Raw genomic sequence first — 56,143 nt, 5'->3', positions numbered from 1 at the left:
TTCGTGGCCGGGCGGTGCCGCCGGGCCGGGGCTCCTCGGCGCCGGCCCGGACTACTCGGGCCGCCCATGGTTGGCGCCGAGCGACCGGTGAGCAGGTCGACCAGGAATCGGTGCTCCACAGTCCGGGTGCGGCTACGTCAGTGGGCGGAAGCGCCGTCGTTCTGCCGGGCGGTGATCATTGCGGCGGCAGCCTGATCGCCGACAGTGATACCCCGTTGCTTGGCAGGACTGTCCGGAATCGCGGCGAGCGACTGGTCCTACTGCGCCCGCAGCGTGTCGTGCTGGGTCGGGAAGATGGCGTTCAGCACCTGATAGGCCGCGGCGGCGACGGCCGCGTCGGTCGACTCGGACCCGTCGGCGGGCGGTGCGACCAGATACGGCCGGTAGGGACTACCGGCGATCGCATTCACCGCGTCGTAGATGGCTCCGTGCGCCATCGCGGCACCGCGCGACTGGACCTGCCCCAGATCGCCGTCTCCGCGTGGAGATCCCAGGTGATGACGGAATCCGCGGACGTGGCGGGCGTCCGCCTGCGCGGAGGGGGCGCGAACACGAGCGGCGACCCGGCGGCAAGGACCGTGGTGAGAGTCGAGTGCTCTGCGAACCGTTCGACCTCTGCTTGTCACGATCTCTCTCTCATTGCTCCCGACCCGTCAGTTCACCCCGTGTCACGAGGATCGTTGCATTGAGCAAGATGACTATCGATGCTCGTCGTCGTGCTGGTCGACAAGCCGAGGGCGCGAATGCGGATGAGTGCAGGGCTCGTCGCCCGCTGCTCAGTAGTCGAGCAGCGCCGGTGCGGCATGGCGGGAACGCTATTTGACCTTGCGGGTAGACCGGGCGACGATGTTGTCGTACTCGGGGTGCTTGCCCAGCCAGCCGCTGAGGAACGGGCAGACCGGCACGACGGTCCGGCGCTTGGAGCGGGCGTCGTCCATCACCGCACGGGCCAGGGTCGATCCCACGCCCTTGCCCTCGTACGCCGGGTCGACCTCGGTGTGCGTGTAGACGATGATGGTGCCGGTCAGCTGGTAGGTGACCACGCCTGCGACGGCGCCGCTCTCGTCCCGCGCCTCGAACCGCGCCCGCTCCGGCACGTCTGGCACGGTGAACTGCACACCGCCATCCAACCACGGCCGGGACCGTCACAGGCCACAGCTCCGGCCCCCAGGGTCATCGCGCTTCCACACCACCCGGCGGGACGCACACACCCTTCGGCGGCCACGTCGTCCGCCCCGGCGACCCAGCGTCGGAGCGGTCGAGTCGGCGCGGAGCTGGAGCCTGGTCGCGAGGGTCGTACCACTACAGGCTGAACCCCTTTGGTCAACCGCCGTGCCGCGGTTACCAGACGACTCGATCCCGCCGAGCCCGAGCGCCGTCGCGGTCGTGCGACGCGGGTGCGTCGGTCAGGTGGTCGGGTGGGAAACGCCGTTTGGCGATCTCGTTGGCGATGATGTAGACGATGGCGAGTACGGCGAGGGTGGCCAGCACGGTGGCCGGTGGGGGAGCCAGCCCGAGCGGTCGCGCCAGCGGGCTGTAGGGCAGGGCGATGGTCACCGCCGCGAGCAGGGCGCCGGTGCCGAGCAGGATCGCTGAGGGACGGCTGCGCAGGAACGACCGGTTGGTGCGTAGCACCATCAGCACGATGATCTCGGTGACGGTGAACTGGATGAACCAGGCGGTGCGGAAGACTTCGGCGGATGTGTGCAGCCACCAGCGCAGGGCGAGGAACGCGACGAGGTCGAACGCGATGCTGATCGATCCGTAGACCAGCATGAAACCGCGGATGGAGCGCACGTTCACGGTCCGGGGGTGCTGAAGCTGTTCTGGGTCGGCGTGGTCGGTGGAGATGGTGGTGTAGGGGATGTCGGAGAGGAAGTTCAGCAGCAGGACCTGGCGTGGCAGCAGCGGCAGGAACGGCAGGAACAGGGTTGCCACACTCATGCTGACCACGTTGCCGAACGAGGCGCTGGTGTTGACCCGGATGTATTTCAGGGTGTTGGTGAAGGTACGCCGGCCCAACTGGACACCGTCGGCGACGACGGCGAGGTCCTTGTCCAGCAGCACGATCGCGGCGGCCTGCTTGGCGACGTCGACGGCGGTGTCGACCGAGACGCCGACGTCCGCGGCGTGCAGCGCGGGGGCATCGTTGATGCCGTCGCCGATGAAGCCGACCACGGCCCCACCCGCGCGCAGTGCGGCGACGACGCGCTCCTTCTGCACCGGTTCGACTTCGGCGAACACAGCAGTGGTGGCGACGCGGCGGGCGAGGTCGGCGTCGGAGCAGGTGTCGATGGCGCCACCCAACATCGGTTTGCCGGCCAGACCGACCTGGGCGGCGACGTGTGCGGCGGCGTACCGGTTGTCCCCGGTGATGAGCCGGACCGAGATGCCCAGGCAGGCCAGCCGGTGGATAGCCTGCGCGACGTCGTCCTTGGGCGGGTCCTGGAAGGCCAGGAGTCCGACGAGGGTCATCTGCGTCTCGTCGGTCGGGGCGGCCGTGGCCGCGTCGGGGAGTGCGCGGGTGGCCAGGCCGAGGACCCGCTGTCCCTGGGCGCTGAGTTCGGTGAACTGCCGCTGCACCTGCTCGCGTACCTCGTCGAGGGGCACCGTCGTCCCTGACCTCCGGGCCCTGGCACAGACATCGAGCACGGACGCCAGGGCGCCCTTGGTGATCAGGGTGGCGATGCCGCCGTCGTCGACCAGCAGCGACAGCCGTTTGCGGGTGAAGTCGTAGGGGACCTCCGCGATGCGCGCCCGCGGGTCCGGCTCCGGCGCCCCGACCATGATCGCGGTGTCCATCGGGTTGTGGAAACCCTGTTGAAGCCCGGCGTTGAGCCGGGCGACGCGGGCGACCTCGTCGTCGGGCCTGCCGTCAACGCCGAGGGTGGCGGTCAGGCGGATGGCCCCGGTGGTGAGAGTGCCGGTCTTGTCGGTCAGCAGGACGGTCATCGCGCCGAAGTCCTCGATGGCCTCGAGCCGTTTGACGATGACCCGGTGCGCGGCCATCGCCCGAGCCCCAGCCGACAGGCTGACTGCGACGATAGCCGGCAGCATCTGCGGAGTCAGCCCGACCGCGAGTGCCAGGGAGAAGAGCAGCGACTCGATGACCGGCCGGCCCAGCAGCAGGTTGGCTGCGAAGATCGCCGCGAGCAGCACCACCATGACACGTACCAGCAGCAATCCGAAACGCGTCAACCCCCGCTGGAAACCGGTAGCGGCCGGACGACCACCGAGCCGGGCGGCCACGGCCGCGAACTCCGTGTCCCTGCTGGTCTGCACCACCACGGCCCGCCCGACCCCGCTGACCACGTGGGTGCCCATGAACAGCGTGTTCGTCCGCCCGGCCAGGTCGGCATCCACCGCGACCGTACCCGGCGTCTTCTCCACCGGGAACGCCTCACCGGTCAGCGCGGCCTGGTCGACCTGCAGTCCCTGCGCCTCGACCAACCGGCAGTCCGCCGGCACCATGTCACCGGCCCGAAGCACCACCAGGTCGCCGACCACCACGTCCTGGGCGGCGATCGACACCTCGCGCCCATCCCGGCAGACCTCGGCCTCGACCCGCACCCGGGCCTGCAGGGCATCGACCGCGCGTCCGGCCGCGTGTTCCTGCCAGAACCCCAACCCGCCGCTGGCCACGATGATGGCCAGGATGATGGTGCCATCGGTGAGATCGCCCACCGCCATCGACAACGCCGTCGCCGCAATCAGGATCAGAATGATCGGACTGGTGAACTGCGCCAGCAGCAGACGCAACCCCCGCCGGCCACCCACATCGACCCGGTTGGGGCCGTTCTCGCGCAGCAACTGGGCGGCGTGCTCAGCCGTGTGGCCCCGCTCGGAGGCCTGCACCGCCCGCAGCATGTCGGGCAGTTCGCGTGCCCAGAACGCGCCCGCCCGTCCACGCGAGCTGCCCCCCGCCACCACCCGACCCCCGATGTCTCAAGCCCGTCCCGTCATGGAGGGATGGGTGATCAGGTCATCCGCCAGCACACCGATGCCGTGGCCTGACGGCCCGCCCACCCTGCGACGCTACCGGCCGTCAGCCCGTCCGCACCCGCGAAACGGACATCCGACCCGGGCCGGCCGTCCGTGAGGCCGCTGCGGCGGCGCGCGGCGTTGACGCTCACTGATCAACACTGGCCCATGTCGGCCGCTGTCAGGCTGTCAGGCGGTGCAAGGTCATGGTTGCCCCCCGCCCAGCTGCTGACCCAGCAGCCGGCGCAGGTCCCACCGATCCGCGCCCATGTGCAGGCCCTCGCCGGGCAACCAGAGCGTCAAGGCCAAGAAGGAATCAGGCTGTGCGGGTATGGCCGCCGCCACGAGAAGCCGATCTGAGTAGCCGTAGAGTACCGGCCCCGGCCAGATAGGCGGCCAACGCGATCGGCGGTATCCCGAGCGGCTCGGGTGTGGACATGTGGACCATGCTGTTGATCAGCAGCCCGAGTACCACGGCCACATAGCTGGCAATGATGAGAACGGTGCGGGCGGTGGCCGGTCGACCCGTGGTCTCCCTTTCGCGGTCCTGTTGCCGAAGGTGGTGGCCGGTGCGTGCCTCGATCGGACCGAAAGCGGCGACGAGTGCCAGCAGGATCACGGTCAGCGACAGCAACCAGGGCAACCGCCAAGCCCACCAGGTCGCGGTGCCGACGGGCGGGGCGGGCAACCAGTGCACCGCGCCGAGCACGCCGACCAGAAGTAGCACGGCGCTCAGGTGCCACAGGAAGATGGTCAGGACGACGGCGTTCGCCCCGATCACCGCCTGCCAGGGGCGTCGGCGGCGCAGCCACCGTTCGGCCGGGCCACGCAGGAGCAGGATCACCCCGAGCTGGAGGGTGGCCAGGGCAAGCAGCGCCAGGCTTGGCGGCGAAGTGTTGTCCAGCCGCTCGCCGGGCACCATGAGCATGCTGGCCGGATAGGGGCCAACGACGGTGAGTAGCAGCAACGCGACCAGACCCACCATCAGTAGGGCCACCGCCACCGGCCAGCTCATCGGCAGCCGGTGAGCGAAAAGTCCGCCGCGCTCGATCCCCGGGCCAGCCTTCGCGCCGTCACCGCCCTGAGCTGTGGTGGCGTACCTGTCGTACCAGGCGAAGCCGACCTGGTGGATGACCAGCCAGCCGAAGAGGAAGTTGCCCGCTGAGAGCGGACCGGGGCCGAAGATCCGCCCGAGATCGCCCGCGACCACCAACGCCACCAGCACCAGCGGTACGACGAACCCGAAGCGGCGGTGCAGCGGATACATGATCGGGGTGAGTCCCACCACGCTGACGTAGGCGGTGAGGAACCACAGCGGGATCGTGGCGAACGAGACCGCTGTCCTGATCTCGACCGGATCTGTGCCGATCAGGCGCGCCAGCAGACTGCCGACGGTCAGGGTGACGAGCAGTACGGTGGTCGGGCGGATAAGCCGGGCACTGCGGTCCAACAACCATTCGGTGGCGGTGCCACCGCGTGCGCGATGGCTGGTCAACGAGGCGGCGTTGGCGAAGCCGCCGACCAGGAAGAAGACCGGGATCACCTGGAAGATCCAGGTGAGCGGATAGAAACCGCGCAGTTCGGATAACGCGGAGTAGCCGTTGAGATGACCGGAACGGTCGTAGACGATGACGGTATCGGTCCAGTGACCGAGGACCACCAGGGTGATCGCCAGCGCCCGGAGCAGGTCGACGTAACGCTCCCGCCCGGCCTGCGTCAGCTCGGCGAGCTGCCGCACGCGACCCATGAGGTCACGCTAATGGCCTCCGCGGCGCCCTGCCCCTGAAACAGGCCGAGCCGGCCCTTGCCGCCGTCGCCGACGTTACGCAACAGCAACCCGCTGCCAGCGACGTTGCCCCGCTCGCGGGAAGCAGGCCGGCCTGCTCCGACGACGGCGACCGTCAGGAGGTGACCGGCGTCGTAGTACCTGTGGGGCTTGCCGATGGCGACGCCGGGTCGGTGGACGCGGAGCCGCTGGGTGCCGGGCTGCTCGGATCCGGCGTGCCGTCCGACGGGGTCGGAGCAGGTGTGGACGGGGCCGGGGTGGGGCTGCCCGACGGGCTGGGAGTGGCTGTGGCCGAAGGCAACGAGGTAGCGCCGGTCGATCCGGGCGTCGGACGCACCGTCGGCTTCGCGGTCGGTGGCCAGGTGGACCGGCTCGTGGCGGTCGGCTTCGGGGCGTCGGCCGCAGAGCGCGGAGTCGCTGGGTCGGCGGTCGGCTGGCGCAGCGACTCGGTCTGGGCCACCGGAACGGTCGGTGGGGCGACGTCGGCGGGAGACGGACCGGAGACGACGTCCGCGCTGGGCGTCGCCAGGAGATCCGGCGCGCCGGCGGCCTGCGCCGGCACGGTGCCGCCGGAGTCGGCCTCGGCGTCTCCGATCTGCGCGAAGCCGAGGCCCGCTCCGCCGACCAGCAGGGCGGCGAGGGCTCCGGTCGCGACGGTGTGCGCGGCCGAACGGGGTGGGCGGGGACGCCGGTGGGCGGGCAACGAGCGCTCCTGACCTGCTGTGACGACTGAGCTGGCGCGACGACGCCGACCCCCGACCCTGCCGCCCGGCACGCGCGACCGCCAATAGCCGGACGGCGGTGGTGGCCGGGATCACCACCAATCAGGCATGCGGCCGCCGAAGGAGCCACCAGACCGACATGTCGGAGATCGTCAGAGCCATCCCGCCACCGCCGGATTTTGGACTTTTCGTAAGACGCGAAATAAGGCGGCACCAACGTCATCAACGACACCGGAGCCACGGCCCAGGGCACCAACACCGTCCCGGTGAACGTCGTCAGCCATCCGTGACCAGCGGGGCGGCGGCGGTGGGCATCCGTCCGCCGCCGCCCGGCCCACGAATGACCGTTCCCGCGGCGGGTACGCGATGCGGCGATGACACGCGGGAAGGATGACGTGCGATGAAGGTCAGAAGCTCCCTTCGTGGTTTGAAGCGGAAAGTGAACTCGATCGTGGTACGCCGCCGGGGCAAGGTGTTCGTGATCAACAAGGCGGACCCGCGGCAGAAGGCCCGGCAGGGGTGACGCCACACCGGCGCGGTCGTTTGCGACGTGGCCGCGCCGGCGAACGCCGGCAGAAACAGTCGTGGGTCACCCATCGGTCACCCGGAAGTGGATCCGGCGATGACATCATCTGCACCATGGACTGGATGCCGTTGGCGAGCACCGCCGCCGGTGCGGTCATCGCCCTTTCCGGCACGCTCCTGGTGGACCTGCGGCGCGATCGGGACACCAGATCGCGGGACCGGGGCCAGGACGCGTGGCAGAACAGCATCGACTTCGCCCTGGCGCTCGACTCCGCGCCCAGCTACCTCCGCGATGTGGCACAGGACCGGACCGACGCCACGAACCTCCACCAGGCGGCCGGACGCGCGCTCGTCCAGGCTCGGCTCTACCAGGCCCGTGAACGGCTCCTGATGTCAGCCCCGCCCGACCTGGTCACGTCGGGGGAGGAGGCGTTCCGGCGGCTGATCGGCATCCGCGACGCGATCCGGGGCGGTTAACGGCCCACGAGCTGCTGGTCTCTTGCCAGCGGCACGTCCTGGGGACCGGGACCGCGAGTCCGGGGCGGGGCAATGGCGGTGGTGGTATGAAGTCGGGGGAGGCGCCGGGAGGAGCCCGATGTCGAGCATGCCGGCCGCGGTGCTGCGACGACGCGACGAGCCGTTGCACGCGTCGTTCCTGGAACTCTTCTTCGACCTCGCGTTCGTCCTCGCGCTCCGGCAGTTGTCCGTCGTCCTGCTGGCCGACATGAGTGTCGCCGGCGCGGCGCGCACCGCTCTGCTCCTGTTGCCCCTCTGGTGGGTCTGGGTGGTGACGGCCTGGTTCAGCAACTGGTACGCCCGCAACAACAGGTGGGTGCGGGCCCTGCTGGTCGGTACCACGCTCGGGGTGATCCTGATGAGCGTCGCCGTCCCGAACGCCACCGGCGGCCGGGCCGTTCTCTTCGCCGGCGCGTACGTCGCGATCCACGTAGGTCGCGGCGTCGTCACGACGCTGGCGCTCCGGGGACATCCGCTGCGCCGCCGTACCCTCAGGGTTCTGGTCTGGTACGGCACGACGGGGATCCTGTGGTTGCTCGGGGCGGGCTGGCCGGCCGTGCGGATCCCGGCCTGGCTGGTGGCCCTGGCGGTGGACTACGCCGGGCCGCGGGTGGGCTGGCCGACCCCGGGGTTGGGCCGCGCCGAGCCCGGTGACCTGCGGCTGCGGGGCGGCCACCTCACCGAGCGGTACCAGCAGATCTTCATCATCGCGCTCGGCGAACTGGTGATCACCGCGGGTCTGGCCTACTCGGCGACCGACATGGCGGCGGCGCAGTCGGTCGCGTTCCTGCTGGTCTTCGCCGCCGCGGTGCTCATCGGGCTCATGTATGTCGAGCCGGCGGGCCGGCAGCTGGGCGCCGCCATCGACGAACGGAACCCGTCCCGGTTCGGCGCGCTCTCCGCCGACCTGCACCTGGTCATGATCGCGGGTGTGGTGGCCACGTCCGTGGCCGCGGACCTCGTGATCGCGCATCCAACCGACCGGGGATCGGGTGTGGTGGTCGCCATCACCGTCGCCGGCCCCGCGCTCTTCCTCACCGGGCGGGTCGCGCTGTCCTTCGGCATCTACCGCCGGCTGTCCTGGCCCCGGCTGCTCGGCCTGCTCGGCATGTTCGGCGCCGCGGTCGGCGGGTACGCGCTGCCGCTGCTCGGCGTCAGCGCGACGACGATCGCGGTCCTGCTCGTCGTGGCGGTCCTGGATCGTCGGCTCGCGCGCACCGAGTCGGCACCCCGCACGGCGCAGGCGGGGCGGTGACCCCACCCGCCCGCGCGAGGTTCCTACCCTGTCAGCGGGCCCGCCGGAAGGCCCGTCCGACCTCGGTGCCCAAGGGGCCGCCGCGGAACAACCCGGACCGGTCGCGGTCACTGGCGGTCAGCCAGATCGGCAGGTGGTACCGCTCGTGGACGGCGCGCAAATACGACTTCAGCTGACCGACCGCGGCCGTGGTGCGGAATTTTCCGCCATTCCAGTGCAGGGCGATGAAGTCGACCCGGCAGCCCCGGGCCTTCGCGCCCGATTACCGAAAACGGCCCGCAGCCGGGTGGCCCACGAGTCGCCGGCCGACCGACCGGGGTCCCGGCGTACGCTGCTCGGGTGGACCACGAAGATCGCATCGCGCTGTTCCTCGACTACGAGAACCTGGCGTTGGGGGCGCGCGACCATCGCGGCGGGATGGCCTTCGACTTCCGGCCGGTCGCCGACGCCCTCGCCGAGCGGGGGCGGGTGGTGGTGCGCCGGGCGTACGCGGACTGGTCGTACTTCGACGAGGACCGCCGGATGCTCACCCGTTCCCACGTCGAACTCATCGAGATACCGCAGCGGATGGGCGCCTCGCGGAAGAACGCGGCCGACATCAAGATGGCCGTCGACGCCGTGGAACTGGCCTTCGAGCGTGACTACATCTCGACGTTCGTGATCGGCACCGGCGACAGCGACTTCACCCCGCTGGTGCACAAGCTCCGCGAACTCAACAAGCGCGTCATCGGCGTCGGCGTCGAGAAGTCCACCTCGGCGCTACTCCCGCCGGCGTGCGACGAGTTCCTCTTCTACGACCGGCTCGAGGGGGTAGAGGTCCCCGAGACCCGCGGCCGGCGCGGTCGCCCGGCCCGGCTGCCCAGCCCGGAGCCGCAGCCGGTCGAGCAGGAGCCCGAGCCGCAGCCGGTCGCGGAGGAACCCGCCCGCGACGTCGACACGCTCGCGGTCCTGGTCGCCCAGACCGTCGCAGGCATGCAGGGTAGCTCCGGCGGCGAGGTGACCGCCTCGACGTTGAAGCGCACCCTGTTGCGGAAGGACCCGACCTTCAGCGAGTCCGACTACGGATTCCGCACCTTCGGTGAGCTCCTGCGACACCTCGCCGCGCAGAACGTGGTCGAGCTGGCGGAGGGTCCGGCCAAGGGCGACCCCGAGGTGTCGCTGCCCGAACACGGTGATCGGGAGGTGGCGTTCGGGCTGCTGCGCACCGTGGTCCAGGAGTTGGCCGGCGCCGACGGCACGGTGGCCTTGTCCGGACTGAAGAACCAGCTCCGCCGAGCCCGCCCCGACTTCAGCGAGAAGAAGCTCGGCTACCGCAGCTTCCTGCAGTTCTGCAAGGCCGCCGCCACCACCGGCATCGTCGACCTGCGATGGAGCCCGGAGGCCGACGACTACCTGCTCACCGTGCCGCCGGCGTAACCGCACCGCCCCGGGGCCGGAACCGACACACCGAGACACGGGTACGCCGGCGGTAGCCCTGCGGCGACCGGTGATCGCGACGCCCTGGGCACGGGACGAGGGCTCAGTCGCCCAGCCGCTGCCGGGCGAGGAACTTCGGCACCACCATCCGCCAAGCCTCCGTCACCAGTTCGGTCATCTGGGCGTGGTCGAGCCGGGCCAGGTGGCAGCACAGCCAGTTGAACCGCAGGTCGGAGGCCCGGGGAAGGAGGAACAGGTCCGCCTCGGCCGCGATGAGGCCGTCCCGCTGCTCCTTCGGGTAGCCGAAACCCATCGTCTGCTCGTCCCGGGAGAACGCCACGTACACGATGGCGCCGACGCGGAACTTCACCCGGTCGTGGATGAGGTGCTCGGTGGTGCGTGGCAACGTTCGGGCCAGCGCACGGACATCGGCGACAGTTATCACAACAGGGACCGTACGGACGCCCTCCGACAATCCGCAGCCCGCGCCCCTGCGCCCTCACGCGCCCGGGAACCGGCCGCCAGAACGACCCGGAGATTTGTTAAGTAGCTTGCCTTACGAAAAAATGCCGGTTACGTTGACACCCAACGATGAAGGTCGATCCGCGGCTGGCGTCGCACTCCGTTCTCCGCGGCATCGGTAGGGCTCCGGAGGCAGCCATGACCATCGGCGGCGTACGTTGTCTGCTCACCACCGTGATGCTCGTGGTCGGCGGCGTCTGGGGCCCTCCCGCCGCTGCCACCGTCGCCCCGGCCGATGCGACGGTCGTCTCGCTGGCATCCGTCGTGCCGGCACCGGTCCTCGCGACGCCGGCCGGCGGAGTCACCTACCGCATCACGGCGACCACGAAGATCTACGCCGAGCCCGGCTCGACGGCGGTCGCGGACGTCGCCGGCCAGATAGCGGCCATTCTCCGCCGCTCGACCGGCTATCCGATGCCGGTGCTCGACGCACCGAGTGCCACCCCGGCGGACGGCATAGCGCTGCTGCTCTCCGGGGCGCCAACGGGGGTCGGCAGCGAGGGTTACCAACTGGACGTCACCGACGTGTCGATCGCCGTACGCGCCAACGAGCCGGCCGGGCTGTTCGCCGGCGTCCAGACGCTGCGCCAGTTGCTGCCCCCCGCCGCCGACAGCGCGACCGTGCAGCCCGGGCCCTGGGACGTGACCGGCGGGCACATCGTCGACCAACCCCGGTTCGCCTACCGGGGCGCGATGCTCGACGTCGCCCGCCACTTCCTCCCGATGTCGGTGGTGGAGCGATACATCGACGAGATCGCGCTCTACAAGGTCAACCGCCTGCACCTGCACCTCTCCGACGACCAGGGGTGGCGTATCGCCATCAACAGCTGGCCCAATCTCGCGATCTACGGTGGGAGCACCGAGGTCGGTGGTGGCACCGGCGGCTACTACACCCAGGACGAATACCGGCAGATCGTCGCGTACGCCGCCGCCCGGTACGTCATGATCATTCCCGAGCTCGACATGCCGGGTCACACCAACGCCGCGCTCGCCTCGTACCCGGAACTCAACTGTGACGGCGTGGCACCGAAGCTCTACACCGGCACCAAGGTCGGATTCAGCTCCCTGTGCGTGGGCAAGGAGATCACCTACACGTTCATCGACCAGGTGTTGGGCGAGATCGCCGCGCTCACGCCCGGGCCCTACCTGCACATCGGTGGTGACGAGGCCAGCTCGACCACCGCCGCCGACTACGCCACCTTCATGAACCGCGCACAGCAGATCGTCGCGGCGCACGGCAAGACGGTCGTCGGCTGGCACGACATCGTCAACGCCTCGGTCCTGCCGTCGACCATCGCCCAATTCTGGGGGACCACGACCTCCAACGCCGCGGTGGCGACGGCCGCCCAGCACGGCACCAAGGTGATCATGTCACCGGCCAACCACGCCTACCTGGACATGAAGTACAACTCCCGCACCCGACTCGGCCAGCGCTGGGCCGGCTACATCGACGTCCAGGACGCGTACGGCTGGAACCCGGGCGCGTACCTGGTGGGGGTCGGCGAAACGTCCGTGCTCGGGGTCGAGGCGCCGCTGTGGACGGAGACGATCGAGACGCTGGCCGACGTCGAGTACATGGCCTTCCCGCGCCTGCCGGGGATCGCCGAGCTCGGCTGGTCGCCGGCGAGCACCCATGACTGGGCCTCGTTCAACCAGCGGCTCGGCGCCCAGGGCCCCCGCTGGCGCGTCATGGGAATCAACTACTACCACTCCACGCAGGTGTCCTGGCCAACCGGCTCCTAGGCGCCGCACCGAGCGGCGCACCGCTTTTCTTCGACTGGATCGAGGAGGCCGCCCATGTCACCGCCCCCACCCATCCACCCTGTCCAACGCAAGCGCCGACGGTACGCGATGCTGCTCCTGGCCGTGACCCTCGTGGCCGGCGTCGGCGGCGTGAAGGTGCCGAACGCGAGCGCCGCCACCGTCGGCTCCACCGAGCTGTCGACGGGCTGGGCGCTGCGGTCGGCCAACACCGTCACGGACCCGGGCGCGACCATCTCCCAGGTCGGCTACAGCACCGCAGGCTGGAACCAGGTCTCGCTCCCGTCGACCGTCCTGGCCGGATTGGTCGCGAACAACGTCTACCAGAACATCTACGTCGGGACGAACCTGCAGTCGGTGCCGGACCTCACCGGCCAGAACTGGTGGTTCCGGGGCCAGTTCACCGCCTCGGCCGCGGCCCCCGACCAGGCGTACTGGCTGCGGTTCAAGGGCATCAGCTACCGGGCCCAGATCTGGCTGAACGGCACCCAGCTCGACGCCAACGCGGTCGGCACCATGGCGGTGCACGAGTACAACGCGACGAACGTGATCCGGCCGGGCGCGCTCAACGCGCTGGCGATCCTGGTCACCCCGCCGGCGCACGACTGCAAGGACCTCTCCTTCTGCACGGTGGACTGGAACCCCGAGGCTCCCGACATGAACGCCGGGATCTGGGGCAAGACGCTGCTGGAGACGACCGGGCCGGTGGCTTTGCGTGACCCGTACGTCAAGACCGCCCTGCCGCTGCCGGCGACCAACACGGCGGACCTGACCGTCTACGTCGACGCCCTCAACGCGACCAACGCTCCGGTCACCACGACGGTCAGCGGCACGATCACCAAGGCGGGCTATCCGACCATCTCGATCAGCCAGAACGTCACCCTGGCCGCCAACGAGCGTCGCGAGGTGACCTTCGACCCGGCAAGCTATCCGCAGTTGCACGTCACCAGCCCCGCCCTGTGGTGGCCCTACCAGTTCGGCAGCCCGGAGCTCTACCAACTCTCGACGGCAGCGACGGTGGCCGGCGCCACGTCGGACACCAGGTCGATCAACTTCGGCGTCCGCCAGTTCACCGACTACCGGACCACCGTCAACGGTACGTCGTTCGTCGGCTACAAGGTCAACGGGCAGAACATCTTCTTCCGTGGCGGCGGCTACATGTGGGACATGTTGCAGCGCTGGGACACGAAGACCAACGCCACCCACGTCCAGTACGTCAAGAACATGGGCCTCAACACCATCCGTCTGGAGGGCACGCTCGGCAACGAGGAGCTCTACGACCTGGCCGACCAGGCGGGCATCATGATCATGCCCGGCTTCGTCTGCTGCAGCGCGTGGGAGAACGACAACACGTGGACGGCGGAGCAGGAACAGGTGGCCAACGCCTCGCTCGACAGCCAGATGCGGGCACTGCGCGCCCACGCCAGCCCGTTCATGTGGAACTACGGCAGTGACCAGCCGCCGACCGCCCCCCACCTGACCACGTACAAGAACACGGCCGCCAAGCTGCACTGGCAGAACCCGACGGTCGACAACGTGGCGACCTGGTCGAACGCCAACGCGGGCATGAAGATGGACGGCCCGTACAAGTGGGAGCCGCCGCTGCTGTGGTGGGACAGCCCCACCCAGTCCGGTAGCGCGTACGGCACCAACGGCGAGGAGGGCACCGAGGCGCCCCCGCCGCTGGAGAGCCTGCAGAAGTTCATCCCCGCGGCCAATCTGTGGCCGATCGGCGCCACCTGGAACTACCACGCCGGCAAGCCCAGGAGCGTCTTCGACAACATCACGATGTTCACCGATGGCGTGAACAAGCGGTACGGCAGCACCGTGAGCGCCCAGGACTACTCCCGCAAGTCGGAGCTGCAGAACTACGAGAACACCAAGTCGTTCTTCGAGGCCTGGAACTCGCACGAGTACACCCAGTCGTTCGGGGTCATCTTCTGGATGCTGAACAACGCGTGGCCCTCGGTGCACTGGAACCTGTACGACTACTACTTCAAGCCCGGCGGCGGTTACTTCGGCAGCAAGAAGGCCAACGAGCCGGTCCACATCGCCTACGACTACAAGACCAGGAACGTGTACGCCGTCAACTCCACCCTGACCGGGCGCAGTGGTCTGACCGCCACCGCGACGGTGTACAACGTCCCGAACCTGACCCAGGCCTACACGACCACGGTCCCGGTCACCGCGGCGGCGAACGCCTCCACCCAGGTGCTCACGCTGCCCGCGCTGACCGGCCTGTCCACGACCTACTTCATCCGACTGCAGCTCAAGGACTCCACCGGCGCGGTGGTCAGCAACAACCTGTACTGGTACTCCACCCAGCCCGACGTGCTCGCGGCCAAGTCGAACTGGTACTCGACGGGGGTCAAGACGTACGCCAACTTCACCGGGCTCAACAGTCTGCCGTCGAACCCCAACCTGGCCACCGGCGTGACCCGGACCGTTTCCGGCGGTCAGGAGACCGCCACGATCACAATGACCAACAACAGCCCGACGAACATCGCGTTCTTCCTGCGGCCGGAGATCACCGCCGGCAACGGCGGCAACGAGGTGCTGCCGGTGAACTACACCGACAACTACGTCTCCCTGTGGCCGGGTGAGTCGACCACCATCACGGCGACCTACCAGACCAGCGACCTGGGCGGCCAGGCCCCGTACCTGCGGACGCGGGGCTACAACATCCCGACGGCGTCGATCCCGGTGCCGTAACCGCACGACGGGCCAGTGGCGGGGGCGGCTGACCAGCCGCCCCCGCTCACCGTCACGGCAGCTTCGTGTCGGCCGGCATGTGTCGAAGCTCGATCGGCCGGCCGGCGCGCTGCGCCAAGAAGTGCGCGGCGAGCTGCACAGGAAGGATGTCGAGCACGCAGCCGCCGAGGCCGGCGGCGCCCGGAAGCCGGACGACCAGCAGGTTGTCCCGCGTGGGCAGGTCGGCCTCGGCGTCGGTGACCAGCACGACCCGCGCGCCGTATCCGGCAAGGTCGACGGCGAGGGAGACCTCGCGGCCCGCGCCGAACAGCAGAACTGCCTTGCCTGGCCCGGTCGTCTCCAACGGGCCGTGCAGGTATTCGCGGGTCGCGAAGCTGGCGGTGGGCAGGTGAGCGGCCTCACGCAGGAGCAGGGCGGCGGCGCCGGCCGTCGCCAGGCGTACCCCCGAAGCCACGACGTCGACGCAGCCGGCGCCGGCGAGCGCCGCCGCCAGCGGCTCGACATCACCGTCGAGCACCTCGGCGGCCAGGTCGGGCAGCAGTTCCCAGTCCGTCTGGGGACGACCGCTGATCCGCTCGGCGAGCAGGCCGAGCGCCTGCAGCGTCGCCGTGTAGCTGAGCGTGGAGACCGCGGTGTCCTCGGCGCAGCCCAGCGCGACGACGGTGTCGGCCGCCGCGCCGAGCGGGCTGTCCGGATGGTTGGTCAGGGCGATCCGGGTGGCCGGTCCGGCCGGCACGCCGGCCAGTGCCTCGACCGTCTCCCGGCTGCGGCCGGACTGGCTGACGGCCAGGAAGGAGGCGGCGAGTCCCGGCGGTACCCCGTCGCGCAGCTCGGCGGCGCTCGCCGAGATCGCGGGCAGGCCGGCGGCGCGCAGGACGGCGGCGAAGCCGGCGGCGGCGTGCGTGCTGGCACCCATGCCGAAAGCCACCAGGCTGCCCCACCGCGCCACCGTGGCCGCCTGGGCGCCGGCCGGTCCGTCCAGGGCCGCCCGCACCGTCTCGGCCGAGCGCCGCAGATTGTCCGGCTGCGCCCGCACCCCGTCGAGGAAAGCGACGGTCATCCCTTGACCGCCCCGGATGCCAGGCCGGTGATGAGGTAGCGCTGGAACATCACCGCGAGCGCCACGGGCGGCAGGGCGGCGAGGACACCGCCGGCGGCGATGAGGCCGAAGTCGACGGCGTTGCGCCCGGTGAACTCGGCGATCGCCACCGGAACCGTCTTGGCCTGGGAGGTGGAGGTGAAGATCAACGAGTAGAGGAACTCGTCCCAGCAGAGCAGGAACGCGTAGAGGGCGGTGGCCAGGATGCCGGGCTTGGACAGCGGCAGCATCACTCGGACGAGGGCGCCGAGTCGCGAGCACCCGTCGACCCGAGCGGCCTCCTCGAGCTCCACCGGCAGTGATCCGAAGAAGGTGCTCATGTTCCACAGTGCGAAGGGCGTGGCCAGCGAGCAGTAGACGATGATGAGGCCGGTCCTTGTGTCGAGCAGCCCGAAGCGCGACATGAGCAGGTAGAGCGGGATGATCAGGGTGATCGGCGGCAACATGTAGGTGACGAGGAACGACAACAGCGTCACCCGTCTCAAGGGAAACCGCAGCCGGGCCAGCGCGTAGCCGCCCAGTACCCCGACGGTGAGTGAGATGATCACCGTGCCGCCGGCGACCAGGAAGCTGTTGACCATTGCGCTGCGGAACGCGGCGCCGGCGCTGGTGCCGCCGCCCGCGAAGATCTCGCGGTACCGGTCGAGCGTGACGTGCTCGGGCAGCCAGCGCATCGGCCGGGAGACGATGTCGGTCTGGCCCACGAACGACGAATAGAGCAGCCAGGCGAACGGCGCGAGGATCACGACGGACGTGGCGAGCGCGGCCAGGTGGATGAACAGGCGGTAGCGCAGGCTTGCTCTCATGGCGACCTCAGTTCGCTCTGCCGCAGCAGCCGAAGGTAGATCAGGGCCAGCACGAGGATGGCGATGACCGTCAGGTAGGCCAGCGACGCCCCTGCGCTGAACCGCTGGGCGGAGAACGCCTCGAGGTAGGTGAAGAACGTGATCGTCTGGGTGCCGCTCGCGGGACCACCGCCGGTCATCACGTAGACGATGTCGAAGACCTTGAACGCTTCGATGGTGCGCAGCACCAGCACCAACGCGATGTGGGGCACCAGCAGGGGGAGCGTGATGCGCAGGAACGAGCGGATTGCACCCGCACCGTCCACCCGTGCCGCCTCATGGAGCTCTCGCGGGATCGTCTGTAGCCCGGCCAGCAGGAAGAACGCGACCAGTGACGTGTTCTTCCAGACGTCGGCCACGACCACCATGTTCAGTGCCAGGAACGGGTCGTTGCCCAGCCACGACCGATAACCGTCCTGCAGGTGCAGTTCGGTGAGCAGGGCGTTGGCCACGCCGTACTGGGCGTTGAGGATCCACCGCCACATCGCCCCGTTGACGATCGTCGGCAACGCCCACGGGAGAATCACGATCGCGCGGAAGAGCCAGCGCAGCCGTAACGGCGCGGCGAGCAGCTGGGCCAGTCCGAGGCCGAGGACAAGCTCGAGTGCCGTGGAGACGGCGGTGAAGTAGGCGGTGTGCCCCGCAGCCGCCCACAGTCGGTCGTCGGCGAGGATCTGGGTGTAGTTGCGCAGACCGAGGAACGGGTAACGACCGGGAAACGGGCTGTCGACGTCATAGAACGAGATGACCAGGGCACGCCCGGCCGGGTACAGCACCACACCGAAGACGACGAGCGCTGCGGGCAGGAGCAGCAGCACCGCGAGCCGGACCTGGCCGCCGCCGGCGCGCCTGGCGAAGGGCCACCGGCGCGTCGGCGGGGCTCGCCGGGCAGCTGGTGGCGCGGGCGCCGGGCGCGCCGGTGGCGCCGCCGTCATGACAGCAGGGTACGGGCTTGTTCGGCCGCGTCGTCCAGTGCCTTCTTCGCGGGTTTCCTGCCGAGCAACGCGTTCTGCACCTCCACCTGCAGGATCTGGCTGATCTCGTTGTAGCGGGGCACCTGCGGCCGGGCGATGAGGGCGGCGAGCTGCTTCCTGGCCACCGGCACCACCTGCGGCAGGGCGGACACCACCGCCGCCTCGTCGTACGACTTGGTCCAGCACGGCAGCGAGCTCTTGGCATACTTCGCCTGCACGTCGGCGCTGGTGATGTAGCTGATGTACGTCCAGGCCGCCTTCTGGTTCTTGCTGCCGGAACTGACCGACAGGGCCATCGAGCCGTTGACGCCCGGGCCGCCGGCCGATCCTGCGGGCGTCGCAGCCACGCCGACCTTGCCGGCGATCTTCGACTGCTGCGGGTCGTTGGCGGCGTTGAACATGTAGGTCCAGTTGAGCGCCATCGCGGCCTGGCCGTCGGAGAAGATCTTGCGAACGTCTTCCTCCAGCGACTCCACCGAGTTGGGGTTGGTGAGTTTGCTGTCGAGGCTGTTCTTCATGAACTCCAGCGCCTGCAGGCCGCCGCCGGTGTTGAAGGCGACGGACTTGCCGTCGTCGGACAGGAACTTGCCGCCGAAGGCGCCCACGAGCTGCGTGTAGTCGCAGATCAGCGCCTCGGCCTGCTTCCAGCTCCAGATCAGCGGATAGTCGACCACCTTCTTCGCCTTGAGCGCCCGGGCGGCCGTGAGCACGCCATCCCAGGTGGACAGGCTGGCCGGCTCGACGCCCGCCCTGGTCAGCATGTCGGTGTTGTAGAAGAAGTACTTCGTGTCGAGAATCCACGGGACGCCGTAGTAGCGGTCCCGGTAGGCGGCGGTCGCCAGCGCCCCACCGAGCATGTCGCTCTTCCACGCCGCCGGGAACTGGTCGGTCACGTCGGTGACGATGCGTTTGCTGCCGAACTCGGCGGGCCAGATGACGTCGATCAGCACCACGTCGAAGGTGCTGGCCGGGGCCGCCGCCACGATCTTGTCGTGCAGCGCCTCGTAGGCCACGAAGGACGGCTCGACGATGATCTTCGGGTATTTCTTCTGGAATTCCTCGGTCATCGCGCGGATGTCGTCCTCGGAATAACCGGCCTGCTTCATGAACAGGACCTTGATCCGGCCCTCGCCGGTGCCCGCGGCACCGCTGTCACCGCCCGCGCCACTGTCGCTGCCGACGTCGCAGGCGGCGAGCAGGAGGCCCGCGCCGGTGACCGCAGATAGTTGAAGGAGTCTTCGCCTGGACAGCTCGCTCATGTTCTCTGACATGATCGCCCTCCGGGGCATTAGGTAGGCTGCTTAACAAAAACTTGTACTCGGTTCGCGATCACGGGTCAAGGCCGTCGTCGCAGCCTCCCCGATCTCACAGGCGAGGGAGTGGAACGCGTTGGTCCCCGTCGACTCGTCCGGTCGAATGGTGCTGGCCGCACTGCTCGACAGCGTGCCCATGACCCGGCCAGAGCTCGCCAGCCGGACGAGTCTGTCCCGGCCCACCATCTCCGAGGTGGTACGCCGGCTCGTCGAGATCGGTCTGATCGTCGATGCCGGCGTGCGACGCGGTCGACCGGGTCGGGTGCCCACCTACTACCGGCTGGCCCCCACCGTCGGGTACGTGGTCGCGGTCGATGTCGGTGGCGACAACCTCCGAGTCGCGGCGGCGGACATGAGCGGCACTGTCTGTTTCGAGCATCGCCAGGCCACCAGAGGGACCGGCGCCAACCGTGTCGCCGCGCAGGTTGCCCGGATGATCGCGTCCGCGACGGACGCGGTGGGGGATCAGCTGGGGCCGCTTCGTAGGGTCGGCGTGTCGGCGCCCGGTGCCATCCATGCCGACGGTCGCACCATGTCGGCCGCCCGCAACCTCGGTGAGGAGGGCCCGTTCGACCTGATCACCCCGCTCGAGGCGCGCGTCGACGCGCCCATCGTGCTGGAGAACAACGTCAACCTCGCGGCGCTGGGCGAGCGATGGCGTGGGCACGCCCGAGATGTCGCCACGTTCGCGTTCCTGGCCGTCGGTGCCGGCATCGGCATGGGTCTGGTCCACAACGGCGAACTCGTACGCGGCGCGCACGGTGCCGCCGGCGAGGTCGCCTACCTGCCGCTACCGGATTCGGTGCCCCCGGGACAGCGGGCCGGGCGCGGCAAGGAGCAGCTGGCGGACGAGGCCGGGGCGTACGGCGTTCTCGCGGCTCTCGACGCCCGCAGGTCCTGGCAGGGCACGCGGCCGTCCTCGGTGGAAGAGTTGTTCGCCCAGGCCGCCGCGGGCGTGCCCGCCGCGCGTGACCTGGTGGAGGCCGAGGCCCGGCAACTCGGCCTGACAATCGCCAGCGCGTGCGCGATCTTCGACCCCGAGCTCGTGGTCCTCGGCGGGGGCGTCGGCCGCAACCCGCTACTCCTGCCGACGGTCCGGGACACCGTCAACGCGTACGCGCCGTTTCCACCGCGGATCGAGACCAGCGCCCTGGGCGAAGCGGCATCCCTCACGGGAGCATTGTTCGTCGCCCTGCAGGCCGCCCGCGCGGAACTCCTGCGAGCCGTCAGCGGTCCCGACGGCGGCTGACTCGCTTCGGCAACGCCAGCGCGAGGCGCGACACGGCGGGCGCTCATGGTGCGGGGGACAGGCGCCGCAGTCGGCGGTTCCACCACCCGGGACGGGTATGGGCCTGCCTCAGCAGTCGCCGGTGCTCCCAATGCTGGTACGCGATGAGAACCGGCACGAGCCCGAGCATGGCCATCGGCACGCGCGCGCGGGCGGTACGGTTCTCCCCGGCGACGGCCAGCAGGCCCGCCGCACCCGACAAGTAGAGAATTGGGTTGTAGAAGCGCATCAGCTCCGGTCCCAGCCCCTCGCAGTCTGCCAACCAGGGCAGACCTGTTCTGGTGCGACGAGTTGGCCAGCCGAGCAGATGGGCAGACACCGCGGCAAGGCCGAAGCCGTTCGCCGCCGCCAACACCGTGTCAGCCGACGCGTCGCGACCGCTGGCAACCCAGACGCCGCCCGTGACGAGTGTCCAGAAACCCGCGGCGGCGTACGGCCCGACCACCGAGGCGAGCGGCATACCGACGCCAGCTCCCAGCTCGAAGACCACATGTCCCGCCAGGCTGACCACGGTCAGCCGCGTCAGGGGTCGGCGCCCGGCGGACTTGGCGGGGACTCGACGGGCGCGGCCGCGCTGCGGGCGACTTCCGGTCATCCCGGGAGACCGTCCGACGCGATGCCTGCGTACTGGAAGCCGGTCATGCCGTTCCACTCCTCATGACGTGTCCGCCGGCCGCTGCGTGATCGCGATGACCCCCACCCGACTCTGTCGATTTTGCCCCGTTTGCGGCCCGGCATGTGCCAAACCGGCGATGCGAGCTCGCCCAACGCGAAGATGAAGACCTCCCGGTGCCGCGGAAGTCGGTGGTGGTCGAGGTGATCGACCAGGTCCACCAGCCCGCAGCATCAGCAGGCCCGGCCCGATGCCGACCCAGGAGTTCCGCTCGGCGATCAGCATCGAGGTCAGCGCGAGGGACGCCACGAAGATCACGTCGAAGAGCAGCTCCAGCAGGGTGGCCGCGGCGGGCCCGTCCCCGGACCGACGATTCCGAGCCCACCGGGTGTACCCGGTGCGGCGCGGGCTGCCGCCGGTCCTCGCGACGATCCAGGCCGGCGGCCTCCGCCAGCGTCCGAGCCGCTGCGCCGACTGATGGTGGGGGGTCGACCCACTTCGGTGCCAGCATTGACCGCACCTCGGTGTCGTGCCTCACCCCCGATGAGGAACTCCTCGATCAGCAACCCGTCCAGCCGTGCGCCGAGCCGCCGGCCCATGCTCCGGCTGGAGCGGTGGCGTCCAACATTCGGACGCCACCGCTCCATCGGTTGGCAATTGCTGTTGGAGGTCAGAACGGTCAGATTGTCAGCAGAGAGGCTTCTCGCCAGCCTTGTGGACTGGCAGGGACAACTGCTCAGCCTTTGATCTCGCGAGGGTCGCGGCTACGGGGGTAGGTGTTCTTCTCGCCGATGGCGCCGTCTTGCTTCTTGATCACGTGCTCGACGTCGCGCTCAGACGCCGTCTGCCGGCCCGCGGCTTCGGCTTCTGCCTTGGTGTCGTGCACCGTGCTCGCGCGCTGGTTGCCCTCAGGACGATTCTTCCACTGCCCATCCTCGTAGTACGTCTCGATGTCGCCCTTTGCCATGAGTCGTGGCCTCCCTGGTCGGCGTGGTCAGTCACGACTATCTGCCCCAGCCGCATCCTCCCCAACCGTCCGCCAAGCCGCTCTGCGACAACAGCAGTCGAAGAGATGATCCGGGAGGAGTGTCGGACGTCGAGGTCAGGTACAGCAGGAGCGAGGCTCGCCGCATCGGGCAGGAGCGAGGCAGCAGGACGGGCGGGGTCGGAGCTCCGTCTCGGCCTGGTCGTCGTACAGCACAGACCTTGCCCGGCTACGGGCCGCAAGGCTCGGCTGATGTCTCGTTCCTCGCATCCCGGACACGCCGCTGCCGCGTCGGCCGCATCCGGTGCTTGCTCGTGGTCCTCGCCCTTCTCGCGGGCCCCAACCGCGGCGGAACACTCTCGAGATGCCTGCGTTCGCCCCGCCGAACCAGCCGTTACAACTACTGACCCATGTCGTTTATCAGTGTTTCGAACACTTGCATGGCAGCGAGATCGCCGTGTTCATCACCGACCAGGCCGATAGCCGGTCGGAGACTGAGGTCCGAAGGGCGGAGCAGCCGCATGGAGTTCGACGTCACCATCGAGGTCCCCAAGGGAACACGCAACAAGTACGAGATGGATCGCCAGACCGGTCGGATCCGGTTGGACCGCACCCTGTTCACCGCTACTCAGTACCCGGCCGACTACGGTTTCATCGAAGACACACTCGGTGAAGACACCGACCCCCTCGACGCGCTGGTACTGGTACAGGAACCGACCTTTCCCGGCTGCCTCATCCGATGCCGGGCCGTCGGCATGTTCCGGATGCGGGACGAGAAGGGGCCTGACCCGAAGGTGCTGTGCGTGCCCTCGGCTGACCCCCGCCTCGCGTACCTCGGTGACATCACGGATCTGGAACACTTCCACAAGCTCGAGATCCAACACTTCTTCGCGGTGTACAAGGACCTGGAGCCGGGCAAAAGCGTCGAGATCGAACGCGGGATCTGGGCCGGCCGGACGGAAGCCGAAGCGGAGATCAGAGGCTCACAGGAACGCGCCCGCCGGCCGACCTCTGCCAGATGACCACGCCAGCCCGAGGTGCTGCTGGCCGATCCGGTCGCCGCCACCCTGCCCGATCGGGGCGACCTACACCAAGCCGTGCTGGACGCCGTGGTGGAGGCGGTGCGCCGACGTCCGGAGCGGTCCCGCTGGGACGCGGCCTGGGCGCTGCTGGTCCGGGCGCTGGAGACGGGCGCCCCGGACTTGGTGGTTGTCCCCGCGTCCACCCTCGCCCGGCTGCGCCAGGAGGACTGGGATGTGCCCGCCTCGATCGAGCGGCTCGCCGGGGCGGTGTCTCTGTCCCGGCATGCCGATCGGGCGGCGGCCCGGGTCGCGGCCCGCGCGGGCCGATGACCACCGGGCGCCCCGGGACGCTGGACCGGGACAAGCTTTTCAGCGCCCGGCTACACGCCGCCCGGGTCCGGCCCTACCTGGCGACGGCCCTGTTCGCCCTGCACGTGGCCGAGTCCCGGCTGGTGCCGACGATGGCGGTGGACCGGCACTGGCGGTGCTACGTCTCGCCCGTGTTCGTGGACCGGACCTCGGTGGAGGAACTCGCCGGAGTGTGGGTGCACGAGGTCTCGCACCTGCTCCGTGACCACCACGGGCGTGGCGACCGGGTCGCGCGGGAACGCGGGCTGACCGGGCCGGGGGAGCGGCTGCGGATGAACATCGCCGCGGACTGCGAGATCAACGACGACGTCTTTGGGGACGGGCTCGCCCGTCCCGAAGGCGCCGTCGAGCCCAGCTCCCTGCAGCTGCCCGAGGGACAGCTGATGGAGGACTACCTGCGGCAATTTCGGCTCGGACCGCGTACCCAGCACCTGGCCTGGCTGGACTGCGGCAGCGGCGCCGACGGGCTGGAACGCGAGTGGGATCTGGGACCGGACGGCGCGCACGCCCTCAGCGCGCAGGAACGGGACGTGGTGCGGTTCCGGGTGGCGGAGGGCATCACCGCCCGACCGGGAAACGTCCCCCAGGGCTGGCGGCGGTGGGCGGAGCAAGCGTTCCATCCACCGCAGCCATGGCGGGAACTCCTGGGAGCGGCGGTCCGCTCGGCGGTCTCGGCGCCGGGCGTGGGTGAGGACTACACCTACGGCCGGCCGTCGCGGCGCTCCGCCGGCGTGCCCGGCGTCGTCCTGCCGGCGCTGCGGCGCCGGCCCCCGCAGGTCTGCGTCATCATTGACACGTCCGGCTCGGTCAGCGACGCCGAACTGGGCAGCGCGCTGCTCGAGGTCGCCGCAATCTCTCGTGCCGTGGGCGGCCGGCGCGACCTGGTCACCGTGCTGCCGTGCGACGCGGCGGCCCAGGTCGTACGCCCGCTGTGCCGGGCCGAGGACATCCCGCTGGTGGGTGGTGGCGCACTGATCTGCGCACAGGTTTCGCCCGGGCGCTGCGGGACAGACCGTGCCCGGACGTCATTGTCGTGCTGACCGACGGGCAGACGCCCTGGCCCACCTCGCGGCCGCCCTGCCGCACCGTCGTGGGGTTGTTCCCCCGTGTCGCTCGGTGGAACGAGAACGATCCCGACTACGTGCCGGACTCGCCGCCCGAGTGGGCGCGGGTTGTCACCATCGGGTCCGGTCCGGCCGCTCGGTGAAGCTACGCGACAAGATCCCACTGCTTCCTACCGCAGAATTCGCGTACTGCTCCGCCTTCTCAATGCCCGAAGCGACGTAACGATTCGTGGCCCGCCGGATTAGCCAGCCACCGACGAGCTCCGCCGCGCCTCTGATCAAGGCGTACGCGTCGATGATCGCACCAGCGAACAGGGCGACGTCACCCCAGAAGCTTCCTCCGATGACGGCACCCTCGTCGAGTGGCGCGCCGCTGTGCTACCCACGAGGGTGTCCCGGCGATCGACGCCCGGTCGTGCGGGTCGGCTCGCTCCCCGGGACGCGGGCGGGATGGGACGCCCTCTTGCGCGGCGGCGGTTGGTAACCGGGGCTGTGGGGACTGCGGGGCGGGCGGTCTTGGGCCGTTGGTGGAGAAAAACAAGGACCCGGTGCGGGCTCCCATGGCGCGCCGCCGGCAAGTACTCTCCGGGCGGAGAGGAACGGGATGATCAGTCGTCGAATGTTGATCGGCGCCGGTTTGGGTGTCACGGCCGGCTTGGTTACGGCAGGTTGCAGCCGTGGGTCGTCGTCCGGAGCCGCGTGGTCGCAGCCCGGTCTGGCTGCGGCGAGTGCGCCCGCGGGCGAGGTGCGAGTGACCGTCACGCCGGCCGCCGATGCCACGAAGGTGTCGCCGCTCGGGCAGGTCGTCGTGGCGGTGGAGGGCGGCACGCTCAAGGACGTCTCGGTGGCCACGGGGGGTAAGACCATCGCGGGCAAGCTGAGCAGCGACGGTCAGACGTGGCGTTCGACCGGCAAGCTGGCCTATGGCAGAACCTACACGGTCACCGTGTCGGTGGCGGATTCCGCCGGCGCGCTGACCCGGCACACGAGCAGCTTCAGCACGGTCAAGCCGTCCGGTGTCGCTTCCGTCACGTTCCAGGCCAGTGCGCTGACCGCCCTTCAGGACGGCGGCACGTACGGGGTGGGTCAGCCGGTCATGGTGAACTTCAGCAGGTCCGTGAAGAACCGCGCTGAGGCCGAGAAGGCGATGCTGGTGGAGACCACCCCGCCCGTGGAGGGACGGTGGCGTTGGATCGACGGACAGAACGCGCACTGGCGGCCGGCGAAGTACTGGACCCCGGGCACGAAGATTTCGGTGAAGGTCAACCTCTTCGGCCGTGATCTCGGTAAGGGCGTCTACGGGGGCGCCAACGCCAGCACGAACTTCACCGTCGGCCCGTCCCGCATCGCCATCGCCGACGCCACCACCCACCGGATGAAGGTTTACATCGACGGCAGGATGGTGCGGGACATCCCGATCAGCATGGGCAAGGGCGGCACCGCCGTGGGCGCGAACGGGGAGGTCATCAGCTACTGGACGCGCTCCGGCCCGCACGTGGTGATGACCCGGGAGCCCTCGCACCGGATGACCTCGGCCAGCTACGGGATCGCTGATCCCAAGGATCCCAACTACTACGACGAGGTCATCAAGCTCTGTCTGCGGATCTCGTACTCGGGCGAGTTCGTCCACCTGGCCGACTGGAACATCGGTGCGCACGGCAGCCAGAACACCTCGCACGGTTGCATCAATGTCGGACCGGCCGATGCCCGATGGTTCTACGAGACGTTCCGGCCCGGTGACGTGGTCGATGTGCGCAACACCCCTCGACGGATGGCGCTCACCGACGGGGTGGGCGACTGGACCGTACCGTGGGACAAGTGGTGACCAGAGGTGCCACGCCACGGCCCGGTGAGCGGCCTCCTGGTAGGCGGCTCCACCGCTTGCCGGCTCGTCAAAGGACGAACACCCGGTCCGGAAGCCGGGCGATGGCGTGCTCGATGCGGCGCATCCTCATCGCTTGGCATGCCGGTTGTCTGATGTTCCCGAAGCCCCTTGCCGCGTCGGATGCCAGCCGGCGAGCGTGGACGTGGCCGGATCGTTCCGGCAGCTCAGGGCCGAGCGGGCCATCGAAGCGGGCGTTGGACCGGGCCCCGGCGGGACGGAGGGGCCCCGGTCATGTCCTCGGTGACCCGGGCCCCTCCGCATCAGGTGAGGTCGTACCGGTCCAGGTTCATGACCTTGACCCACGCCGCAACGAAGTCTTGGACGAACTTCTCCTGTGCGTCGCCACTGGCGTAGACCTCCGCGATGGCTCGGAGCTGGGAGTTCGAACCGACGACGAGGTCAACGGCGGTGGCGGTCCACTTGACCTCGCCCGTGGCGCGATCCCGACCCTCGTACACGTTCTCGGCCGAGGTGGATGCCTTCCACTCCGTGCTGATGTCGAGCAGGTTCACGAAGAAGTCGTTCGTCAACGTCTCGGGCCGGTCGGTGAAGACGCCGTGTCGTGCTTGCCCCACGTTGGCGTTCAGGGCCCGCATGCCGCCGAGCAGGACCGTCATCTCGGGAGCGGTCAGCGTCAACAGGTTGGCGCGGTCCAGCAGCAGGGTCTCCGGCGACAACTTCTGTCCGGCTCGCAGGTAGTTGCGGAACCCGTCTGCCTTCGGCTCGAGCACGGCGAACGACTCCACGTCGGTCTGCTCCTGCGAGGCGTCCGCGCGCCCCGGTGAGAACGGAACCGTGACGTCATGCCCGGCGTTCCTGGCCGCTTGCTCGACGGCCGCGCACCCGCCCAGGACGATCAGGTCAGCAAGCGAGACCTTCTTGCCACCGGACTGTGATCTGTTGAATTCCTGCTGGATCTGCTCCAGCGTCTGCAGCACCGTGGCGAGCTCAGCCGGGTCGTTGACCTCCCAGTTCTTCTGCGGCTCGAGGCGGATCCGCGCCCCGTTGGCCCCGCCGCGCTTGTCGGTGCCGCGGAAGCTTGCCGCCGACGCCCAGGCGGTCAAGGCCAGCTGGGAGATGGACAGTCCCGATGCGAGGACCTTGCCCTTGAGGGCAGCGATGTCCTCGTCCCCGATCAGCTCGTGATCGACTGCCGGGACGGGGTCCTGCCACAGTTGCGGCTCCGGGACCCACGGGCCGAGGTAGCGCGAGGCGGGTCCCATGTCGCGGTGCAACAGCTTGTACCACGCCTTGGCGAACGCCTCCGCGAACTCGTCCGGGTCCTCCAGGAAACGCCGCGAGAGCTGCTCGTAGATCGGGTCGACCCGCAGCGCGAGGTCGGTCGTCGCCATCATCGGGGCGTGCCTGACCGAGGGGTCGTGCGCGTCGGGCACGGCGTCCGCCCCGGCGCCGTCCTTCGGCTTCCACTGCTTCGCGTCGGCAGGGCTCTCGGTCAGCTCCCACTCGTAGCCGAACAGCGTCTCGAAGAAGCTGTTGTCCCACGTGATCGGGGTGGGCGTCCACGCCCCCTCGAGCCCAGCGGTGATCGTGTCCTTGCCCTTGCCGCTGCCGAAGGTGCTCTTCCAGCCAAGGCCCTGATGGTCGACGGGGCAGCCCTCGGGCTCGGGACCGACCAAGCTGGGGTCGCCCGCACCGTGGGTCTTGCCGAACGTGTGGCCGCCGGCGATGAGTGCGACCGTCTCCTCGTCGTTCATCGCCATGCGACGGAAGGTCTCCCGGATGTCCCGGGCGGACGCCAGCGGATCCGGGGTGCCGTTGGGACCCTCCGGATTCACGTAGATGAGGCCCATCTGCACGGCACCGAAAGGACCGGTGAGTTCCCTGTCGCCGCTGTAGCGCTCGTCTCCGAGCCACGTGTCCTCAGACCCCCAGAAGATTTCCTCGGGCTCCCAGATGTCCTCTCGCCCGAAGCCGAAGCCGAAGGTCTTGAAGCCCATCGACTCCAGGGCAACGTTGCCGGCGAAGACCAGGAGGTCGGCCCAGGAGATCTTCCGGCCGTACTTTTGCTTGACCGGCCACAGCAAGCGGCGGGCCTTGTCGAGGTTCGCGTTGTCGGGCCAACTGTTCAGGGGGGCGAAGCGCTGAGCGCCATCGCCACCACCGCCACGGCCGTCTTCGATGCGGTACGTGCCGGCGGCGTGCCAGCTCATCCTGATGAAGAGCGGCCCGTAGTGGCCGTAGTCGGCCGGCCACCAGTCCTGCGACGTCGTCATCACCTCGTAGATGTCCCGCTTCAGTGCCTCGACGTCGAGGGTCTTGAACTCTTCTGCGTAGTTGAAAGCCTCGCCCAAGGGGTTGGCCCGGGGTGAGTGCTGATGGAGAACCTGCAAGTTCAGCTGATTCGGCCACCAGTCCTGGTTCGTCCTCGGCCGACTCGGCTTAGGAGTCGGGGAGGGGATTGCTGGGTTCTCGCTCTCGCTGCCGTGCTCAGGCACGTCCGTCTTTCCTCCTGTCTTGATGTCTCGTTCTCTCAACTGGTTACCGGTGCGGAGAGACACTCGGGACAAACGCCCCAGTAGGTGACCTCGGCCCCGTCGATCGAGAAGCCCTGGTTGTCGGACGCGGTCAGGCAGGGCGCCTCGCCGACGGCGCAGTCGACGTCGGCAATGGCACCGCACGACCGGCACACGACGTGGTGGTGGTTGTCCCCGACCCGCGACTCGTAGCGAGCCACTGAGCCGGAGGGCTCGATGCGCCGCACCAGCCCCGCCGCGGTCAGCGCACGAAGCACGTCATACACGGCCTGGTGGGACACCTCGGGAAGCTCCCTACGCACGGCACCGAAGATCGAGACGGTGTCGGCGTGCGGATGCGCGTGCACCGCGGTCAGCACCGCCAGCCGTGGACGGGTCACGCGGAGTGCGGCCCAGCGCAGCATGCGCTCGAAGTCCGAGGTCATGGCCACGATGCGCAGTATGCTCCACTATGTTCTTGAATGCATCAAGAACCCGGTGGCGCGTGACGAGATGGCAAGTAGCGGGGAGTCTGCGGCTGTCAGAGCACGCCAAGGCCCAGTCACGGGGACTCGTCAGACCGCCCCTGGGGCAGTGTGGGGGTTGACGCTTCGCCTTACCACCGCGACGGACACCCTCGCGCCCAGTTCACTCAGGCCCGGGTGTTTGTTCGGCCTCGACGCGGGTAGCCATCGGCGCCAGCCGGGTAGCGACCACTGCCATCATGGTCGTGGCTCACCGTGGTCTGCTGGCCGCCGCGCTTGGGGGGTCGCTGGCTGATGTGCGACGTGTCACTGCCATCCGAGCAAGGGCGGTTGTCAGGGGAAATCGTGGAGCTGAGGGTTCACGGGGTGGCCGGCACCGGGGCCGGTCAGGTGCTCGGCTGCCGGGACGTCCGTCAGGTGGCCGGCGACCGCCGGGCCGGCTTCTACCGCCCCCGAGCGCAATCCCGGCACACCACCGGTGCGGGTGGGACAGTGCTGGAGGCGTACCAGTGGAGCGACCTGCCCTCGGGCACCGCGGCGCGGACGCTGTCGCTGGTGTTTCTGCTGCCGTGCATGCTGAGCAACGTGACGTTCTGGATGCGCCCGGCGGGACGGGGCTTGCAGTCCGGCGTGACGGTGCTGTGCCGGCTCCTCGCGCTCACCCTGACGCTGGTCTACGCGCTGACGGCGGCTGGGGTCGCCCTCGACCTACTGGCATGGAAGTGCATGGGCTCGTCCCGCTGTCTCGCCGGCCGCGGCTGGCTGTCCTGGCTGGACGGCCGACCGGTCGGTCTGCGCCTGGCGCTGCTGGCCCTGGTGCCGTTCGCCGCGGTGGCACTGGTGTGGTTTCTCGGCGCACGACAGGCCCGCTCGTACGGAGCCTTCCGATTGCCGGCCGCAGAGCCGCAGAGTGACCACCTCACGGCGTTGGACCGGTGGGACGTCTCGCCGAGGGCGAAACGTCTTCGCGCGATCCACGTCGCCGCTGCTTTCGTCACACTGGACGTCGTGCTGCTCGCCGCACGCGCCGCCGCCGGGGCTTCCGTGACGGTGGTCGTGCTGTCCGCGCTCGCCGGAGCGCTGCTGGCCACGTGTGTGGTGCTGCTCTGCGTTCCGCGCCTACTGGAGTCAGCTCCGATCGCCAGCACCGCGGATCGGATGCCTCTGGTGCTGGGCGCCGTAGCCGGCGGCCTGACGGTCGCGACGCTCGGGTCCGTCGCCGTGGAGCCGGTCCGCTGGCCGCGGTCGAACGGACTGCCCAGGTACGAGGACATCGTCGCCATTGTGTTCGTCACCCAAACGGCGCTGCTCGTCGCGCTCGCCGTACTGGTGCTGTGGCGTCCTGGCGGCCGGGACCGCCGGCCGGCGCTTCTGCGCGGGTTGGGCGCCGCCGTCGTCGCCGCAGTCGCGACGGGCCTGGCGGGGGCCCTTTCGGGCGAGCTGGTCTACCGTGCGGCGTCTCTGCTCAGCAGGCGGCCGTTCATGCTGCAGTCGGGGGACCTGGCGCTGCCAGTGCCGGCATACCGGTGGGCGATCCTGGCCTTCTTCCTGACCACAATCGCCGCCGTGACGGCGTGCGTCATCATCATCCTGTCGGCCCGCGCGGACCGTCGGCGAACCGCAGCAGCCATCGTGGCCCGGGACTACCCGGCCCCCCCGCCCGAGGCGAACGCCCAGGTCCGGCGAGTGGAGAAAGCGGTCATCCAGGCATCTTTCACCGAGCAGCTGGGCTCACTGGCCATGGCCTACGCGTGCCTGACCGTGATCGGGCTCGCGGCCAGCGTGCTAGCTCTTGTGGGCTTGGAGCCCAACCCGCTGGCGCGGAGCCTCCTCGGCGTGCCCGGCAATGTGCTGAGCGTAGTGATGGCCGTCGGCAGCTACCTGATCCTCGCAGTCGTCGTCGGGCTCCTGGTGGGCGGGCTGTTCACCTTTCGGACGGCAGGGTTTCGCCGCTACGTCGGAGTGCTGTGGGACCTCGGCACCTTCTGGCCCCGCGCGGCCCACCCGTTCGCGCCGCCCTCCTATGCCGAGCGGGCGGTGCCCGAGCTGACGGATCGGATCAGCCAGCTGGCGCGACGCTACGACGGGGTGGTGCTCAGCGGACACAGCCACGGGTCGGTCATTCTGGCCGCAACCGTGCTGCGACTGCGCCCAGAGGTGCGGCGACGAGTCGCGCTGCTCACCTATGCCTCCCCCCTCAAGCGTCTCTACGCCCAGCTCTACCCGGCGTACCTCGGCGAGCCCGTGCTGCACGAAATCGGCGACCGGATCGGGTGGCGCTGGCTGAACCTGTGGAGCGACACCGACCCCATCGGCGGCTGGATCTTCTCCAGACAGCGGCCCGGCGACCCGCCCTCGCGCCCCCTGCCCGCCGCGTTGGTGGACCGCCGCCTACGCGACCCCGAAGGCATGCTGGCCCGTCCTGGGGACAGCGCCCCGCCGCCGATAAGGGGGCACATGCCATATGAATCGGACGATCGCTACGCCACGGCAGTCCGCGAGATGGCAGACCGGCTGCGCGACCCCGACAGCGGTTGAGATTCCCCTGCTCGCCTCGGCTGCAGCGAGTCGGCACTTTCGGGCACCGGCTCCGCTGATGCCCGTCCTCACTGGGGTGACCACGTCGGGCACGGGATCGAGCCCGCCGCGAACGACGTGCAGACCGCGGTCATCCCCGGCGCCGTGCGGCTCTGCGTCTTGGCTGTTTCGGGACTCTGCGCCCTCCCGGCGCAGAGTCCCGGATCGTCACAGTTTGCGGGATGAGCCAAGATGCGCGCGGAGCGTTGCGGCGACCTCGCCTGCCGCGGCGAGTTGACCCGGCGTGAGCGCGTCGACGAAGAGTTCGCGGACGGCGCGCAGATGCGGGACCGTCGCACCCCGGAATGCCTCAGCGCCGGTCGGGGTGAGCACGACCTCGGCTCCCCGGTTGTCGGCGGCGCACTCCTCGCGGCGGATGAGTGCGCGCCGCTCCATGCGGCCGAGGTGATGGGAGAGGCGGCTGCGCTCCCAGCCGATGCCCGCCGCGAGCTCGGAGGAGCGCATCCGCCACCCCTCGGCCTCGCTGAGGGCGAGCAGCACTGCGTAGTCGCCGGGCGACAGCGAGGACTCGCTCTGCAGCCGAGACGACAACTCGGACCTGAGTGCCTCCGCCGTCTCGATGAAGTCGCGCCAGATCCGCAGCTGCTCCGCGGTCGGGAGCTGCCGTTTGCGCCGCTGAGGTGTGTTCTCCGTCATCCGTCCTCCAATTGACGTGTCAATCATACCGTGGGCATAATTGACACGTCAATCAGTCTGGCGATCTCGGGGCGGCACTCCGCACTGCCCGGGACCGGAGCAGGAGGAGACCATGAGCGCCGAAGGCTTCGAACTGGGACTCAACACGTTCGGGGAAGTAGCGACCGACGGCGACCGTGTCCTGAGCGACGCCGAGACCGTCCGGCTGATCGTCGAGGAGGCGCAGCTTGCCGAATCGGTCGGCCTCGACCTGTTCGGCGTGGGGGAGCACTACCGCGAGGGCTTCACCGACTCGGCGACGCCCGTGCTGCTCGCGGCGATCGCGACGGCAACAGAGCGGATCCGGCTCGGTACCTCGGTCACGGTGCTCAGCACGAACGACCCCGTCCGGCTCTACCACGAATTCTCGACCCTCGACGCGGTGTCGAACGGCCGGGCACAGCTCATCCTCGGGCGCGCCTCGGCGACCGAGTCGTTCCCGCTGTTCGGCTACGACCTGACCGACTACGAGCAGTTGTTCGAGGACAAGCTCGACCTGTTCATGCGGCTCCAGCGGGAGGACTCGGTGACCTGGTCGGGCACCGTCCGCAGCCCGCTGATCGAGCAGCGCCTGCACCCCCGGATGCGACCGGGAGGTATCCCGACGTGGATCGGCGTGGGCGGCAGCCCGAGCTCCGTGGTCCGCGCCGCCCGCTACGGACTTCCGCTCATGCTCGCGATCATCGGCGGGCGCCCGCAACGCTTCGCGGGCCACGTCGACCTCTACCACCGCGCGCTCGAACAGTTCGGGCACTCCGCGCAGCCGATCGGGCAGCACTCGCTCGGGCTGGTCGCCGACACGGACGAGGAGGCCGCGGAGACCTGGTGGCGCTACTGGCAACCGGTCGTGGCGCAACTGGCCAGCGAACGCGGCTTCTACAAGCCGACCCGCGAACGCTACGAGGCCGAGATCGACCGCGGGGCACTGTTCGTAGGGTCTCCCGAGACGGTCGCGCAGAAGATCGCCACGATGGCCCGCGACCTGCAACTCAGCCGCTTCGACCTCAAGTACGACGTCATGCACCTACCCCGGCGGGCCCGCGCCCGCAGCATCGAACTGCTCGGCCGCGAGGTCGCCCCGCGGGTGCGGGAACTCCTCACCAAGGAGCCCACCCATGTCTGAAATCCTGTTCGGCCTCGACACCTTTGGCGACGTCCCGGAGGACGACTCCGGTACACCGATCTCCTACGCCGCCGCGATCCGGCAGGTCGTCGAAGAGGCGGTGCTGGCCGACGACCTCGGCGTCGACGCCATCGCCGTTGGCGAGCACCATCGACCGGAGTACTCGGTGTCGACCCCGGAGACGGTGCTCGCCGGCATCGCCACGCGCACCTCACGCATCCGCCTCGGCTCCGGCGTGACCGTGCTGAGCTCGGACGACCCGGTACGGGTGTTCCAGCGCTTCGCCACGGTGGACGCGCTGTCACACGGCCGCGCCGAGGTCATCCTCGGACGCGGCTCGTTCACCGAGTCGTTCCCGCTGTTCGGCTACGACCTGGCCGACTACGACGCGCTGTTCGAGGAGAAGCTCGACCTCTTCGTGAAGCTGCTCGACGAGCAGCCGGTCACCTGGAGCGGCACCATGCGCGCCCCGCTGCGTGACGCCGACGTCTTCCCCAAGACCGAATCGGGACGCCTCGCCACCTGGGTGGGCGTCGGCGGTTCGCCGCAGTCGGTCGTGCGCACCGCACGCCACGGACTGCCGCTCATGCTCGCCATCATCGGCGGGCCGCCCAAGCGCTTCGCGCCCTACCTCGACCTCTACCGGCGAGCCGCGGACCAGTTCGGCACGACCGCGCATCCGGTCGGAATGCACTCGCCGGGCTTCATCGCCGACACCGACGAGGAAGCCAAGGAGGTGTTCTGGCCGCACTACCGGGTCATCCGGGACCGGATCGGCGCCCTGCGCGGCTGGCCGCCGATCCGCCGGGCCGAGTTCGACGCCGATATCGAGCACGGATCCCTCTACATCGGCTCGCCGGAGACCGTCGCCCGCAAGATCGCCCGCACGGTCAACGCCCTCGGCGTCGGCCGGTTCGACCTCATCTACACCGCGGGCGCACAGCCGGTATCCGCCCGGCTGCGGGCCGTCGAGCTCTACGGCACGAAGGTGATCCCCATGGTCCGCGACATCCTCGCCAACTGATCCCAGGTACGCGGCATCGAACACGATCGGAGCAGAGATGAACGACACGGCCCAGAACGGCCGCCGAACCATCGGCATCCTCGGTGCCGGCAAGCTGGGAACCGTTCTCGCGAGGCTCGCCCTGGCCGCCGGTTACCGTGTGCTCATCGCCGGCTCGGGCGACCCCGCCAGAATTGCGCTCACCGTCGAGGTGCTCACTCCCGGCGCGGTCGCCACCACCGCCGTCGACGCCGCGGCCCGCGCCGACATCGTCATCCTCGCCCTGCCACTCGGCAAGTACCGCAGCATCCCCGCAGACGCGCTGCGCGGCAAGCTCGTCATCGACGCCATGAACTACTGGTGGGAAGTCGACGGCATCCGAGACGACCTCACCGACCCGAGCACGTCCTCGAGCGAGATCGTCCAGGCGTTCCTTCCCGGCGCCCGTGTCGTCAAGGCGTTCAACCACGTGGGCTACCACGACATCGAGGACACGGCCCGCCCCGCAGGCGTTGCCGCACGCACGGCTGTCGCGATCGCCGGCGACCACCCCGCCGATCTCGCCGCCGTCGCCTCCCTCGTGGACGCACTCGGCTTCGACCCGGTCATCGCCGGCCCCCTCGCCGAAGGCATACGCTTCGAACCAGGCACCGAGCTCTTCGGCGCCGACGTAGACGCTGACGAGGTCCGAGCCAGACTCGACCGCTTCCCGCGGCGGGGGCCGATCAACCAGGGAGGCAGACAGTGAGTGACGTCGACATGATCGTCATCCGGAACAATCCGGAAATGAAGAGGTACGAGGTCCTGGTCGACGGCACTCTCGCCGGCTTCGCCGACTACCGCCTCGTCGGCGACCGTGTGGTGTTCACTCACACCGAGGTGGACGTCGCCCACGAGGGGCGCGGACTGGGCTCGCGGCTGGTCGGGGAGGCGCTGGACGATGTGCGACGGCAGGGCCGATTCGCCACCCCGCTCTGCCCGTTCATCGTCTCCTACATCCGCCGCCATGCCGAGTATGCCGACCTGGTCCGGCACCCGTGACCGAGCCGGCCACGCACGACCCCTTCGATGACGGGAAGCGGTATTCCGGCCCGGAGATCCTGGTCAGCTACGACGCTCGCCGGTGCCGGCACGCCGGCGAGTGTGTCCGGGGTCTACCGAAGGTGTTCGATGTTGGACGACGCCCATGGATCCTGCCCGGGGCCGCACTGGCAGACGAGGTCGCGACCATCATCAGGCGGTGCCCAACCGGGGCCTTGCAGTATCGCCCGACGACCGGTGCCGACACCGAGCAACCTGATCCGGTGACGACCGTACGAGCGGTGCCTGGTGGTCCTCTCCTCTTGCGGGGCGACTTGCGGGTGTGGACGGATCAGCCCGGCGTCGGTGTCGGGATGCGCCGCGAGACCCGGATGGCGGCCTGCGCCTGCGGCGCCACCGAGCTCGCCCCGTACTGCGACGGATCGTGTGGTGTCGAGCTCTAGTCAGCTCCCTGGCGGTCGCCCGGCGGCGGAGTGTGGTTCGCAGGCCGCGCAACGATTCCCTGGCAGGGATGTTCTCGTAGACTCGCCGATTTGTTCCACTCGTTGTAGAGGAAGTCGAGCGCGTTCTTCAGTGCGCCGGACGAGTGGTCGTACTCCGGCGTGACCATCACGAACCCGTCGCAGCCGGCGGCCCTCCTCATCGCTCAGCCGCCGTGCCCGGACCGGCTCAGCCATCAGCCCCACCCTTCGACGACGACCGTAATCGCTATCGAGAGTGAGACCCGACCAGCCTGACCGGGCGCCGCCCCCAAAAGTTGCGGAGATGGCCGCGGGAGATCCCGCGGCCATCCGCCGCTGGGATTGCACTGGAGTACTAACTGGCGTTCTCCCTGCGATGGGGAAGTTTCCAGTTCGGCCGGACGTAGTGGCACGTGTAACCTCCGGGATACCGCTCCAGGTAGTCTTGATGTTCAGGCTCAGCCTCCCAGAAAGGTCCAGCAGGGCTGACCTCAGTGACCACCTTGCCTGGCCACAGGCCAGAGGCGTCCACGTCGGCGATCGTCTCCTCTGCGACCTGCCGCTGCTGGTCATTGCTGTAGAAGATGGCTGACCGGTAGCTGGTTCCGACATCGTTGCCTTGACGATTCTTCGTTGTCGGGTCGTGGGCTTGGAAGAAGAACTCGAGGAGTTCCCGGTAGGACAGGTTCTCTGGGTCGAAAACGATCTCGATCGCCTCGGCGTGGGAGCCATGGTTCCGATAGGTCGCGTTCGGCACGTCGCCGCCGGTGTATCCGACCCTGGTGGCGAGCACGCCGGTGCGTTTGCGGATGAGGTCTTGCATTCCCCAAAAGCAGCCGCCAGCCAGGATCGCCTTCTCAGTCGTGTCGGTCATCGCTTCGCCCCCCGTCTGGGTGCTCGAACATTTTGCGGTACTCGCCATAGCCTTCACGCTCGAGGTCGTCCCGGGGAATGAACCGAAATGCGGCCGAGTTCATGCAGTAACGCAACCCGCCGGCGTCTGCGGGGCCATCGTCAAACACGTGGCCAAGATGACTTTCGCCGTGCGCCGACCGGACCTCGGTCCGGATCACGCCGAGGCTCGAGTCTCGGACTTCGACCACGTTTTCCGGTTCGATCGGCCTGGTGAAAGTCGGCCAGCCCGTGCCGCTGTCGTACTTGTTGACGGAAGCAAACAGGGGTTCACCGGACACGATGTCGACGTAGAGGCCCGGTTCTTCGTTGTCCCAATAGGCGTTGTTGAAGGGAGGCTCTGTCTCAGCTTCCTGAGTGACTCGATGTTGCTCCGGCGACAGCCGAGAAATCGCCTCGGGGTTCTTGCGATACTCGTGTGACACGGTTGTTCCTCTCGGATAGATCGTCGACAAGAGAGGCCCGGTTCAACCGGCCCGCACAGACGCGTCCTGGATGCGTACCCCGCTCGCGGTTGACTAACCACGATCTCAGCGGCCTCCCCGCCTAACCCTGCGCCTTCATAAGCGCTGGTGACGGCGACGGATCGTGAACGTGTGAGCCGGTCGACTACGGGTACATCGGCCGACTGGCCCGTTCTGACGGCCGCGGCACGTTTCCTTACCTCGCCGGAATTCACGCCATGGGCACTCTCGGTGTCGCGCGGTACCTCGAAGATCACTTGGACGAGCTGTACTGCGAGCGCTTCGGAGGCCGGCAACCCGAAGCCGTCCAATGAGGACTGAGAGCCATGGCCAGCGAGAGCCCGATCGTGGTTGCTCGACGGTGCCACCGCCCGTACCGGCGCCGAATGCGTCCACGACATTGCGTGGTAGGCCGTCAAGCTGGGCTCAGCTCTCGCGGGATTGGCCGCTGACCGTGACTCGGCGCCGATGGCGGTGGCGTGCCTCGACGGGTGCACGCGGTCCTGACCCGCTGTCGGGTGAACCGGTTATCTCACATCGACCGGCGCGTCGGTGAACCTGCGCCGTCAAGAGCACGATCAGCCCGGCGCGATGCTGCACGTTGACATCAAGGAGCTCGGCCAACCGGCCACACACCGCCACCGGCCGCAAACCGCCCATCACTAGGTTGACCAACGTCCCTTGGGCAAGTACACCCAGCCGTCGTCCCGGGGCGGGATCCGGGCCAGCACGAGCCATTTCCCGCCGTAGGGCTCGAACGTCGCTTCGACCTGCTCGAGGTGCTCGAGCCCTTCCACCTTCGGGACCCTGCCGGGGATGCGGAGATGGTTGACCAGGGATGTCGCCATCCCTGGCTACCCGAACGTAAATACGTACGCCTCGGCGCCGGGCTCTAGGAACGTAAGCTCCAGGGTCCGTTCGCGGACCGCGTCGTGCTGGCGCACGAGCTGGTACAGGCTGCCCTCCCGGAGCAAGCCGTCCCCATTCTCGTCGACGTCCACGCCGTGTGACGGGCCAGGAGCTTCCCCGTCGAGGAGCACGCGGAAAGGGATCGACTCTCGCGGTCCGGGAGACAGTACGAGATGCGCGTCGCGCGCGTGGAACCGGTAGGCGATGCTCCCGCCGGCCTGGTCGAGCACGACATTCTCAGACCCGATCGTCCACTCGCCGGCGAGGGCCCAGTGGTTGACGCGCAGGCTCTCGGGGAGCTCGTAGGCGTGGCGTTCGTCGAACGCGGCGCCGTCCGGTGACGCGAAGTGCTCGCTGCGCCGGTAGCCGAGATACGTCTCGGGCGTACGCAGGTGGTCCCAGTCGGCCTCTGCCTCCACGCCGAGTCCTTCGACGGGGACGAGCTCGCGCTCGACGCCGAGCAGCCGCTGGATGACGCGCTCCGACTGCTCGTAGCGTCCCTCCCCGAAGTGGTGGTCGCGGATGATGCCGTCCCCGTCGACGAAGTAGAGCGCCGGCCAGTAGTGGTTGTCGAAGGCGCTCCATACCCCGTAGTCGTTGTCGACCGCAACCGGGTAGTCGATCCCTCGCGCCGTGGTCGCCTGCCGCACCCGGTTGATCTCGTGCTCGAACGAGAACTCCGGCGTGTGGACTCCGATGACGACCAACCCGTCGTTTCGGTAGGCCTGCGACCACGCACGGACGTACGGCTCCTGGCGCAGCCAGTTGATGCACGTCAGCGTCCAGAAGTTCACGAGGACGACGTTGCCGCGCAGCTCGGCGGGGCCGAGTGGCTCTGAGTTGAGCCACTCGGTCGCCCCACCGAGCGAGGGCATATGCAGACGTTCGGACACGGTCATCTAGCGGAGCGACCGGAAGCCGGCGCGAACCTCCTCCGAAAGGAGTTTCGGCTGTTCCCAGGCCGCAAAGTGGCCGCCCTTGTCGAGCTTGTTGTAGTGGATGAGATTGGGATACGCCTGCTCTGCCCAGCTCCGCGGGGCCTGATAGAGCTCATCCGGAAAGACGCTCACGGCAACCGGGATGGAGGCGCCCACGCCCTTGGCGGCGAAGAAGGAGAGCTTGTTCTCCGCATAGAGACGAGACGCGGAAACCCCCGTGTTCGTCAGCCAGAAGAGCGTGATGTTGTCGAGGACATCGTCTCGCGTAAGGCCTTCGGACTGCCCGGCAAAGACCCGGGAGATCAGCTCCAGACTAGCCGCGTCATGGTCAAGCAGAAAGGCCGCCAAACCGACGGGCGAATCCGCCAATCCGGTCAGCGTCTGCGGGCGCGCCATCATGAGGCCATAGCCGACGTGCTTCCATACGAAGTCCAGCTGCTCGCACGCGCGCTTTTCCTCGTCCGAGAGATCGGATGGCAGCGAGCCGAGTGCATTGTTCGCTCCGGTGATGTCGGACTGGAACAGCTTATCAATGTCGGGTGGAAACACACCAGGCATGTTCACGTGGATGCCGAGCAACCCCGGAGGCGCCTGCACACCCATCATATCCGTGACGATCGCGCCCCAGTCGCCGCCTTGCGCTACAAATTGCGTGTATCCAAGGCTCTTCATCAGCTCTGTCCACGCACGTGCGATGCGCTCGGGGCCCCAGCCGCCCGTGGTCGGCTTGCCCGAAAAACCGTAACCTGGCAGCGACGGAATCACGATATGGAAAGCGTCCGATGCGCTCGCGCCATGTGCCGTGGGATTGGTGAGCGGATCGACGATCTTCAGCTGCTCGATTATCGAGCCGGGCCATCCGTGCGTGACGATGAGCGGCAACGCGTCTTCATGCTTCGAACGAACGTGAATGAAGTGAATGTCCAGTCCATCGATCTCGGTGATGAACTGCGGCAGGGCGTTCAGTCTCGCCTCGACCTTGCGCCAGTCGTACTCTGTCTCCCAATAGCGCGCGAGTGCCTGGATCGTCGCCAACTGCACGCCTTGCGACTGATCTGCGACGGTCTCCTTCTCGGGCCAGCGCGTGGCCGCGATGCGCGCACGCAGCGCCTGGAGTTCCGCCTCGGGGATCTCTGCCGTGAACGGTCGGATCTCTGTGGCGGGCGCTCGCGCTTCGGTCTTGACAGCCATGTAGGCATCCTTTCCGTTTGAGGTCCTTGGAGGTCGAGCGGGGCTTTCTGCCCTCCTAGAGTGACAAGCGGCGCGGCATGCCCCGGCCTCCTGTTTCGCGAGGAGCATCTTGGGTGAAGGCGCTGCCCGGACTTGTGCCAGTTCGGCAGAGGCACGTCGCTCCCTCTCCGACCCTAGAACGCCTTTCCCGTGGTCGCGGGCCATACGAGCAATCCCGCACGGGCCTTCCAGGACGGGCCTAAGGGATGTCTCGTAACCCCGGTGTCTGTCTGCTAAGGACGATCGGTCAGGATGCCTGGGTGCAGGTGATCACGGCAGCGCACCCTGAGTGGATCTTTCCGTTCACGGGGCTGCAGCCCGCCCAGTTCCGCAAGCTGGTCCGCCTGGTCGCCGAGCGTGGCGGTGACGCCGTCGCCGACGGCCGGCCGGGCCGGCAGTGGGCCCTGGACCTGGCGGACCGGGTGCTGCTGGTCGCCGCGTACTGGCGCACGAACCTGACCATGCGCCAGATCGGCCCGCTGTTCGGGGTGTCCCACTCGGCGGCGCACCGGGTCATCGACACCCTCGGCCCGCTGCTGGCCCTCGCGCCGGTGCGCCGGCGGCCGGTCGACCAGATCGCCATCGTCGACGGCACCCTGATCCCCACCCGCGATCACCGCCTGGCCGCCCGGAGCAAGAACTACCGCTACTCGACGAACCTGCAGGTCGCCATCGACGCCAGCACCCGCCTGGTCATCGCCGTCGGCGACCCGCAACCCGGCAACCGCAACGACACCATCGTCTACCGCACCAGCGGCATCGAGGAGAAGCTGGACGGGCGGCCGGTGATGGCCGACGGCGGCTACCGCGGCAACCCCGAGGTGATCATCCCGTACCGCAAGCCCACCGACGGCAGCGAACTACCGGATTGGAAGGAAGACCTCAACGTCGAGCACCGGAGGGTCCGCGCCGGGGTCGAACACGCCCTGGCCAGGATGAAGTGCTTCAAGATCCTGCGCGACTACCGCCGCGCCGCCCACACATTGACCGATGCCGCTTCCGGCATCGCCAACCTCCACAACATCATCCTGGCCGGCTGACCACCGGCCCGGCACCGGGCAACACCTTCACCCAGTTACGAGACGTCCCTTAGGGCTGCAGCTCGAAGGCAACCAGGGCCGCTCGTCGCGAACGCGATGGCGCACCAGGCGCCGCCGGGACTTCTGGGCATACATGTCAATATGCCGGCGACGGTGCCGGGGGACCTGATGAAGGCCGTCGAGGGTGGCGAGCCGGCTCCGGCCGGGCTGTCCGCTGACGAGAAGAGGGCCTTCGAGGCGCTGAGCGGCTTCTTCCTGAAGAACGCGGCCTATGGGTTGATGATGCAGACCCGGTCGACATGCTGGCCTTCTTGCCGCGGCGTGGCTCCGGTCTTGCCGAGATGACCCCTCGAATCCCTGAGTTCGCTGCTGAGCGATGGGTGAATTCGGTGGCATGGCACCGCGACTATGCCGATCTGGGCCTGGTCGTCATCGGCACGCATGCGCCCGAGTTCGAGTTCGGCAAGCGCGCCGAGAAGATTGACCGGGGAATCCGCGACCACGGGCTCACCTATCCCATTGCGCTTGACAACGACTTCACGTTCTGGCGGACCCTCGGCAACAACGCCTGGCCGGCGAAGTATCTCTTCGACGGGGAAGGGCGACTCGTTGGTCGATGGGTCGGGGAGGGTGGCTACGAACGCGTCGAGTCGGAGATCCGGCGGCTTCTCGTCCGCGAGGCGGCGGTCAGGGTACTGCTCGATGGGAAGCCGATCGGCGACGAGCGCGGCGCCGACGTTGGCCAGGACGCGGTGGAGCACCTCAACCGCGCGGCAAGGATTCGGCTTGTCGCCGGCGCGTCTCGGGACGATCGCCTACCGACGCTCGTCGCCAGCCAACCGGCCTACGCGTTCGCCTTCACATTCGGCCCCCGTAAGGCACGGCCCTAAGTTGGTGTCAGGTCTCAGGACGTGCGTGACAGATCAGTCTCGGGACGTAGGTGACACATCCGGCTAGACGATCTTGTTGTTGTCGGTGCGCTTGCCGTCGGGCTTGGTGACCCGGACGTAGGCGGCGAAGCCGTTGCGGTACGGAGAGATCAAGCCTTCGCCGTTGGCACCGGCACGGCCGGGCATCAGGCGACATCCTGCCGCTCGACCTGGTCGCGGAGGTACTAATCGACCCCTCGGGCAGGGTGCGACGGTACTTGCCGTCCTTGATGGAGCGCAGCTCGCCGGTGGATCTTCATCTTGACCGAGGGTGCCGATGGTGATGGTTACGGGGGGTGTCGTCCGCGGTGCGGCGATCGGTGGCGGGTGTCGCTGAGCTGGCCAAGGTGACGGAGTCGCGGCGGGCTTGGTGAGGAAGTGGTCGACGAACCCAAGCATGTGGGCCCAGCGCCGAAGCCCGGCGTAGGGGGTTCGTGGTGGTGTCAAGGCCGTTCCACGCCGAGGGATCAACCCCGCAGTAAGTCCGTCAGCCAGCATGCCCCGGTGCGTGAAATCAGATCGGCGCAGTTTCGGGGTCCGGTGTAGGGAGCGGTGTGGGGGTTGGTATGCCTGTGGGGTGGCGGAGCGAGCGAACGACGGGCAGCCTGCGGTAGGCGGCGACGGGCCGGCGGAGGACGGTGGAACGGCGTCCCAGACATCGCTGGCGGGCCACCGGACGGCGGGGCTGGGGTTGCTGCTGGGCGCGTTGGGTGTGGTGTATGGCGATATCGGCACCAGCCCGCTGTACGCGCTGAAGACGGTCTTTACCCTCGACCGCAGCCTGACACCGGACGCTCCCGACGTGTTCGGGGTGATCTCGTGGGTCTTCTGGTCGATCATCCTGATCGTTTCGGTCAAATACGTCATTTTCATTCTGCGGGCCGACAACGAGGGCGAGGGCGGGGTGATGGCCCTGGCCGCCCTCGCTCGAAGGGCGCTGCTCAAGGCAAGCGAAAGGCGCGCCGCCACGGTGCTGGCGCTCGGGGCGCTCGGTGCCGCGCTGTTCTACGGCGACAGTGTGATCACCCCGGCGATCTCGGTGTTGTCGGCGGTGGAAGGGCTGGAGGTCATCTCCCCTGGCTGGGCGGTGGTAGTCCTGCCGGCGTCGGCGGTGATCCTCACCCTGCTGTTCGCCATCCAGCGATGGGGCACCGGACGGGTCGGGGCCGTGTTCGGGCCGACCATGGTGCTCTGGTTTGTCTGTATCGGCGTTGCCGGCGCGGCCGAGGTGTTGCGTTACCCGGGCGTTCTGGCCGGCTTGTCGCCGACGTACGCGGTCTTGTTCGTCGTGGCTCACCCGGTCATCGCGTTCATCGCGATGGGCGCCGTGGTGCTGGCGATCACCGGCGCCGAAGCGCTCTACGCCGACATGGGTCACTTCGGCCGCGCCCCGATTCGCCGGGCCTGGTTCGCGATCGTGTTTCCCGCGTTGACGCTCAACTACCTCGGCCAGGGCGCGTTGATCCTACGGGCACCGGACAGCCGGGCTGATCCGTTCTTCCTGCTGCTGCCAGACTGGGCGCGGCTGCCGATGGTCATTCTGGCCACCGTGGCCACCGTGATCGCGTCCCAGTCGGTGATCTCCGGGGCGTTCTCGGTGTCCCGGGAGGCCATGCGGCTGGGCTTCCTGCCGCACCTGCGCATCCGGCAGACCTCCCGCCGGGCGTACGGGCAGATCTACGCGCCCGGAGTGAATTGGAGCCTGTTCGCGGCAGTCTTGCTAGTGACGTTCGCGTTCGGCTCATCAACGAACCTTGCCGCCGCCTACGGGGTGGCAGTCACCGGCACCTTCCTGATCACCACAACCCTGTTCCTCGTCGTCGCACGGGCGTGGTGGCACTGGACCACCTGGCAGCTAGTGCTGTTCGGGGTCGTCTTCGGCACCATCGAGCTGACCTTCTTCACCGCGAACCTGGCCAAGGTCACCCACGGCGGCTGGCTGACGCTGCTCATCGCGATCATCCTGTTCACAGTCCTGCTGACGTGGCGGCGCGGCGCCGAACTCGTCACCGCCCGGCGGACCGAACGAGAAGGACCGCTCCGCGACTTCATCGACACCCTGCACGCCACGAACATCCCGTGGGTGCCGGGCACCGCGGTGTTCCCCCACCCGAACAAGGAGACGACGCCGCTGGCGCTGCGCGCGAACGTGGCGCACAACCACGTTCGGCACGAGCAAATTGTGATCATTACCGGTCGCACCGCCAACGTCCCGCACATTCCCTGGGAGCAGCGCCTGACCATCGACGATCTCGGCGACCCGAATGACGGCATCATCCACATCGCCGCCGTCTTCGGTTTTCAGGACCCCACCGACTTCCCCGAGGTCCTGCGCCGCGCCGCCACCCACCCCCTCGCCGAAGGGATCGCCCTCGACCAGGTCTCCTACTTCGTCTCGAGGATCACGCTGCGCTGCACCCGTCAACCCGGTATGGCCACCTGGCGTAAACGCCTGTTCATCGCCCTCGCCCACAACGCCGCCAGTCAAACCGAGTTCCTTCACCTGCCCGAGGAACGCACCATCGTCCTCAGCGCTGAAGTCCCCGTCTGAGCCCGCCCCGATCAGCCGGGGACTGTAAAACGAACGGTGTAACTCCTGATCAAGGAGCAGCACCTGATGACGGATGTCGTGATCACCGAGGTCGATGCTGACCAGGTGGCGAAGCGTGGGCCGCGCTGCTCGAACGGGTCGGCCGAGGTGTGCAGCCCACGGCGGCGGGCCGACTGCTCACCAGGCACGCGGCCATCATCAGCCAGCACGTCGCCGAGGCCGAGACCGCATTGGCCGACCTGGGCGCGGGGCGTACGGGCCGGCTGACGATCCGCTACTTCGTCTCGGTCGGCCCGACCCTGCTGGCACCCGCCCTCGCCCGACTCCGGCGCGAGCACCCCGGCGTGACGATGGACCCCAAGGTGACCGATCCTGATGATCCACTGCCTGGACGGGGAGCAGGGCAACGCTGACCTGGCCATCGTGGTCCGCCGGCCGAGCGACGAAAGCCACCAGGGCATCCGCGTGGTGCACTGCTCGATGACGGACCATCGTCCCAATCGCGCGGCGGAAGGCGCGCGATGGAGTCCTAGTCACGGAGAGCGGCCATTACCGCGAGGGCGAAGCCTTCCAAGTTGTCGATCATGAGGTTGTGGCCGCAGTTGGGAATCGCCATCACCTCGACACCCGAGGCCGCGAGCCGGTCTGCGTCGAAGCGCGGCCCGTCAGCTGCCGGGTACAGGAGCGTGCGCGGGATGGTCAGCTTGTCCAGGTGCTCGCGCACCATGGGCATGGTGCCGCGCAGCAGGTTCATGGCACTGCGGTAGAGGGCCTGGGGCCCGGCCAGCCGCATCGTGGCCGCCCACTCCGGCCCGACGAACTCCAGCGTCTCGTCCCAGCCGTGGTCGAGGAACTCCTCCTCGGTGTGATAGACGCCGATGCCGGAACTGCCCGGTCGCTTCGTGGTCGGCAGCGGGTGCACCGGATCGAGGGCGGGGTCGACGAGCACAAGCCGGCGTACCAGCTGGGGGTGGCGTGCGGCGAGGATGACCGCGACCGCGCCGCCCATGCTGTGCGCCACCACGTCGGCGTCGCTCACTGCGGCTTGCTCCAGCGCACGGGCCAAGACGTCCGCGTGCATTTCCAAGGTGTACGCCGCATCGGCCGGCCGGTCGCTGATGCCGAAGCCCAGCATGTCGATGAGGAGCGAGCGGTGGCCGGAAAGGGCTGGATGCGCGACCGCCTCGGCGTAGTACGGCGCCGAGCTGGCTCCCAGGCCGTGGATGTAGACGCGGGTGGGCTGGGCGCCGGGGATCTCCACCCAGCGAATGCGGGAGCCGTCAGGAGCGACTTGAGCGCTATGCATAACGCAGAAGATATCTCGCATCCGAGGTATCCTGGCAACGGGGTATGATCTAGATCATGCTGGAACTGGCGATCCTCGGTTTCCTCTACGACGAGCGGCTCCACGGGTACGACCTCCGCAAACGCATCGCCGCCCTGACCGGACACGTGCGCCCCATCGCCGACGGCACGCTCTACCCCCTGCTCAAGCGCATCGAAGCCGCCGGCCTGCTCACCCGGGAACTCCAACCCGGCCAGGTTGCCGCACCCCGGCACATGCTGTCGCTGACCTCCGCAGGCAGAAAAGCGCTGCTCGACCGGCTCCGTGAACCCGACGAGCTGTTCATCACCGACGAAAACAGGTGGTTTACCCTGCTGGCCTTCCTGCGCCACCTCGATGACCCGGCGGCACAGGCCGCCGTGTTGCAGCGTCGGCTTGACTTCCTCACGCAGCCAGCCAGCTTCTTCTGGGACGGCGAACGGCCACTGCGCGCTGCCGACTTCGACGACCCCTTCCGACAAGGGCTGTTCACGATCGCCACCGCAACGACGCGTAGCGAGCTGAAGTGGCTACGCGAGACAATGGCGACGCTGAACCAGGTCTCATGACGCTCACGCAACAGTAGAATCGGCGCAAGGCACAGACCGGCCGCTGACAGCCGTGACCGGCGGATTCTCACCGGCGCAATGGTGAAAACTGGCCCATGAGCTGCTGGAATCCGGTTCGGATTCCGCCAAAGCATGGGTATGTGCCGGTAGGAAGCCAGTGCTTCCACGCTGGTGAGCTTTTCGGCTGCCCTGAAGGAGCCGGCTCCCTTCTGCGGTCGACAGGCCAAACGCTGTCCGGCTGGCCGTGACGCAATCCGGCTGCGGTGGCCTGCGGGGTCGCCGCAGCCGGGTGGCGGTTGCGGTTGACTCCGCACGACACCTCCGCCCAAGGTCGTCTGATGCTCAAGGGACGCCTCGTAACTCCGTAAGGCGTGGCCCGTGACCGCGCTGGTGCTCACCGGGTGGGGGCGATGGTTTGCAGGTGGGCAACGGCGGAAGCGGTGCCAGTCAATGTGCTGGCCGCGCGGCGGTAAGTCACACAGGACTTTCCAGCACTTGATCCTGGCCAAGGCGTGTTCGACCTGCGCTCGGACCCCGGTGCGGGGCCTTCCCGCGGAGTGCGGGACGCCGTCGGCAGCTCGAGGGCGCACTGCCGGCCCGGTGGCCGTAGCGCATTTAGCAGCAACAATGGCCTTCGCCTGCGAAAAGACGTGTCCTGGTCCGGGCCCTCCAGCAGCTACCGGCCGGCAGGCTTCTGCTGGGCGGCGGGCCCCGCCATAGCCAGGGCCCGCCACTAACACCTCCGCTGGAGGAACGACACCCCCCGGTCGTGGCCATGCAGTAGCGACCAGCGGGAGGCAGCGTCCCAGCGCAAGATCAAAACACGTATGGCCAGGTCAGATCTTCGCCGGGAGCTGGGAACTTCTGGTCCGGTCGCTGCCCCGCGTGGCCGGAGACGGTGGACACCTTCCGCTGGGCGGTGTCCACCGAGCCGAAGTGGTCGGCGCGGGTGGTGACTCCCTGGATCTTCGGCAAAATCTGCCGGGCCACCTGCCGCCACCGCGGCGCGATCGGCATCACCACGGCGGTGCCCGGCCGGTACACCGCCCCGAAGTAGGTGACCGTCAGCGCCATGGAGCGGGTCTTCCCGGAGCCGAAGCAGCTGGGCACTTCGTGCCTCGGCTGCTGCATGCTGCCCTCCCGCGACAGGTGTCGTAGGCGCGCACGCTGCGCAGAGGTCAGATCGGGATGACGGGGCCGCCTCCGGCGATGCCGCCATACAGGCCGGGCTGGCCGGTGAGGACGTGGCAGCCGAGGTCGATCGCGGCGAGGACCGCCGTGGCGGCGTCGACCCGGCCCACGGTGTCGATGGTGACGGCGAGGGCACGCCAGCTGTCCGGATCAGGGGACAGCACCTCGGCGGCGCGGTGGTTGACGAGGAGGGCGAGGCGGTCCTGGTCGACCACGACGCGGGCTGCCTCGGCGAGGCACAGCACGGGCAGGCCGAACACGCAATTCTCTTCGTCGGCGACCTCGGCGATTACCTCGCCCACGTCGATCGACTCGCGGCAGAAGGCGATGATCGCGGAGGCGTCGAGGACGACCCGGACGGTCGGCCCGGTCACGCGGCGCGGGCCGGCAGGCCCAGCTGCTCGCGGGCCGCCGCGTCGAGCTCCGGCGTCCACCGCGCGCGGGCGTCGTCCAGACGGCGGCGGGCTCGCGCCTTCCCCTCGTCGGTCACCTCGATGCCCGCCGCGGCGAGCATCGCCGCGGTGTCGGTGCCGGTATCCGGGCTCTGGCTGGCCATGTCCGCAGGATACCCCCGACCGGGCGCGCAGTCACCCGTGACGTGGAGCGGCCCCGACCCTGCTGGTCGGGGCCGGTGCGGCGCCGGGGAGCGGGAGCGACATGGCTGAGGTGTCGGCGGACCAGACCGAGCGGATCACCTCGCGGCAGTTCCATGAGGCCGACGGCGTCAGGGAGTGGCGGGTGCCTCTTTCTCGTGCTCCCGGTCGACGCATGCCGCGCCTCCGCCTGGTAGGGCAGAGGATCCGCCGACGGCGTCGACCGGGGTGGTGACGTCCTTGTTCTGACCGGAGCTGGCACCGGCCCTTGCGCCCGGGACGGTGCGAACCGGGCCGGCCGGGCGGTCGGATCGGCGGGGGCCGTGTCCGCCGCGGCGGCAGGGCCGAGGCTCGGTGGTGGCGGCGTCAGCGGAGACGATGCTGTCGCCGGAGGAATGGGATGCGGCCCGCCATCCCAGTCTCTCCACCTGAATAAACAATGCTTCGTACGGTCCTGTGGCGTCCTGTCGGCTATCCACCACCGCGAGCACCGGCGGGCTGACTGCGACCTGCCGGGAGCTGTGCGACCCGATTCCGACATCCGGGTCGACGGGCACCGCGCGCCGACAATCGCGTCGAACAATTGTGTATTTGACGGATATCGATCACCCGCGGGCGAAAGTCTGCCAACACACTGTACGGAAATGTTCATCGGCAGCACCGGGAATGTGTGAAGTTCCACAGCCCCCGTAGTCCCGATTGGCTCGGCGTCCATCCTGTCGGTAGGTTTCCGGAGCGGCCCTCATAGCCACATCAGTGTGACCGACATTGATCTCGACATACGACACGCGAAGATGACCACCGATGGCGCGATCTGCCGAAGGTTTTCGTCGGAGAGGAGATCGTGTCTGCGCTCGCTGTGAAGTCACTCTATAAAATATTCGGCAGTCGGCAGGACGAGGCGGTAACACGCCTCGCTGACGGCGCGCCGCGGGCGGAGGCCCTCGCCGGCCTCAACGCCACGGCCGCCGTGATCGACGCGGACTTCGAGGTCCACCCCGGCGAGATCTTCGTGGTGATGGGCCTGTCCGGTTCGGGCAAGTCCACCCTCATTCGGATGCTCAACGGCCTCCTGCGCCCGACCAGGGGCAGTGTGACGGTCGACGGCGTCGAACTGACCACACTCAAGCCCGCCGCGCTGCGCCGGTTGAGGCGCGAGAAGGTCAGCATGGTCTTCCAGCACTTTGCGCTCATGCCGCACCGGACCGTGCTGGAGAACGCCGGCTACGCGCTGGAGGTCGCCGGCCTACCCAAGGCGGAACGGCGCGAACGCGCCCTCGACGCGCTGCGCATGGTGGGCCTGGAGGAGTGGGCGGACAAGCTGCCGCACGACCTCTCCGGGGGCATGCGCCAGCGGGTCGGGCTCGCCCGGGCGCTGGCCGCGGGCACCGACATCCTGCTGATGGACGAGGCGTTCTCCGCACTGGACCCGCTGATCCGGCGGGAGATCCAGGACCAGCTCCTGGAGCTGCAGGCCGAGCTCGGCAAGACGATCGTCTTCATCACCCACGACCTCAACGAGGCCATGCGGCTGGGCCACCGGATCGCCGTGATGCGGGACGGCCGGATCGTCCAGATCGGCACCGCCGAGGAGATCCTCACCGACCCGGCGAACGACTACGTCGCGCAGTTCGTCGCCGACGTCGACCGCACCCGGATCCTCACCGCCTCGTCGGTGATGGAGAAGCCGCACACCGTGCTGGACGTCAACGTCGGCCCCCGGGTCGCCGCCCGCGCGCTGCGGGAGACCCTGACCTCGGTGCTCTACGTGACCGGCCCGGCGAAGCGTTTCCTGGGCACGGTCACCGAGGACGAGATCCTGCGCGCGCTGCGCGAGGGCCGGCAGAGCCTCGACGGGTACGTCTCCACCGAGCGGGTCCGCACCGTCTCGGAGGACACCGCCGTGGCCGACCTCTTCGCCGACTGCGCGGAGAGCGTGCACCCGATGGCCGTGCTGGACGACCGGGGCCGGCTGGTCGGGGTCATCCCCCGGATCACCCTGCTCAGCTCGCTGGCCAGCGCGGTGCCCGACGACCCGTCCGCCGCCGGGGACGCGGCGCCGGCCGTCGCGACGCCGACCGACGCGCCGGTCGCGGCGACACCGGACGCCGTGGTGGTGGACGACCGCGCCGGGACGGTCGACGTCCCGCTCCACGCGAAGGGAGAGCCGGCATGAGCCGCACCGCGTCGCCGCTCGACGTCACGCTGCCCCGGGTGCCGTTGGGCGCCTGGACCGAGGCAGCCGTCGACTGGGCCACCGACACCCTCGGGCCGTTCTTCGACGGGGTCGCCGCGCTGGTCGACACCCTCGTCCGGCCGTTGACCGAGCTGCTGACCGGCGTACCGGCCCTGGCGATCGTGCTGATCGTGGCGGGGCTCGGCTGGTGGCTGCGCGGCTGGAAGTTCGGCCTGGGCACGCTGGTTGGGCTCGGCCTGGTGGCCGGGATGCCGTACTGGGAGGAGACCATGAGCACGCTGGCCCAGGTGCTGGTGGCCAGCACGCTCTCCCTGGTGCTGGCGATCCCGCTGGGCATCCTCGTCGCGGAGAACCGGCGGGCCTCCGCGGTGGCCCGGCCGGTGCTCGACCTGATGCAGACCATGCCGGCCTTCGTCTACCTGATCCCGGCCATCTTCTTCTTCGGCATCGGCACCGTGCCGGGCGTGCTGGCCACCCTGGTGTTCAGCATGCCGCCCGGGGTACGCCTGACCGAACTGGGCCTGCGCCAGGTCGACCGGGAGATCGTCGAGGCGGCCGAATCGTTCGGCGCCCCACCGTGGATGGTGCTGCTCCGGACGAAGGTGCCGCTCGCCCTCCCGACGATCATGACCGGCGTCAACCAGGTCATCATGCTGGCCCTGTCCATGGTGGTCATCGCCGGCATGGTCGGCGCCGGCGGCCTCGGCGACGTGATCATGTTCGCGCTGGCCCAGGTCGAGGTGGGCAGCGGATTCGAGGGCGGCATCGCCGTCGTGGTGCTGGCCGTGGTGCTCGACCGGCTCACCGACTCCATCGGCGACCGATTCCCGTCCGCGCGGGCGCAACGCCTCGCGCGGGAAGCCTGACCGCCGCAATCCTCGCCGGCACCCCTGTCCCGCTCGATCGCGGGTACAGCCGGCTGCCCGACAACAGGAAGGACCTCCCTGTGTTCAAGTCCCTGACCCGCGTCGTCGCCCTGGCGGCGACCGCCGCCCTGGCGCTGGGCGCCACCGCCGCCTGCGGCGAATCCGCCGACAAAGCGTCCGGCGGCAAGGGCAAGAAGATCACCATCGGCTACATGGCGTGGGACGAGGCCATCGCCGCCTCCCACCTCTGGCAGCAGATCCTGGAGAAGGACGGCTACCAGGTCCAGCTGAAGAACCTGGAGGCGGGCCTGGTCTACGGCGGTCTCGCCAGCGGCGACATCGACCTGTTCCTGGACAGCTGGCTGCCCCAGACCCACGCCTCCTACCTCGAGAAGTACGGCGATAAGCTGGAGAAGCTCGGCGTCTGGTACGACGACGCCAGCCTCAGCATCGCCGTGCCGAAGTACGTCGATGGTGTCGACTCGCTGGAGGACCTGGCCGCCAAGGCGGGCGACTTCAATGGTGAGCTCGTCGGCATCGAGCCGGGCGCCGGCCTGACCAAGGCCACCCAGGAGAAGGTCATCCCCGGCTACGGCCTGGACGGCAAGATGAAGCTCAAGACCTCGTCGACCCCGGCGATGCTGGCCGCGCTGGACGGCGCGATCGCCGACAAGAAGCCGATCGCGGTCACCCTCTGGCACCCGCACTGGGCCTACGCCAAGTACGAGCTGAAGGATCTGGCCGACCCGAAGGGCACCCTTGGCGCGGCCGAGCAGGTCAACACCCTGGCCCGCAAGGGGTTCGGGGAGGACTTCCCCGAGGTCGCCGCGAAGCTCAAGAGGTTCAAGATGGACGGCGAGCAGCTCGGCACCCTCGAGGACCTGATGTTCAACGTCCACAAGGGCGACGAGGAGAAGGCCGTCGAGGAGTGGCTGAAGGCGAACCCGGACTACCTGGGGAAGCTCTCCTGAGTTGATCACCCTTCGGGGCAGCGCTCATCGCGGGCGGCGGGGCCGGACGGCCTCGCCGCCCGCGTCGTACCCGACGGGGTTCGTCCCGTGCCCGCGACCGACCGGACGATGCTCAGGCGATGGTCGTGCGCCAGGTCCGACCGTGCGCTCACGGACGCAGCCACCACCCGCGACGGCAGCGAGCAGGGCCATGGTGAGCACGCAGCCGGCGACCTGCCACTGTCTGCGTTCTCGGCTTGCCTGGCGTCACGCATCGACGTACCGTGGCCGGTTGCCGACGGCGGGCGTCGGCGCACGTACCCCAAAGGATCGAACATATGCCGCGTAAGCCCTTCAATCGCAGCATGGTGACGATCCTACTAGGCCTGCTCATCGCAGTGCCGGCCCCGGTCCTCGCAGTGGCGTCGCCGGCATTCGCCGGCGCCGATCGATGCTGCCAGGTGAGCATCGACAACATGCCCGGGAAGTTTCACGGCGGAGGCGACCCCGAGCCCTTCACCCTGCATGTGGTTAACCAAACACAGGAGACTCTCCGGTATCTCAACGTGTCGTTCGTCCTTCAGGCGAATGGTCTAGTCGGAGACCTGGTCCACCTCCAGCGTCAGCGCGTTCTCGGCGGACCACACAGCGTCGGAACGTTCACCCAGCACGGTGTGCAGAACGGTGCCGTAACGGCAAACGATCAGATCGACTTCGGGATGCTGGCGCTGCCGACCGGCGACGGAGTGAACATCCAGTATCAGCTGTCCTTCAACAAGAAGATGCCCAGCACCGGCCTTACGCTTTCAGTACAAGTGCAACCCAAGCGAAGCGACGGGGGCGTCAGCTCCGCCGGCCCGTATCAGTCCACGATCGTGGCAGCGGGACAGCCGACCCAGACTCAGCCAGATCCAACGCCGACTCCAACTCTGAGCGCCCCGGCTAGCGATACGCCGACAGCGGCCGATGCGACCGACGTCGGAGCAGCGCCAACGGACCAGTCATCGCTCATCGTCGGCAGCTCGTCAAGCGGCGGCGGTGGCTCGCTGATGTGGCTGGCGTACACCATTGGCGCTCTGCTCTTGCTCAGCGGAATCGGCGTGATCGGCGTGCTGCTGTGGCGGCGCGGACCTCGCGAAGTTGAGACCGATTGGGACGAGCCGCACCAGTACGGCCAGCCGACATACCCGTGGCCACGCGGCGCAAACAGACCTGAGTTGACCCGGCTAAGGGGCGGTAATCCGACGCACTGAAAAGGGGCGCTCTCCCGTCTGGGAGAGCGCCCCTTTCGCTTACTGACTACGGTGCTGGGAACCTGCGGTGGTGCGAGACCGGTCAGACCCCAAAAGGGGTGAAGGCGCGGGGGTCATGCTGACCCGTGCCGTCTGGTTTTCTTGTACCTGGCGGGCGGTCTGCAGGAAGTCGAGGATCGTCGAAAGTTGATCCTTGTCGTACTTGCCGAGGGCCTGTGCGCCGGCAGCGCCGACCGGAAAGTAGATGTCTTGTTCGATGGCGCGCGCGGCGTCCGTTGCGGTGACCAGGACGCGCCGCCGGTTCTCGGCGTCTCGGGTACGGCGGACCAGGCCGACGCGTTCCAGGCGGTCGATGACCGTGGTGGTCGCCGCTGGGCTGAGTTTGAGGGCGCTGGTGAGTTCCCCCGCCGACAGCGGACCGCCATGGGCGAGGACGAGATCCATCGCGCGCAGGTCTGTGCGGTTGAGTCCGAGCCGAGCGGCGGCAGCTTCGTCGAAGGCGTCGAAGCTCTGCTGGAGCAGGCGCAGCTGCAACGCAACGTCACGGACCAGTTCATCTTTCGACATTCGAAACCTTCAGCTATCGTAGTATCCGACAGTCGAAACGATAGCAGCTCGGGAGTACAAGATGACCACCGACGACCGTGAGATCCGGGATCTGTTCGGCCGGCTCATGCAGGCCTGGACCGACAACGACGCCGTTGCCTACGGGGCCTGCTTCACCGAGGACTCCGACTACGTCTCCTACGACGGCACCCGCGCCATCGGGCGCCTCGACATGCAGAACGCTCACGACCGGCTCTTCCGCGGCGTGCTTGCCGGTTCCGCTCTCGTCGGCGACGTCGAGTCGATCCGGCACGTCGCTACGGGTGTGGCGATCGTCCACGGCACCGCGTCGGTGCTGATGCCCTGGCGCTCGAAGCTGCCCAAACGACGCCTGTCCCGGCAGACACTGGTCGCCGTCCGCACCGATCGTGGCTGGCGGTTCACCGCACTGCACAACGGACGGGTGCGTCCAGTGCGGATTCCGGCCCCGGATTCGCTGCCGTCTCGCATGGCTCAGACCATGGGTCACGCTGCACGCCGCCTCGGGGCGGGCTGGGCTACTGACAGAACCTAACCGTCCTGGCCGAGGCTCGCCTCTACGGTGACGCCCTCATTTGCCGCGAGGCGCGGGCCATGACGACGGCAATGGCCTTGCGATCAGCGGCAACGTGCCCCCAGAGCAGGTGTCGCGTCCTGTCGGCGACCCTTCACCCTTCCCCGATTGTCAGACCGTCCCGCTCGTCGTCCCACGCCGCCGCACTGATACGCCACCCTTCCGCAGTCCGAACGAACTGCAGGGACTTCATCCCTCGACCAGTGAACGGCGCCCCGTCCTGCACGCCTGCCTTGGCATAGGTGCCAAACCAGTGGGCGATATCGCCGAACAGGTCGGTGCGCCCGGATAACTCCCACTCCCTGAAGTCGACCAGCGTGCCGCCAGAAAGCAGAGCCTCACGAGGAGTGATAAATCCCTCCACTCCGTACACCACGGGCTCCGTACCGCAGGTCCTGATGATCACCGCTTGGGGCAGAAACATCGACCTAAGCGTGTCGAGTCGGGTGGAACTGTCAGGACCGGAGGTGAATGCAGCGAAGAACGCCCGCACGATGCCCTCGATCTCTGCATGGTCCAAAGCGGTGCTCGGGCTTGCAGGCACATCGTCGATCA

At 68.6% G+C, this 56,143-nt stretch carries 53 protein-coding genes and 5 pseudogenes; 31 read left to right on the top strand and 27 right to left on the bottom strand.

Annotated features, from left to right (window positions below; translation table 11 throughout):
• Positions 1-257 precede the first annotated feature (257 nt).
• From SLP03_RS06465 to SLP03_RS06450, 4 genes are all read right to left on the bottom strand, one after another.
• Positions 258-437, bottom strand: coding sequence for a hypothetical protein (locus SLP03_RS06465; protein ID WP_319459590.1), 180 nt, complete (start codon positions 435-437; stop codon positions 258-260).
• Positions 438-815: 378 nt separating this feature from the next.
• A complete protein-coding gene (locus tag SLP03_RS06460) occupies positions 816-1,118 on the bottom strand; it encodes a GNAT family N-acetyltransferase (RefSeq protein WP_319459589.1) in 303 nt (100 codons plus the stop codon).
• A 223-nt stretch (positions 1,119-1,341) separates the two neighbouring features.
• Positions 1,342-3,927 (bottom strand): magnesium-translocating P-type ATPase, encoded by a 2,586-nt coding sequence (gene mgtA / locus SLP03_RS06455; protein ID WP_319459588.1) that lies wholly within the window; start codon positions 3,925-3,927, stop codon positions 1,342-1,344.
• Positions 3,928-4,297: 370 nt separating this feature from the next.
• Entirely contained in the window at positions 4,298-5,728 is a 1,431-nt protein-coding gene (locus SLP03_RS06450; protein ID WP_319459587.1) for an acyltransferase, read from the bottom strand.
• A 182-nt stretch (positions 5,729-5,910) separates the two neighbouring features.
• Here SLP03_RS06450 and SLP03_RS06445 point away from each other — a divergent pair, with 182 nt between their 5' ends.
• The 4 genes from SLP03_RS06445 (at position 5,911) to SLP03_RS06430 (ending at position 8,785) form a co-directional block, all read left to right on the top strand.
• Positions 5,911-6,483, top strand: a complete 573-nt coding sequence (locus SLP03_RS06445; RefSeq protein WP_319459586.1) for a hypothetical protein — start codon at positions 5,911-5,913, stop codon at positions 6,481-6,483.
• A gap of 406 nt (positions 6,484-6,889) precedes the next feature.
• The gene (locus tag SLP03_RS06440; protein ID WP_089014697.1) at positions 6,890-7,012 is read left to right on the top strand and encodes a 50S ribosomal protein L36; all 123 of its coding nucleotides are present in this window, start codon (positions 6,890-6,892) and stop codon (positions 7,010-7,012) included.
• 116 nt (positions 7,013-7,128) lie between these two features.
• A complete protein-coding gene (locus SLP03_RS06435; RefSeq protein WP_319459585.1) occupies positions 7,129-7,491 on the top strand; it encodes a hypothetical protein in 363 nt (120 codons plus the stop codon).
• Between the two features lie 118 nt (positions 7,492-7,609).
• Positions 7,610-8,785 carry a low temperature requirement protein A gene (locus SLP03_RS06430; protein ID WP_319459584.1) on the top strand — a complete coding sequence of 392 codons (1,176 nt, stop codon included), beginning with the start codon at positions 7,610-7,612 and terminating at the stop codon, positions 8,783-8,785.
• A gap of 31 nt (positions 8,786-8,816) precedes the next feature.
• Here SLP03_RS06430 and SLP03_RS06425 read toward each other — a convergent pair.
• Positions 8,817-9,023: pseudogene (locus SLP03_RS06425) on the bottom strand (glycosyl hydrolase); the annotation flags it as partial.
• 101 nt (positions 9,024-9,124) lie between these two features.
• On the opposite strand from SLP03_RS06425, the gene SLP03_RS06420 reads away from it, so the two are divergent.
• Positions 9,125-10,201 (top strand): NYN domain-containing protein, encoded by a 1,077-nt coding sequence (locus SLP03_RS06420; protein ID WP_319459583.1) that lies wholly within the window; start codon positions 9,125-9,127, stop codon positions 10,199-10,201.
• Positions 10,202-10,304: 103 nt separating this feature from the next.
• Here SLP03_RS06420 and SLP03_RS06415 read toward each other — a convergent pair whose 3' ends face one another.
• Positions 10,305-10,607, bottom strand: a complete 303-nt coding sequence (locus tag SLP03_RS06415; RefSeq protein WP_319459582.1) for an MmcQ/YjbR family DNA-binding protein — start codon at positions 10,605-10,607, stop codon at positions 10,305-10,307.
• Between the two features lie 254 nt (positions 10,608-10,861).
• Between SLP03_RS06415 and SLP03_RS06410 the strand changes: the two genes are divergently transcribed.
• Both SLP03_RS06410 and SLP03_RS06405 read left to right on the top strand, forming a co-directional pair.
• Positions 10,862-12,466 (top strand): beta-N-acetylhexosaminidase, encoded by a 1,605-nt coding sequence (locus SLP03_RS06410; protein ID WP_319459581.1) that lies wholly within the window; start codon positions 10,862-10,864, stop codon positions 12,464-12,466.
• Positions 12,467-12,520: 54 nt separating this feature from the next.
• Positions 12,521-15,196, top strand: a complete 2,676-nt coding sequence (locus SLP03_RS06405; RefSeq protein WP_319459580.1) for a glycosyl hydrolase 2 galactose-binding domain-containing protein — start codon at positions 12,521-12,523, stop codon at positions 15,194-15,196.
• Positions 15,197-15,248: 52 nt separating this feature from the next.
• Here the strand turns inward: SLP03_RS06405 and SLP03_RS06400 are convergent, their stop codons facing one another.
• From SLP03_RS06400 to SLP03_RS06385, 4 genes are read right to left on the bottom strand one after another with little or no spacing between them, the layout of a single operon-like run.
• Complete coding sequence (locus tag SLP03_RS06400) at positions 15,249-16,256, bottom strand: SIS domain-containing protein (protein ID WP_319459579.1); 1,008 nt, start codon at positions 16,254-16,256, stop codon at positions 15,249-15,251.
• The gene (locus SLP03_RS06395; RefSeq protein ID WP_319459578.1) at positions 16,253-17,101 is read right to left on the bottom strand and encodes a carbohydrate ABC transporter permease; all 849 of its coding nucleotides are present in this window, start codon (positions 17,099-17,101) and stop codon (positions 16,253-16,255) included. Before SLP03_RS06395 ends, SLP03_RS06400 begins: the two co-directional genes overlap by 4 nt.
• Positions 17,098-18,075: a sugar ABC transporter permease gene (locus SLP03_RS06390; protein ID WP_319459577.1), complete on the bottom strand. Its 978-nt coding sequence runs from the start codon at positions 18,073-18,075 to the stop codon at positions 17,098-17,100. Before SLP03_RS06390 ends, SLP03_RS06395 begins: the two co-directional genes overlap by 4 nt.
• Positions 18,072-19,385, bottom strand: coding sequence for an extracellular solute-binding protein (locus tag SLP03_RS06385; protein ID WP_319459576.1), 1,314 nt, complete (start codon positions 19,383-19,385; stop codon positions 18,072-18,074). Before SLP03_RS06385 ends, SLP03_RS06390 begins: the two co-directional genes overlap by 4 nt.
• 145 nt (positions 19,386-19,530) lie before the next feature.
• Between SLP03_RS06385 and SLP03_RS06380 the strand changes: the two genes are divergently transcribed.
• Positions 19,531-20,676, top strand: coding sequence for an ROK family transcriptional regulator (locus SLP03_RS06380; protein ID WP_319459665.1), 1,146 nt, complete (start codon positions 19,531-19,533; stop codon positions 20,674-20,676).
• A 43-nt stretch (positions 20,677-20,719) separates the two neighbouring features.
• On the opposite strand, the gene SLP03_RS06375 is transcribed toward SLP03_RS06380, so the two are convergent.
• Positions 20,720-21,205 (bottom strand): hypothetical protein, encoded by a 486-nt coding sequence (locus tag SLP03_RS06375; RefSeq protein ID WP_319459575.1) that lies wholly within the window; start codon positions 21,203-21,205, stop codon positions 20,720-20,722.
• Between the two features lie 373 nt (positions 21,206-21,578).
• On the opposite strand from SLP03_RS06375, the gene SLP03_RS06370 reads away from it, so the two are divergent.
• Positions 21,579-21,806 (top strand): hypothetical protein, encoded by a 228-nt coding sequence (locus SLP03_RS06370; protein ID WP_319459574.1) that lies wholly within the window; start codon positions 21,579-21,581, stop codon positions 21,804-21,806.
• A 258-nt stretch (positions 21,807-22,064) separates the two neighbouring features.
• Here the strand turns inward: SLP03_RS06370 and SLP03_RS06365 are convergent, their stop codons facing one another.
• Complete coding sequence (locus SLP03_RS06365; protein WP_319459573.1) at positions 22,065-22,295, bottom strand: DUF2188 domain-containing protein; 231 nt, start codon at positions 22,293-22,295, stop codon at positions 22,065-22,067.
• Positions 22,296-22,834: 539 nt separating this feature from the next.
• On the opposite strand from SLP03_RS06365, the gene SLP03_RS06360 reads away from it, so the two are divergent.
• From SLP03_RS06360 to SLP03_RS06345, 4 genes and pseudogenes are all read left to right on the top strand, one after another.
• The gene (locus SLP03_RS06360; protein WP_319459572.1) at positions 22,835-23,335 is read left to right on the top strand and encodes an inorganic diphosphatase; all 501 of its coding nucleotides are present in this window, start codon (positions 22,835-22,837) and stop codon (positions 23,333-23,335) included.
• Between the two features lie 9 nt (positions 23,336-23,344).
• A pseudogene (locus SLP03_RS06355) lies at positions 23,345-23,665 on the top strand (AAA family ATPase); the annotation flags it as partial.
• Positions 23,662-24,911 (top strand): annotated as a pseudogene (locus tag SLP03_RS06350) (DUF2201 family putative metallopeptidase). The pseudogenes SLP03_RS06355 and SLP03_RS06350, both read left to right, overlap by 4 nt.
• A gap of 476 nt (positions 24,912-25,387) precedes the next feature.
• A complete protein-coding gene (locus tag SLP03_RS06345) occupies positions 25,388-26,593 on the top strand; it encodes an Ig-like domain-containing protein (RefSeq protein WP_319459571.1) in 1,206 nt (401 codons plus the stop codon).
• A 320-nt stretch (positions 26,594-26,913) separates the two neighbouring features.
• Here SLP03_RS06345 and katG read toward each other — a convergent pair whose 3' ends face one another.
• Together katG and SLP03_RS06335 are read right to left on the bottom strand one after the other, a co-directional pair.
• Complete coding sequence (katG, locus tag SLP03_RS06340; RefSeq protein ID WP_319459664.1) at positions 26,914-29,148, bottom strand: catalase/peroxidase HPI; 2,235 nt, start codon at positions 29,146-29,148, stop codon at positions 26,914-26,916.
• On the bottom strand, positions 29,145-29,573 hold the full coding sequence (locus SLP03_RS06335) for a Fur family transcriptional regulator (RefSeq protein ID WP_319459663.1): 429 nt from the start codon (positions 29,571-29,573) through the stop codon (positions 29,145-29,147). Before SLP03_RS06335 ends, katG begins: the two co-directional genes overlap by 4 nt.
• Positions 29,574-29,978: 405 nt before the next feature.
• On the opposite strand from SLP03_RS06335, the gene SLP03_RS06330 reads away from it, so the two are divergent.
• Positions 29,979-32,150, top strand: coding sequence for a hypothetical protein (locus tag SLP03_RS06330; protein WP_319459570.1), 2,172 nt, complete (start codon positions 29,979-29,981; stop codon positions 32,148-32,150).
• 207 nt (positions 32,151-32,357) lie between these two features.
• Here the strand turns inward: SLP03_RS06330 and SLP03_RS06325 are convergent, their stop codons facing one another.
• Positions 32,358-32,846, bottom strand: coding sequence for a MarR family winged helix-turn-helix transcriptional regulator (locus SLP03_RS06325; RefSeq protein WP_319459569.1), 489 nt, complete (start codon positions 32,844-32,846; stop codon positions 32,358-32,360).
• A gap of 112 nt (positions 32,847-32,958) precedes the next feature.
• On the opposite strand from SLP03_RS06325, the gene SLP03_RS06320 reads away from it, so the two are divergent.
• From SLP03_RS06320 to SLP03_RS06300, 5 genes are read left to right on the top strand one after another with little or no spacing between them, the layout of a single operon-like run.
• Positions 32,959-34,008: an LLM class flavin-dependent oxidoreductase gene (locus SLP03_RS06320; RefSeq protein WP_319459568.1), complete on the top strand. Its 1,050-nt coding sequence runs from the start codon at positions 32,959-32,961 to the stop codon at positions 34,006-34,008.
• On the top strand, positions 34,001-35,032 hold the full coding sequence (locus SLP03_RS06315) for an LLM class flavin-dependent oxidoreductase (RefSeq protein ID WP_319459567.1): 1,032 nt from the start codon (positions 34,001-34,003) through the stop codon (positions 35,030-35,032). The genes SLP03_RS06320 and SLP03_RS06315 overlap by 8 nt, the downstream gene beginning before the upstream one ends.
• A gap of 37 nt (positions 35,033-35,069) precedes the next feature.
• The gene (locus tag SLP03_RS06310) at positions 35,070-35,759 is read left to right on the top strand and encodes an NADPH-dependent F420 reductase (RefSeq protein WP_319459566.1); all 690 of its coding nucleotides are present in this window, start codon (positions 35,070-35,072) and stop codon (positions 35,757-35,759) included.
• Positions 35,756-36,052 (top strand): GNAT family N-acetyltransferase, encoded by a 297-nt coding sequence (locus SLP03_RS06305; protein WP_319459565.1) that lies wholly within the window; start codon positions 35,756-35,758, stop codon positions 36,050-36,052. The genes SLP03_RS06310 and SLP03_RS06305 overlap by 4 nt, the downstream gene beginning before the upstream one ends.
• On the top strand, positions 36,049-36,495 hold the full coding sequence (locus SLP03_RS06300) for a (4Fe-4S)-binding protein (RefSeq protein WP_319459564.1): 447 nt from the start codon (positions 36,049-36,051) through the stop codon (positions 36,493-36,495). Before SLP03_RS06305 ends, SLP03_RS06300 begins: the two co-directional genes overlap by 4 nt.
• Here SLP03_RS06300 and SLP03_RS31535 read toward each other — a convergent pair.
• The 3 genes from SLP03_RS31535 to msrB form a co-directional block, all read right to left on the bottom strand.
• On the bottom strand, positions 36,492-36,695 hold the full coding sequence (locus tag SLP03_RS31535; RefSeq protein WP_413644472.1) for an NADPH-dependent FMN reductase: 204 nt from the start codon (positions 36,693-36,695) through the stop codon (positions 36,492-36,494). The genes SLP03_RS06300 and SLP03_RS31535 overlap by 4 nt on opposite strands.
• 173 nt (positions 36,696-36,868) lie before the next feature.
• The gene (gene msrA / locus SLP03_RS06290; RefSeq protein WP_319459563.1) at positions 36,869-37,387 is read right to left on the bottom strand and encodes a peptide-methionine (S)-S-oxide reductase MsrA; all 519 of its coding nucleotides are present in this window, start codon (positions 37,385-37,387) and stop codon (positions 36,869-36,871) included.
• Positions 37,371-37,850: a peptide-methionine (R)-S-oxide reductase MsrB gene (gene msrB, locus SLP03_RS06285; RefSeq protein ID WP_319459562.1), complete on the bottom strand. Its 480-nt coding sequence runs from the start codon at positions 37,848-37,850 to the stop codon at positions 37,371-37,373. The genes msrA and msrB overlap by 17 nt, the downstream gene beginning before the upstream one ends.
• Before the next feature lie 530 nt (positions 37,851-38,380).
• Here msrB and SLP03_RS06280 point away from each other — a divergent pair.
• Positions 38,381-38,510: pseudogene (locus SLP03_RS06280) on the top strand (IS481 family transposase); the annotation flags it as partial.
• A gap of 233 nt (positions 38,511-38,743) precedes the next feature.
• On the opposite strand, the gene SLP03_RS06275 reads toward SLP03_RS06280, so the two are convergent.
• Complete coding sequence (locus SLP03_RS06275) at positions 38,744-39,697, bottom strand: redoxin domain-containing protein (protein WP_319459561.1); 954 nt, start codon at positions 39,695-39,697, stop codon at positions 38,744-38,746.
• Positions 39,698-40,927 (bottom strand): epoxide hydrolase family protein, encoded by a 1,230-nt coding sequence (locus SLP03_RS06270; RefSeq protein WP_319459560.1) that lies wholly within the window; start codon positions 40,925-40,927, stop codon positions 39,698-39,700.
• A 299-nt stretch (positions 40,928-41,226) separates the two neighbouring features.
• Between SLP03_RS06270 and SLP03_RS06265 the strand changes: the two genes are divergently transcribed.
• From SLP03_RS06265 to SLP03_RS06255, 3 genes are all read left to right on the top strand, one after another.
• On the top strand, positions 41,227-42,006 hold the full coding sequence (locus SLP03_RS06265; RefSeq protein ID WP_319459559.1) for a transposase family protein: 780 nt from the start codon (positions 41,227-41,229) through the stop codon (positions 42,004-42,006).
• A 153-nt stretch (positions 42,007-42,159) separates the two neighbouring features.
• The gene (locus SLP03_RS06260; protein ID WP_319459558.1) at positions 42,160-42,351 is read left to right on the top strand and encodes a hypothetical protein; all 192 of its coding nucleotides are present in this window, start codon (positions 42,160-42,162) and stop codon (positions 42,349-42,351) included.
• A gap of 44 nt (positions 42,352-42,395) precedes the next feature.
• A complete protein-coding gene (locus SLP03_RS06255; protein ID WP_319459557.1) occupies positions 42,396-42,896 on the top strand; it encodes a hypothetical protein in 501 nt (166 codons plus the stop codon).
• A 185-nt stretch (positions 42,897-43,081) separates the two neighbouring features.
• Here the strand turns inward: SLP03_RS06255 and SLP03_RS31530 are convergent.
• A pseudogene (locus tag SLP03_RS31530) lies at positions 43,082-43,188 on the bottom strand (DNA-binding protein); the annotation flags it as partial.
• A gap of 324 nt (positions 43,189-43,512) precedes the next feature.
• Here SLP03_RS31530 and SLP03_RS06245 point away from each other — a divergent pair.
• Positions 43,513-45,486: a potassium transporter Kup gene (locus tag SLP03_RS06245; protein ID WP_319459556.1), complete on the top strand. Its 1,974-nt coding sequence runs from the start codon at positions 43,513-43,515 to the stop codon at positions 45,484-45,486.
• Positions 45,487-45,635: 149 nt separating this feature from the next.
• A complete protein-coding gene (locus SLP03_RS06240; RefSeq protein ID WP_319459555.1) occupies positions 45,636-45,899 on the top strand; it encodes a LysR substrate-binding domain-containing protein in 264 nt (87 codons plus the stop codon).
• Between the two features lie 116 nt (positions 45,900-46,015).
• Here SLP03_RS06240 and SLP03_RS06235 read toward each other — a convergent pair whose 3' ends face one another.
• Complete coding sequence (locus tag SLP03_RS06235) at positions 46,016-46,747, bottom strand: alpha/beta hydrolase (protein WP_319459554.1); 732 nt, start codon at positions 46,745-46,747, stop codon at positions 46,016-46,018.
• A 101-nt stretch (positions 46,748-46,848) separates the two neighbouring features.
• Between SLP03_RS06235 and SLP03_RS06230 the strand changes: the two genes are divergently transcribed.
• Complete coding sequence (locus SLP03_RS06230; protein WP_319459553.1) at positions 46,849-47,379, top strand: PadR family transcriptional regulator; 531 nt, start codon at positions 46,849-46,851, stop codon at positions 47,377-47,379.
• Between the two features lie 816 nt (positions 47,380-48,195).
• On the opposite strand, the gene SLP03_RS06225 is transcribed toward SLP03_RS06230, so the two are convergent.
• The 3 genes from SLP03_RS06225 to SLP03_RS06215 are packed head-to-tail and all read right to left on the bottom strand — an operon-like array spanning position 48,196 to position 49,126.
• Entirely contained in the window at positions 48,196-48,510 is a 315-nt protein-coding gene (locus SLP03_RS06225) for a hypothetical protein (RefSeq protein ID WP_319459552.1), read from the bottom strand.
• A 47-nt stretch (positions 48,511-48,557) separates the two neighbouring features.
• Positions 48,558-48,944 (bottom strand): hypothetical protein, encoded by a 387-nt coding sequence (locus SLP03_RS06220; RefSeq protein ID WP_319459551.1) that lies wholly within the window; start codon positions 48,942-48,944, stop codon positions 48,558-48,560.
• Complete coding sequence (locus SLP03_RS06215; RefSeq protein ID WP_319459550.1) at positions 48,941-49,126, bottom strand: hypothetical protein; 186 nt, start codon at positions 49,124-49,126, stop codon at positions 48,941-48,943. Before SLP03_RS06215 ends, SLP03_RS06220 begins: the two co-directional genes overlap by 4 nt.
• An 881-nt stretch (positions 49,127-50,007) precedes the next feature.
• Between SLP03_RS06215 and SLP03_RS06210 the strand changes: the two genes are divergently transcribed.
• From SLP03_RS06210 to SLP03_RS06195, 4 genes are all read left to right on the top strand, one after another.
• Positions 50,008-51,339, top strand: coding sequence for a quaternary amine ABC transporter ATP-binding protein (locus SLP03_RS06210; protein ID WP_413644467.1), 1,332 nt, complete (start codon positions 50,008-50,010; stop codon positions 51,337-51,339).
• Complete coding sequence (locus SLP03_RS06205) at positions 51,336-52,226, top strand: ABC transporter permease (RefSeq protein WP_319459549.1); 891 nt, start codon at positions 51,336-51,338, stop codon at positions 52,224-52,226. Before SLP03_RS06210 ends, SLP03_RS06205 begins: the two co-directional genes overlap by 4 nt.
• 80 nt (positions 52,227-52,306) lie before the next feature.
• Positions 52,307-53,197, top strand: coding sequence for a glycine betaine ABC transporter substrate-binding protein (locus SLP03_RS06200; RefSeq protein WP_319459548.1), 891 nt, complete (start codon positions 52,307-52,309; stop codon positions 53,195-53,197).
• Positions 53,198-53,541: 344 nt separating this feature from the next.
• The gene (locus SLP03_RS06195) at positions 53,542-54,429 is read left to right on the top strand and encodes a hypothetical protein (RefSeq protein ID WP_319459547.1); all 888 of its coding nucleotides are present in this window, start codon (positions 53,542-53,544) and stop codon (positions 54,427-54,429) included.
• 39 nt (positions 54,430-54,468) lie between these two features.
• Here SLP03_RS06195 and SLP03_RS06190 read toward each other — a convergent pair whose 3' ends face one another.
• A complete protein-coding gene (locus tag SLP03_RS06190) occupies positions 54,469-54,996 on the bottom strand; it encodes a MarR family transcriptional regulator (RefSeq protein ID WP_319459546.1) in 528 nt (175 codons plus the stop codon).
• Between the two features lie 61 nt (positions 54,997-55,057).
• On the opposite strand from SLP03_RS06190, the gene SLP03_RS06185 reads away from it, so the two are divergent.
• Positions 55,058-55,549, top strand: a complete 492-nt coding sequence (locus tag SLP03_RS06185) for an SgcJ/EcaC family oxidoreductase (protein ID WP_319459545.1) — start codon at positions 55,058-55,060, stop codon at positions 55,547-55,549.
• 133 nt (positions 55,550-55,682) lie between these two features.
• Here the strand turns inward: SLP03_RS06185 and SLP03_RS06180 are convergent.
• Positions 55,683-56,143 (bottom strand): hypothetical protein (locus SLP03_RS06180; RefSeq protein ID WP_319459544.1); only part of this gene is annotated, 461 nt, incomplete at its 5' end.

The sequence above is a fragment of the Micromonospora sp. RTP1Z1 genome (assembly GCF_033804685.1).
Taxonomy (GTDB): domain Bacteria; phylum Actinomycetota; class Actinomycetes; order Mycobacteriales; family Micromonosporaceae; genus Micromonospora.
This window is presented reverse-complemented; position numbering and strand designations above follow the sequence as displayed.

Coding starts and splice junctions, on each gene's coding strand:
- SLP03_RS06370 (WP_319459574.1), top strand. CDS start 21,579: ATGCCGACCCAGGAGTTCCGCTCGGCGATCAGCATCGAGGTCAGCGCG.
- SLP03_RS06390 (WP_319459577.1), bottom strand. CDS start 18,075: ATGACGGCGGCGCCACCGGCGCGCCCGGCGCCCGCGCCACCAGCTGCC.
- SLP03_RS06270 (WP_319459560.1), bottom strand. CDS start 40,927: ATGGCTGTCAAGACCGAAGCGCGAGCGCCCGCCACAGAGATCCGACCG.
- SLP03_RS06395 (WP_319459578.1), bottom strand. CDS start 17,101: ATGAGAGCAAGCCTGCGCTACCGCCTGTTCATCCACCTGGCCGCGCTC.
- msrA (WP_319459563.1), bottom strand. CDS start 37,387: ATGACCGACACGACTGAGAAGGCGATCCTGGCTGGCGGCTGCTTTTGG.
- SLP03_RS06205 (WP_319459549.1), top strand. CDS start 51,336: ATGAGCCGCACCGCGTCGCCGCTCGACGTCACGCTGCCCCGGGTGCCG.
- SLP03_RS06325 (WP_319459569.1), bottom strand. CDS start 32,846: ATGACGGAGAACACACCTCAGCGGCGCAAACGGCAGCTCCCGACCGCG.
- SLP03_RS06380 (WP_319459665.1), top strand. CDS start 19,531: ATGGTGCTGGCCGCACTGCTCGACAGCGTGCCCATGACCCGGCCAGAG.
- SLP03_RS06430 (WP_319459584.1), top strand. CDS start 7,610: ATGTCGAGCATGCCGGCCGCGGTGCTGCGACGACGCGACGAGCCGTTG.
- SLP03_RS06385 (WP_319459576.1), bottom strand. CDS start 19,385: ATGTCAGAGAACATGAGCGAGCTGTCCAGGCGAAGACTCCTTCAACTA.
- SLP03_RS06465 (WP_319459590.1), bottom strand. CDS start 437: ATGGCGCACGGAGCCATCTACGACGCGGTGAATGCGATCGCCGGTAGT.
- SLP03_RS06335 (WP_319459663.1), bottom strand. CDS start 29,573: ATGACCTCGGACTTCGAGCGCATGCTGCGCTGGGCCGCACTCCGCGTG.
- SLP03_RS06450 (WP_319459587.1), bottom strand. CDS start 5,728: ATGGGTCGCGTGCGGCAGCTCGCCGAGCTGACGCAGGCCGGGCGGGAG.
- SLP03_RS06410 (WP_319459581.1), top strand. CDS start 10,862: ATGACCATCGGCGGCGTACGTTGTCTGCTCACCACCGTGATGCTCGTG.
- SLP03_RS06360 (WP_319459572.1), top strand. CDS start 22,835: ATGGAGTTCGACGTCACCATCGAGGTCCCCAAGGGAACACGCAACAAG.
- SLP03_RS06320 (WP_319459568.1), top strand. CDS start 32,959: ATGAGCGCCGAAGGCTTCGAACTGGGACTCAACACGTTCGGGGAAGTA.
- SLP03_RS06195 (WP_319459547.1), top strand. CDS start 53,542: ATGGTGACGATCCTACTAGGCCTGCTCATCGCAGTGCCGGCCCCGGTC.
- SLP03_RS06185 (WP_319459545.1), top strand. CDS start 55,058: ATGACCACCGACGACCGTGAGATCCGGGATCTGTTCGGCCGGCTCATG.
- SLP03_RS06365 (WP_319459573.1), bottom strand. CDS start 22,295: ATGGCAAAGGGCGACATCGAGACGTACTACGAGGATGGGCAGTGGAAG.
- SLP03_RS06215 (WP_319459550.1), bottom strand. CDS start 49,126: ATGGCCAGCCAGAGCCCGGATACCGGCACCGACACCGCGGCGATGCTC.
- SLP03_RS31535 (WP_413644472.1), bottom strand. CDS start 36,695: ATGAGGAGGGCCGCCGGCTGCGACGGGTTCGTGATGGTCACGCCGGAG.
- SLP03_RS06440 (WP_089014697.1), top strand. CDS start 6,890: ATGAAGGTCAGAAGCTCCCTTCGTGGTTTGAAGCGGAAAGTGAACTCG.
- SLP03_RS06405 (WP_319459580.1), top strand. CDS start 12,521: ATGTCACCGCCCCCACCCATCCACCCTGTCCAACGCAAGCGCCGACGG.
- SLP03_RS06225 (WP_319459552.1), bottom strand. CDS start 48,510: ATGCAGCAGCCGAGGCACGAAGTGCCCAGCTGCTTCGGCTCCGGGAAG.
- SLP03_RS06315 (WP_319459567.1), top strand. CDS start 34,001: ATGTCTGAAATCCTGTTCGGCCTCGACACCTTTGGCGACGTCCCGGAG.
- SLP03_RS06400 (WP_319459579.1), bottom strand. CDS start 16,256: ATGACCGTCGCTTTCCTCGACGGGGTGCGGGCGCAGCCGGACAATCTG.
- SLP03_RS06435 (WP_319459585.1), top strand. CDS start 7,129: ATGGACTGGATGCCGTTGGCGAGCACCGCCGCCGGTGCGGTCATCGCC.
- SLP03_RS06310 (WP_319459566.1), top strand. CDS start 35,070: ATGAACGACACGGCCCAGAACGGCCGCCGAACCATCGGCATCCTCGGT.
- SLP03_RS06190 (WP_319459546.1), bottom strand. CDS start 54,996: ATGTCGAAAGATGAACTGGTCCGTGACGTTGCGTTGCAGCTGCGCCTG.
- SLP03_RS06345 (WP_319459571.1), top strand. CDS start 25,388: ATGTTGATCGGCGCCGGTTTGGGTGTCACGGCCGGCTTGGTTACGGCA.
- SLP03_RS06275 (WP_319459561.1), bottom strand. CDS start 39,697: ATGACCGTGTCCGAACGTCTGCATATGCCCTCGCTCGGTGGGGCGACC.
- SLP03_RS06230 (WP_319459553.1), top strand. CDS start 46,849: ATGCTGGAACTGGCGATCCTCGGTTTCCTCTACGACGAGCGGCTCCAC.